Below are 55,843 nucleotides of genomic sequence, written 5' to 3'. Positions count from 1 at the left end.
CACTCGTTTGAGCCGCCGGCCGAACAGGTGACCGTTGCGCACATCCTGTCCGATCAGGACGCGCACCTCCAGGTGCGGACTCCCGGCCAGCGGGGCGAGATCGAGGCCCGGGGCGGCGTAGGTCAGCCAGAGGGTGCGCAGCCGGCTCAGCTGGGCCAAGGGCGAGAGATCTCGCAGTTCGCGGCAGTCGCTGAGGTCGAGATACGTCAACCGGCTCAGACGGGACAGAGGGCGAAGGTCGTGAACCCGCGATCCTTCGAGGCCCAGACAGGTCAACGCGGGACATCCCGTGAGAGGGGACAGATCCTCGAGCTCTTCGGCATGCGTCAGGAAAAGCTGATCGAGGCTGAGCAGGGAGAGCGCCTCAAGATCTGCCAGGCGGTCGTATCCCGTCAGCTCCAATGCCGTGAGCTGGGGCGCGCGCTCGGCGATCTCGCGCACGGATGTGAATGCCGGGACATCAGCGAGGAGCAGCTCACGCAAGCCGTCGAGCGGTGGCAGAGCGTCCCAGCTCGTCAGATGCGGAGTCTCTCTGAGGCTCAGAGTCTGCAACTTGGGGAGGTCCCCCAGCGGGGAGAAGTCGGTGACGGGTCCGAGGACTCCCACATAGGTCAGGTCGTGAAGATCGGAAAGGAAACCGAGCTCGCGCGCACTGAACGCACTGATCGACTTCAGCGCGCTGAGCTTGCGCAGGACGCGCATGCTCGCGCCGGTGAGATCACAGTTCAGAACCAGGTGACTGAGTGATTCGCGATGGGCCAGCAGCGGGCTGAGATCTGGTGCCGCACCGTCAGAACGGCGACGGACCGCAGCGGAGGCAACTCGCCCACGGCATTGAGCTGTCCGACGGTGTGGAGCTGCAGCATCTCCTTCGTCCGAAGGGAGGAGAGAACGCGTTCGGCGAAAGCCTCGGGCTCGAAGTAACGCCAGCCCTCGAGCAGCTCCCCCTCGACGTCCGGCCGGCCGTCGGACGCGTAGCAGGCCAGCACGTCGAGGGCACCAGGGCCGTTGATCAGCCAGGCCGTCCTGACACAGGCGCGGGCGGCCGCCGGAGACAGCCCGCTGAGGTCGCGCGGTAACCGGTCGAGGACGACCTGCCCCGCCGGCGCCAGCGACCGTGCCGAAGCCACATCGCGCGGCGGGATGAGGTCGTTCAGACACCCGTCCACTGCCTCCCGCAGCCGCTCGGGCACCGAAGGCAGGGTCTCCAGGCAGGAGCACACCAGGACCTTGAGCCGCCGCGCGTACCGTGCCTCGCCGGCCATCCGCGACAGCAGCCCGTTGAGCAGTTCCTCCCTGAGCGGCCCGTTCGCGTGCCCGGCCGCCATGACCACGACCTCGCGCCACTGATCGCGATGCGCGTTCAGCACCAGTGGCTCGATGTCGCCCACCTCGGCCGCCGCCCGAGCCGTCAGGTATTCCTGTACGGTGCGGTGCACGAAGTCGATCCGGCCCTCCACCGGTTCGCGGATCACGCCGCTGCGTTCCAGCAGGTATTCGAGCACCTGCGCGCCGGTGGCCTGGACCCGGGGCATGCCCGAGACGACCCGTTCCACCCACGCCAGCGCCGCCGGCTTGGCGAGCTCCACCCGGTTCGTCACCGAGAGCTGCCAGGCCAGCTCCTGCAGCACCTGGATCTTCTGCGAGCGGTCCAGATGGACCTCGCCGTAGCTGGGGATGACCCGTTCGGCGTCCCGCCGCTCCAGCAGCATCTCCAGCGCCGCGCCGTACAGGCCCATGCGGTCGGGCGGGAGTTGCGAGGCACGGTCGAGGTTGAGAGCGCACAGCATTGACGCGAGCAGCGGCGTGGCGGCGAGCGCGCGCAGATGCGGCGCGCCGTCGAGATGCGACAGGAGCCGGGCCTGCACGACGGGCAGGTGCTCGGCCGGGCAGGGCAGATCCCTGCTGTTCCTGATCGCCTCGTGCCAGTGCTCGACCAGCGTGCGGGTGTCCGACGGGGTCATCCGCTCCAGGAACGCGGGCGCGAACCCCTCCTCGTCCAGCCACGACGACCGGGCGGCCGACGGGCGGCTGGTGACGACGACCCGGATCGCGGGGAACTCGGCCAGCAGCCCGCGCAGCCACGGCTTGATCGCCTTCCGCTGGCCCCCGGTCAGCTCGTCGACGCCGTCGATCAGCAGCAGCGCACGCCCGGACGCCAGCTGCCGATGCACCCATCCGGCCGGCATGAGCCCGGCCAGCGCCCCGGCGGTCAGGTCGAGGAACTGCTCCGGCCTGGGCAGGTCGCGGTCGGCGTAGCTGCGCAGCTTCACCAGGAACGGCACGCCGCCGTTCCACTCGGCCAGCTCGCCCTCGAACCCGCCCCGGGCCGCCGTGATCGCCAGCCAGCGCAGCAGCGTGCTCTTGCCGCCGCCGGCCTCGCCCCGCACCAGCATCCGGTGTCCCCGCCCGAGCGCGCTCTCCACCCGCATGGTCGCGGGCTCGTCCGGTGCGTCGTGCCACGAGCCGTGGGCGTCCCTGCCCCGGGCGGCGGTGACCGACAGGCTGATGTACGCCACGCTCAGCGAGGTGCGCGGCCGGAAGCGCTCGACCCGTACGCCCAGGAGCTCGAGGTTGTCGAGGGCCTGCGAGACGTGCTCCAGATAGCGGCGGCGGAACCCGGCGTCCCTGTCCGTGCCGTCCGGGGCCTCCAGCGTGCGCACCGGCAGCCGCTCCAGCATGGCGGACATCTGCTCGCCCAGGCCGGACAGACGCCCGAGCATCTCGGCGGCGGCGCGCGGCTGGAACTCGGGCAGGTGGCGGACGATCCGCACCAGGCAGTCGCAGCACTCGTCGAGCACGACCTCGTAGAGCCGGGACTGCGCCTCGCCGAGGTCCTTGGGAGTGGGCAGGGTTTCGCGTACGGCACGCGCGAGGCGTACCGGGTCGGCGTCGGCGGTGAGCAGCGCGCGGTCGGAGAGGTCCGCGCGGGCCAGCGTGTCCCGGACCTCCGCGAGCACGACCGGCCGATCCTCGTCGCCGAGCCCGGGGAACTCGTGCGCGCATACCTTCAGCACCCGCGCCGTCACGGCGTCCGCGATGTCCTCGAGCTGTCGCTCGGCCTTACGGCGTACCAAGTGATCGGGGAACCGGACGCGCATCAGGTCGACGAGCGGCTTGCGGCTGCTCTCGTCGGTCGATCGGGCGGTCAGCCAGGTGCGCACGGCACGCTCGCCGACCGCCGTGCCCACTTTCAGAGCTGCCGTCTCCAGAGCCACCGGCCCATTATCCCCGCGCCTGATCCACTTCGCCGCCGGTCCTTTCGGGAAACGGCGAGGAGCGTAGCGGGCCGTGGTCCGGAGGGGCGGGCTAGCGGAGGGCCGCGGCCTCCGAGGCCAGTTTCTCCACGCGGCCCCAGTCACCGGCCGCCAGCGCGTCGGCCGGGGTCAGCCAGGTGCCGCCGACGCACCCCACGTTCGGCAGCGCGAGATAGTCGGGCGCGGTGTTCACCCGGATGCCGCCCGTCGGGCAGAACCGCACGTCCGGCAGCGGGCCGCCCAGCGCCTTGAGATACGGAACGCCCCCTGCGGCCTCGGCGGGGAAGAACTTCAGCTCCTTGATCCCCCGCTCGACCAGCGCCATCACCTCGGACACGGTCGCCGCCCCCGGCAGGTACGGGACGCCGCTCGAATCCATCGCCTCGACCAGCGCCAGGGTCGTCCCGGGCGACACCAGGAACTTGGCCCCCGCGGACACAGAAGCGGAAATATCCTCCGAAGTCCGGATGGTCCCCGCGCCCACCGTCGCCTCGGGCACCTCGGCGGCGATCCTGGCGATGGCCTCACGCGCGGCCGGAGTCCGCAGGGTCACCTCGATGACCGGCAAGCCCCCGGCGACCAGCGCCCTCGCCATCGGCACGGCGCTCTCGACGTCCTCGATCACCACGACGGGAATCACTGGGGCGAGATCGAGCAAGCTCATGAGTTTTCTCCTCGTCGGCCCGTTCCGGGCGTCTAGTCACGTACAAGTCCCCACACCAGCCCGTGGCCGCAACAATGGCCCTGCCCAAAGGCGGACGGCCCAACCGGTCACGCTCCGGCGAAGGCCGCCCCCGCGCCGAGGGTCACCCCACCAGCTCCGTGCGGGCGCGCTGGGACAACCAGGCCGCGGCGCCCGTCAGCGCCGGCTGAGGGGCGACGATCAGCGCGGTCCCGATGGCCGCCAGGTAGTCGGCCATGTCCGGGTTGGCGGCGAACCGGGTGCGGAAGCTGCTCGTGCGCACCCGTTCCACGATACGGGGGAGCACTCCGCCGCCCAGATACACCCCGCCCCTCGCCCCGAGGGTCAGGGCCACGTTCCCGGCGAAGCTGCCCAGCATGCCGCAGAACACCTCGACCGTCTCCGCGCACAGCGAGTCGTCCAGCCGGGCCACGATGTCCGAGGCGGTCAGTTCCGCTGCGGCGACGCCGTTCACCTGGGCGAGCGCCCGGTGCAGCCGGACCAGCCCCGGCCCGGACAGCACGTGCTCGGCCACCACATGCGGCAGCCCCTGGGACTGCAGCGCCTGGACGATCTCCAGCTCCCGCCGGCCCACCACCGGCACCGTGACGTGCCCGCCCTCGCCGGGGATCGGCGTCCAGCCGTGGTCCGCCGGCACCAGGCCGCCCACGCCGAGCCCGGTGCCCGGCCCCAGCACGGCCTTGACCCCGTGGCCCGGCTCGGGGCCGCCCAGGGAGACCAGGTCGTCGCCCTCCAGGTGCGGCAGCGACACGGCCAGCGCCTCGAAGTCGTTGAGCAGCACCGCGTACGGCACGCCGAGGTCCCGTACGGAGCCGGCCCACGTGGAGTTCGTGAGCCGGTAGTGGTCGCCGTCGATCGGCCCGGCCACGGCCAGGCACGCCGCCCCCGGTCGCGCGCCGCCCGCGTGTTCCGCGAGATAGGCGGCCACGGCTTCGGGGAGGGTCCCGTAGTCGGCCCCGGCCAGGACCGCGACGTTCGACGGCCGCGCTCCCAGCGAGGTCACCAGGCCGAACCGGGCGTTGGTCCCGCCGATGTCGGCGACCAGCCACGGAAGGTCAAAGGCACTCACCGCTCACCTCCGGCATCCAGGGCGGCGTCAAGATCGATCACCGTACCTCGAAGGATGCCACGAGCGCTCACGCGGCCCCGGCGGACGGGGTGGTGAGCAACCGTCCGCCGTCCCACGGCGCCGGCTGTGGCCGCGGTCCGGCGTACCTGGCGAGCAGCGGTCACCGCGCCAGTCCGGCGTGCTGGGCGGCCACCGGGGCGCCGGACTCCAGGTGGGAGGCGCCGGCCTCGGCGGGAAAGCCCAGCCCCGGGCCGTGGTGGGGCGACTCGGCGCCGCTCAGGCCGAAGATCCCGGCGCCCTGCTCGGCGTGCCCCGCCATCCGGCGGAAGGCCGCGAACAGCTCGCGTCCCGTGCCCACCCACTGCGCGTCGCTCAGCGGACGGCCCTCGGGCGTGCGCCGGGCCAGCTCCTCGGCGGGCACCAGCAGCTCCAGCGTCCCGGCGGCCGAGTCGAGCCTGATCACGTCGCCGTCGCGCACGAGCGCGATCGGCCCGCCGTCGGCGGCCTCGGGCGACAGGTGGATGGCCGCGGGCACCTTGCCGGACGCGCCGGACATCCGCCCGTCGGTGACGATCGCCACCCGCTGCCCCCGGTCGAGCAGCACGGCCAGCGGCGGCGTGAGCTTGTGCAGCTCGGGCATGCCGTTCGCGCTCGGCCCCTGGTAGCGGATGACCGCCACGAAGTCCTGCCCGTCCAGCTCGCCCGCCTCGAACGCCGTCAGCAGGTCGAGCTGGTCGTCGAACACCCTGGCCGGCGCCTCGATCACCAGGTGTTCCGGCTTGACCGCGGACACCTTGGACACGGCCCGGCCCAGGTTGCCGGAGAGCATGTGGATCCCGCCGTCCGGCGAGAACGGCGCCGCGACCGGGCGCAGCACGTCCAGGTCCGAGCTGCCGCCGGTGACCGGCGACCACACCGGCTCGCCGTCCACCAGCTCGGGAGCCTCGCGGTAACGGTCGAGCCCGCGCCCGGCCACGGTCATGACGTCCGCGTGCAGCAGGCCCTCGTCGAGGAGGTCACCGATGAGCACCTGCATGCCGCCGGCGTCGCGGAAGTGGTTCACGTCCGCCTGGCCGTTCGGGTAGATCTTGGTGAGCGACGGCACGACCCGCGACAGGCGGGCGAAGTCGTCCCAGGTCAGTACGATCCCCGCGGCGGCGGCCATGGCCACCAGGTGGATCGTGTGGTTCGTGGACCCGCCGGTGGCCAGCAGGGCGACGCAGGCGTTCACGATGGCCTTCTCGTCGACCAGCTCGCCGATCGGCGTGTACTCGGAGCCGTGCGCGGTGATCTCCACCGCCCGCCGCCCGGCCGCCTGCGTGAGCGCGTGGCGCAGCTCGGTGTGCGGGTTGACGAACGTCGAGCCGGGCAGGTGCAGGCCCATGACCTCCATCAGCGCCTGGTTGGAGTTCGCGGTGCCGTAGAAGGTGCAGGTGCCGGGGGAGTGGTACGACTTCGCCTCGGCGTCGAGCAGTTCGTCGCGCCCCACCTTGCCCTCGGCGAAGAGCTGGCGGGTGCGTGCCTTGACCTTGTTCGGCAGCCCGGAGGCCATCGGCCCGGCCGGCACGAAGATCGCGGGCAGGTGCCCGAAGTGCAGCGCCCCGACGAACAGCCCGGGCACGATCTTGTCGCACACGCCCAGCAGCAGCGTCGCGTCGAACATGTCGTGCGACAGCGCGATCGCGGTCGCCATGGCGATCACGTCGCGGCTGTAGAGGGACAGCTCCATGCCGGCCCGCCCCTGGGTGATGCCGTCGCACATCGCGGGCACGCCGCCCGCCACCTGGGCCACGCCGCCCGCCTTGCGCACCGCCGCCTTCAGCTCCGGCGGGTACGTCTCATACGGCTGGTGCGCCGAAAGCATGTCGTTGTAGCTCGTCACGATCGCCACGCCCGGCTTGGCCGTGCCTCGCAATGCGGGCTTGTCCTCGGCGGACGCGCTCGCGAAGCCGTGCGCCAGGTTCGCGCATCCGAGGTGGGCGCGGGCCGGGCCCTTGGCCTTGGCGGCCGCGCCGTCGCGGCGGATGCGCTCCAGGTAGGCGGCCCGGCTGGCGGCGCTCCGCTCGGCGATCCGGTCGGTGACGTCCTGAATAAGCGGATTCACATTTCCTCCTCGTGCCAGGCGCGACCGCTGCGGCCGAGCAGTTCGTGGGCTCCGGCGGGGCCGGTGGTTCCGGCGGGGTACGGCTCCGGCAGGTCGTCGGACGCCTCCCAGGCCGACAGGATCGGGTCGATCCAGCGCCAGGCCGCCTCCACCTCGTCGCGCCGCATGAACAGCGTCGGGTTCCCGGCCAGCACGTCCGTCAGCAGCCGCTCGTACGCCTCGGGCACCCGCGCGGTGAACGTCTTGCCGAAGCTCAGCGAAAGCGGCACCGGCTTCAGCGTGACCTCGCCCGCGCCCGGCTCCTTGGCCATGATGTGCAGCTCGATGCCCTCTTCCGGCTGGAGCCGCAGCACCAGGCGGTTCGGGCTGCCGCCGGGGAAGATGGAGTGCGGCACGTCCTTGAACTGCACCACGATCTCCGACCTCCGGTACGGCATCCGCTTCCCGGTCCGCAGGTAGAACGGCACGCCGGCCCACCGCCAGTTCTTGATCTCGGCGCGGATCGCGGTGAACGTCTCCACCCGCCGCGACGCGTCGGTCGGCGGCGTGGACGCGGGCTCGTCGAGGTAGCCCGGCATCTCGTCCGCCTCGGTGTACTGGCCGCGCACGGTGAAGCGGTCCACCTCCGTGCCCGTGATCGGCCGCAGGGCCTGCAGGACCTTGACCTTCTCGTCGCGGATGGCCTCGCGGTCGCTGCGGGCCGGCGGCTCCATCGCGGTCAGGGTGAGGAGCTGGAGCAGGTGGTTCTGCACCATGTCACGCAGCGCGCCCGCATGGTCGTAGTAGCCGCGCCTGCCGGGCGTGCCCACGGTCTCGGCGGCGGTGATCTGGACGTGGTCGATCCACAGGGAGTTCCAGATCGGCTCGAGGAAGGCGTTGGCGAAGCGCAGGACCAGCAGGTTCTGGACGGTCTCCTTGCCCAGGTAGTGGTCGATGCGGAAGATCTGGCGCTCGTCGAAGATCGCGCCGACCTCGTCGTTGATCCGCTGCGCGCTCGGCAGGTCGTGGCCGAGCGGCTTCTCCAGCACCACGCGCGAGCGCGGCGTCACCAGCCCGGCCTCGTCCAGCTCGCGGCAGAAGGGGCCGAACGTCCTGGGCGGGCTGGCCAGGTAGAAGACCCGGTCGCGCTGCTCGTACCCGGCCAGCAGCCTGGTCAGCGCGCCCCACCCGGATCTGTCCGCACCGCCGACGTCGACCGACACGTGGTGCAGGCGGCCGAGGAAGCGCTGCCACAGGGCGAGGTCGTCCACCGGGACCCGGTCGCGTACCTCGGCGTCCACCTTGCCGCGGAAGTCGGCGTCGGTCAGCCCGCCCCTGGACATGGCGATGACGCGGGTCTCCGGGGAGAGCCGGCCGTCCCTGTCGCTGTGGTACAGCGCCGGGATCAGCTTGCGCATGGACAGGTCGCCTGTCCCGCCGAAGACGACGAGGTCGGCGGTGTGGGCGGGGTTGGCGGTCGATAGGGGGGACACGGTACGGGCTCCGATGATCTACCAAGCATGGACAGAACGGACACTAGCCAGAGTTTAGGTTGCACACAAGCGGAGTTTTGGCATTCGAGATAAAAAAGTCTGGAGTTTTCATGACCTAACCCCGTGTGATTCACTTAGCCGATGCCTCGACGTACCGCCGCGACCCTCGCCACCAGTGGTGAGGTGCTCCGCCTCATCCGCACCGGTGAGGCCGTGACGCGTGCCGACATCGGCCGGGTGACCGGCCTGTCGCGCCCCGCGGTGCAGCTGCGCGTCGGTGAGCTGCTGGAGCGCGACCTGGTCGTGGAGCGCGACGACGCCCCATCCACGGGAGGGCGGCCGCCGGTCCGGCTGGAGTTCAACGCCGCGGGCGGCGTGGTGCTGGTGGCGGCGCTCGGCGCCACCCGTACCAGGGTCGCCGTCTGTGACCTGGCCGGCGAGGAGCTGGCCGGGCGCGAGTTCACGACGGACGTGGAGGAAGGCCCCGACATCGTGCTGCCGCTGCTCATGGACACCTGGGATGAGCTGCTGGGCGACCGGCCGCGCTCGATGATCAGGGGTGTCGGGATGGGCGTGCCGGCCACGGTCGAGTTCGCGCACGGCCGTACGGAGAGCGCCCGGGTGATGGCGTCCTGGACCGGCGTGGTGATCCCGCCGATCATCCGCGCGCGCTTCCCCGTCCCCGTGCTCGTGGACAACGACGTGAACGTGCTGGCCATCGGCGAGCACCGCGGCGCGTACCCCGACCTGGACGACCTGATGTTCGTCAAGATCTCGACCCGGATCGGCGCCGGGGTCATCGCCGGCGGCGGCATCCTGCGCGGCGCGCTCGGGGCGGCGGGCGAGATCGGGCACATCCCGGTGCTGGACGGCGGCGACGTGTTGTGCCGCTGCGGCAACACCGGCTGCGTCGACTCCGTGGCCAGCGGCACCGCGCTCCTGCGCGACCTGCGGGCGCGCGGCAAGGACGTCAGGACCATCGCGGACGTGACCGCGCTGGTACGGGCGGGCGACGCCGAGACCATGGCCACGGTGCGCGAGGCCGGCCGCCGGATCGGCGAGGTGCTCGCCGGGGCCGTGAACATCCTCAACCCGTCGGTGGTGGTGCTGGGCGGCGACGTGGCCGAGGCGTTCGGCCCGCTGGTGTCGAGTATCCGCGAGGTCGTCTACCGCCGCTCCACGGCCCTGGCCACCCGGCGGCTGCGCATCGAGCCGAGCCGGCTGGGCGCGGGGGCGGGCATCAGCGGGTGCGCGGTGATGGTGCTCGACCACGTGCTCTCGCCGGAGGCCGTGGACGAGACCATGACCGTCTCGGCCCTCCGCCGCGACCGCGTCGCCTCCTCCTGATCGCCGCCGCCCCCGCGTGATCGCGGCCCGATCCGGCGCGGCGCCCGGCGGGCGGTCAGAGGTCCCAGCGGGGAGCGTCGCTCTCGCGGACGAGGCCGTCGGCGCCGAAGACCAGATAGCGGTCGAGGTCGGCGGCGAACCAGCGGTCGTGCGTGACCGCCAGCACCGTCCCCTCGTACCCGGCGAGCCCGTGCTGGAGCGCCTCCGCGCTGGCCAGGTCCAGGTTGTCCGTCGGCTCGTCGAGCAGCAGCAGCGTCGCACCCGACAGCTCCAGCAGCAGGATCTGGAGCCGGGCCTGCTGCCCGCCCGAGAGTGTCTCGAACGGCTGTGCGCCCGCCGGCGCCAGCTCGTAACGGGCCAGCGCCGCCATCGCCTCGTTGCGGGTCATCGCGTGCTCCCGCATCACCACGTCGGCGGCGGTGCGCCCGACCAGGTCCGGTCGCACGTGGGTCTGCGCGAAATGCCCCGGTGACACCCGGGCACCCAGGCGGGCCACGCCCGTGTGCGCGATCGGCTCGCCGGCCAGCAGCCGCAGGAAGTGGGACTTGCCGGTGCCGTTCATGCCCAGCACGCCGACCCGCTCGCCGTACCAGATCTCGGTGGAGAACGGCCGCAGCAGCCCGCTCAGCTCGAGGTCCGCGCACATCACCGCCCGCTTCCCGGTGCGTCCGCCGCGCAGCCGCATCCGGACGTTCTGCTGGAGGGTATGGAGAGCTCCCGCCGACGCCGGAACGGCGGCACATGATGTCGGCGCAGCCGTAAAGGCCGGGCTCTTACGGCTTTCTGGGTGCTCTGGGCTTGCGCGTCTTGACGGGCGGTGTGTGCTCGGGCGCGGTGGTGGCGGTGAGAGGCGGCAGGAGGGACAGGCGCGTGTCCGTCACCGCCGGCGTGGAGGGCCGCACAGGCGCGGGCGTGCGGGAGACGGACGGCTCCTCCGGGCTCACGAAGCTGGGCCGCGTAGCAGCGCCAGGGTGCACGGACGGCGTGGTGGCCGGAGGGGCGGTGCGGCGGGCCGGCCGGCCGAGCCGCGAAGAAGGCGGGAGGGCGGAGGCCGGACGGGTGGAGCGCGGGAGCGAGGAGGACGGGAGCGAGGAGGACGGAGAGAACGCGGCGGGCGGGGGCGAAGAGGAGCGGCGCAGCGCGCCGGCGCGGGACTCGACGGCGACGGGGATGGAGCCGGTGGGGCCGCCGGACGCGGTGCCGGGCCAGTCGACCGCGTTCAGCTGCCTGGTGCCGGACTCCCCGCTCACCAGGATCCCCGCCGTGGCGAGCATGACCGTGCCGAGCAGGACGCCCGCGACCATCAGCGCCCGCTCCCGCCGCCCGCCCTCGTTGGCGAAATCGGCGGGTTCAACGGGTTCTGATGATCGCTCGGTTTCGCTCACCCCTCAAATGCTAGAGAGGCCGCGACGGCGCCAGGGGCCATCCGGACAAATCACAGAAAATTGTGATCATCAACAGGTGCAGAGCAGTCCCCGCAGCGCCGTCTCCAGGCACAGGCCGGAGCGCGCGGGAGTGGGCCACGGGAAGCGCACCAGCGACTCGTCCACCCGCACGGTCGCCCCGTACCGGTCCAGCTCCCACAACCACACCTCGCCGGCCTGCTCCCCGAGCTGCCTGGACACGCCGGCGGTCAGCTGCGCCCGGTGTGCGGCGTTGACGTGCGCGAGCACCCGCTCGGCCGTCTCGGTCAGCGGGTCGGGCGTCGCGCCCAGGTAGTCGTCGGCGTCCAGCAGGCCCGACTCCTGCCCGGTCAGGTAGACGACCTGGCCCACGTCCAGCCGCAGCAGCCGCGGCGCGCCGCGTTCGCCGAACCGCTCGAGCGCGTCGAACAGGCTCTCGTCGGCGCTGTGAGCGGCCACCGCGACCGCCGCCGCGCGTGCCTCACTCTCCGGTACGGCCTCCGCCCACCCCTGCACCTCGATCAGTCCGCGCGGATGCGTGACGGAGCCCAGCTCGCGCATCGCGGTCAGGTTCACCGCCACGACGGCGTCCTCGCGCAGGCCGTGCAGCGGCTCCCCGGGCAGCACCAGCAGCACGGGCCGGCCACGCTCGTCCACGCCGCCGCGGGCGGGCGAGGGGGCGCCGTCGACGGACAGCTTGGCGACGCTCGCGGTCGCGGCGAGGGTGCGGACCCGCTCGGGGATCCTCAGCATGGACCCTCCATTCCAATGGTAGGTTAGCCTCACCTAAGTAAGGATTACCTAATCACATCGAGGTGAACGTGCGCTACACCGGCCCCAAGGTGCGACTGTCACGTCGCGCGGGCGTCCCGCTGACCAGGAAAGCCGTCCGCTACTTCGAGCAGCGCCCCTACCCGCCGGGCGAGCACGGCCGCAAGACCAACCGCCGCAACACCGGCGACTACGGGCTGCGGCTGATGGAGAAGCAGAAGCTGCGCTGGTACTACGACGTTTCGGAGCGGCAGCTGCGCCGCTACTGGGACCTCGCCGTGCGCAAGTCGGGCGCGTCGGGCGCCGAGCTGGTCACGCTGCTGGAGAGCCGCCTGGCCTCGCTCGTGCTGCGGGCCGGGTTCGCGCCGTCGATCTACGCGGCCAGGCAGTACATCAATCACGGGCACATCGCCGTGGACGGCCGCAAGGTGGACATCCCCAGCTACCTGGTCAAGCCCGGACAGGTGATCACGGTGCGGGAGCGGTCCCGCAAGATGCAGCCGTTCGTGGCGGCCGCGGAAGGCGTGTACGCCGACGAGCGCATCGCGCCCTACCTCTCGGTGGACCACGCCGACCTGCGCTTCACGCTGACGCACCGGCCCGAGCGCGAGCAGATCGCGATCCCCGTGGACGAGCAGCTCGTCGTGGAGTTCTATTCTCGCTAGGCCTGCGAGGCGCCGGCGGGCTCAGTCCATGACGTCCTGCCGGCGTAGCGCGGCCACCTCCTTGCGCAGCTCGGCCAGCTCGTCCAGGATCCGCTGGGTGTGTGCCGTGGTGTCCTCGATCGCGGCGCGCTCCTCGGCGTTCTCCTCGTCCATGGCGTTGACCACGACGGCCATGAAGAGGTTCAGGACCACGAACGTGCAGACCAGGATGAAGATGGTGAAGAAGATCCACGCCGACGGGTGCGTGTTCATCACGTCCCTGGCGATGTTGCCCCAGTCGTCGCCCGTCATCGTCTGGTAGAGGGTGAACAGCGAGGTCGGCAGGCTGCCGAAGCGCTCAGGAGCGCTGTCCCCGTACAGCTTGGTGGCCATGACGGCGGCCACGTAGAGCACCAGGGCGAGCAGCACCACGATCGAGCTCATGCCCGGCATCGCGCGCAGCAGCGCCGACACCACGCGGCGCAGGCTCGGCACGACCGACAGCAGCCGCAGGGCGCGCAGGATGCGCAGCGAGCGCAGCACCGACAGGCCGCCCGAGTGGGGGACGAAGGCGATGGCGACGATCAGCGTGTCGAAGATGTTCCACGGGTCGCGCACGAACCGCGAGCGTTCGACGTAGAGCTTGGCCAGCATCTCGGCGGCGAAGATGTAGAGCGCGGCGTGGTCGACCGCGGTGAGCAGGTGGCCGTGGCTCGCCACGACGGCCGGGACGGTCTCCAGGCCGAGCGTGCCGGCGTTGAGGAGGATGACGCCGACGATGAAGCGCTGGAAGCTCGGGTGCGAGAGTAAGGCGGCAGTGCGTTCACGCACGGGGGCAGGCTCCTATGGGGACGATCATGTGCCCTACCATGATGACGCATCATGATCAAGAGGTGGACTGTGGTATAAAACCCACCTGACTGCTGATCGGCGAGGGGGCCAGAGCGACCATGTCCTATCCGAACTACGGCCCCTCCTACTACGGGCCGCCGCCGCAGAGCCACCCGCAGGGCACCACCATCCTCGTGCTGGGCATCCTGAGCCTGGTGGTCTGCACGGTCATCGGCCCCTTCGCCTGGTCGATGGGCACCAGGGCGCTGCGCGAGATCGACGAGAGCGGCTACTACTACGAAAACCGCGGCATGGTCCAGGCCGGGCGCATCTGCGGCATCGTCAGCTCGGTCCTGCTAATCCTCACTCTCGGCTTCGTCATCTTCGGCTTCGGGGTCGCGCTGCTCACCGGCGGCTTCTCCGGCTAGCAGGTCGCCGATGCCCGACTCGAGCAGGTCGAACGCCCTGTCCGCCTGAGCCCTGAGGTCGGGCTCGATGCTCTCCCACTGCTCGCCCGCCAGCTGCCTGCGCACCGCATCGTGGGTGAGGATCCGCGTCGTGTTGAGAATGTGGGTGGCGACCAGGCGCGGCGTGAGGTCGTCGGCGTCGGCCGCGAGCTCGTCGGCCAGCGCCCGCGTCAGCGCGTCCTCCCGCCGCTCCTGCATCTCACGTAGCTTGGCCACCAGCGAGGGGGCTTCGTTGACGATCCCGGCGAACACGTCGGCCCCCTGGTTGAGCCCGTAGCGCCAGTGGCGCGTGTCGAGCGCGTCGAAGAAGTCGCGGCGGAACGCCCGCACCACGCTCTCCCCGGGCCCGCGCCCGCGCAGCACCCGCGGCGCCAGGTCGATCGCCACGTCCTGCCGGTCGGCGAACAGGTCCTCCTTGGTGCCGAAGTAGTTGAACACCGTGTTGACCGACACGTCGGCGGTCCGGGCGATCTCGGCCACGGTCACGTTGTCGAACCCCTTGGCCATGAACAGCCCCATCGCGATGTCCGCGATGCGCTGCCTGGTCTCGCGCTTCTTCCGCTCCCGCAGCCCCTCTTCCATGCTCCCCATGCTATCGAGTTTGCAGTGACTCCAAAATTGTGGCTACCCTAATTTTGGAGGCGATGAAATGATCAGGACTTCAGGTCTGAGCAAGACCTTCGACGGCGGCGTGGAAGCCGTCAAAGGCGTCGACATCTCGGTCGGGCCCGGCGAGATCGCCGGCTTCCTCGGCCCGAACGGCGCCGGCAAGACCACGACCATGCGCATGCTGACCACACTGCTGCGCCCCACCTCGGGCACCGCCACGGTGGCCGGCCACGACCTGCTCGGCGACGCGAAGGAGGTGCGCAGGCGCATCGGCTACGTCTCCCAGAGCGGCGGGGTGTCGCCGGTGACGCCGCTGAAGGGCGAGCTCGAGCTCCAGGCCATGCTGTACGGGCTGAGCCGCCGGGAGGCGGAGGCCAAGACGCGGGAGGCGCTGGAGCGGCTCGGGCTCACCGGGCTGGAGCACAAGCCCGGCGCCGCTCTCTCGGGCGGGCAGCGCCGCCGCTTCGACATTGCGTTCGCCCTGCTGCACGACCCGGTCCTGCTCTTCCTCGACGAGCCCACGACCGGGCTCGACCCGCAGAGCCGGGCCAACCTGTGGGACCACATCCGCTCGCTGCGGGAGGAGAAGGGCATGACGGTCTTCCTGACCACCCACTACCTGGACGAGGCCGACGCGCTCTGCGACCGGATACTGATCATCGACCACGGCCGGATCGTGGCCGAGGGCGCCCCGGCCGAGCTCAAGACCGGCGGGCGCACGCTCGACGACGTGTTCCTCGACATCACCGGCAGGTCGCTGCGCGAGGAGAGCGCGCTTTCCGGAAAGGGCGTCTGATGCTGCGCGACACCTGGGTGCTGTTCCGCCATGGCGTGCGTGTCACGCTGCAGCAGAAGCTCGGCATGATCTTCGGCGCGATCCAGCCGCTGCTCTTCCTGGTGCTGTTCGGGCCGATCTTCGCCACGTTCGGCACGTGGGAGACGCTCGTTCCCGGGCTGATCATCCAGCTGGGGCTGATGAGCATGGGCCTGGCCGGGTTCGGGGTGGTGTTCGAGAAGCGCTCAGGCGTGCTGGAGCGGATGCGGGTCACCCCCGCCAGCCGCCTGGCGCTGCTGCTCGGGCGCGTGCTCAACAACACGCTCACGCTGGTGATCCAACTGGCGCTGCTCCTCGCCGCCGCCTTCGCCTTCGGCCTGCGCGCTCCCGCGCCGGGGCTGGCCGCCGGAATCGTGCTGGTGGTCGTGCTGGGGGTCAGCCTGGCCGCCCTGTCGTACGCCATCGCGCTGACGATCGACGAGCAGTTGTTCGCGCCCGTGATGTCCACGGCGGTGATCCCGCTGGTCCTGCTGTCCGGGTCGTTCCTGCCGATGTCGATGGCGCCGGGCTGGCTCGACGCCATCTCGCACATCAGCCCGTTCAGGTACGTGCTGGAGGCGCTGCGCGACCTGTTCAACGGGCGCTACCTGACCGGCACCGTGGGCCTGGGCGTGGCGGTGACCGTGGTGTTCGCCGTGGTCAGCCTCACGATCGGGACCCGGGTGGTCAACCGCGAGAACGCCTGACTGGCGTCAGGCCGCGCTCTTGAGCCGCCGCTGGAGCGCGGCGATGATCCCGGCCGGATCCACGTTCCCGTAGCCGTAGTCGTAGTCGAATCCCACCTCGCTGCGGTCCTCCGCGGTGCGCCGCAGCAGCGCCCGCAGCTGGGTGGGCGACAGTCTGGCGGCCGGCCACCGGGTGCGCACGGCGGCGACGAGCCCGGCGGCCACCGGCGTCGCCGCGGAGGTGCCCGAGTCGGGCGTGCCGTCGCCGAACGCCTTCGACCCGGAGAAGTGCGTGTAAGCGCACAGGTCGGGCTTGCGGGCGGTCAGCCGGCCGGGCCCCTGCGAGGAGTAGCCCACCCGCTCGCCGTTGACGTCGACGCCGCCGACCGACAGGACCTTCGGGTGGGAGTTGGCGCCCGCGATGGGCCGGCTGGGGAAGGCGCACCGGCCGTCGGGGCACTGCTGACCGCAGTTGCCCGCCGCGAACAGCACGTCCGCCCCCGCCGCGTCCAGCTCGGCCACCATCAGGTTGAACGGGTGGGCGGCGTTGTCGGAGTAGTTGCCGGGGTGCCCGACGGGGAAGTCCCACTCGGGGGAGAACGACCCCCATGAGTTGCTCACGACCAGCGCCCTGGTGCCGGCGGGCTGGGCGGCGAGCACGTCGCGCAGGTGCGCGAAGGCCGACACCGCGTCCGACAGCAGCCCGTCCATCGCCGTGCCGCCCGGCCGGGTGGACAGCAGCACCGGGATGTCGATCAAAGACGCCTGCGGGGCGGCGATGAGCGCGTCGAACGCGCACATCGTCCCGTGGTCGACCTCGAACTCGCCCGGCGTGCCCGACACGCCCTGCGGGCTCCAGGACCGCGCCGCGTCCAGCGTGACCCCTCTGCCGAGGTGCCTGGCCGTGTGGGCCGCGTTGATCCCGGTGTCCAGCACGGCCAGCGCCACCCCGGTGCCGTCGAGCCCTTCGGCGTGCAGCGCCGGCACGTTCAGCAGCCGCTCCACATCGTGCCAGTCGCCGACCGGCGGATCGCCGCCGCACGTCTGCGTGGTCCCGATGACCGGGTCGGCGAAGATCCCGACCACGTCGGGCCTGAGCGCGGGCAGCATCGCGATCCTGGAGGCCGGCTCGTCGTCCGAGATCGTGCCGCGTACCAGCACCGAGGCGTCCTCGGCGGCCAGCGAGAAGCCGAGCGGCTGGTTGAGCGAGAGCGGATCGCCGCCCGTCGCGGGGACGGGCCGCGCGACGGCCACGGGAACGAAGGCGGGGTCGAGCTCGACCCCGGGCAGGCCGTCGGCGACGTCGGCCGTGGTGGCGATCTGGCCGGGGTCGGCGACGGCCGCGACCAGATCGGGGGAGGGGCGGAGCTGAATCAGAACCCGCATGTGACACCACCGAAGGATGTGGAGGGAAACGAACTCCCCAACTTTCATCCATCCAATGGTTTGGCGTCCAGTGACTCGCAGGGCTTTTGACCTGCGTAAATACCCTAATTCGTGCGAAGTGGACGACATTTCTCGCGGGCGGCCGGACTTCCTTGTTCTCGGTCTCTTCACTACGGTGATGCAGCATGACGCTCGAGGCGCAGAAGCCGGTCGGGGACGGGGAGAAAGCTCATTGGCTGGCGGTGCGGCCGAGGCTCGTCCTCGCCAGTGCCTTCATGCTCTTTCTCGAGCTGGCGCTGATCCGGTGGACCGGGTCCAACATCGTCCACCTCAGCTATTTCACGAATTTCGTACTGCTCGGCTCATTCCTGGGCATAGGGCTCGGCTTCCTGCGGGTGGGGCGGTCCCGGCGGCAGCCGTACTACTCGCCCGTCGTGCTCGCCGCGCTGGTCGCCGTCGTCCTGACCTTCCCCGTGACGGTCGACAGGAACACCGAGGGCGTTCTGTACTGGACGAGCCTGTCCACCAGCGGCCCGCCCGCCTGGCTGATCCTGCCGGTGATCTTCTGCGCCGCCGCGCTGGTGCTCATGGGGCCCGCCGAGCTCGTCGGGCGCTGCTTCCCCGAGCTGCCGCGCCTGGAGGCGTACCGCTACGACCTGATCGGCAGCCTCAGCGGGATCGCGGCGTTCACGGCGCTGTCGTTCCTGAGCGCGCCGCCGGTGTTCTGGGGGCTGATCGCGGCCATCTGCTACGGCCTGCTGCTCGTGCCCCGGCCGCGCTCGCTCTACCTCGGGCTGGTGACCGTGCCCTCGCTGGCCGTGGTGGGGCTGCTGCTGGCCGAGACGCTGAGCGCTGGGGCGATCTGGTCGCCGTACTACAAGGTCACCACCAGGCAGCTCATGCAGCTCGGCGTGCTCGTCACCGACATCGCGGTCAACGGCATCCCGCACCAGCAGGCCGTGCCCGCCGCCGCCCGCCTGCAGTGGGAGGCCCAGTACGGGCTGCCGTACGAGCGGAACACCAAACAGCCCAAAGACGTGCTCATCGTCGGCGCGGGCAGCGGCACCGACGTGGCCATCGCGCTGTCCAAGGGCGCGAACCGGGTGGACGCCGTGGAGATCGACCCCAAGCTGCGCGAGCTCGGCGGCTCGGTCCACCCCGATCGGCCGTACGACGACCCGCGCGTCACCACCCACGTCACCGACGGGCGCGCCTTCCTGGAGCGCACGGGCGGCAAGTACGACCTGATCCTCTTCGCCCTGCCCGACTCGCTCACCCTCGTCTCCGGGGCGTCCTCGCTGCGCCTGGAGAGCTACCTGTTCACCGAGGAAGCCATGCGGGCCGCCCGCGCCCATCTCAAGCCGGGCGGCACGTTCTCGATGTACAACTACTACCGCGAGGGCTGGCTCGTCGACCGCCTCGCCGCCACGATGCAGAGCGCCTTCGGCCACAAGCCGTGCGTGGACGTCGTCAGCACGGCCGGCCAGCAGGCCGTCATCACGGCCGGCCTGAGCGCCGCCGACCAGCGCTGCGCGGCCGAGTGGCCGGGCGCCGCCCCCGGCACCCCGCAGCCCGCCGACGACGACCGGCCGTTCCTCTACCTCAAGGACGCCGCGATCCCGCCGATCTACCTCATCACGCTCGGCCTGATCCTCATCGTCAGCCTCCTCGCCGTCCGCGTCGTCGCGGGGCCCTATGAGCGGATGCGCCCGTACGCGGACCTGTTCCTGCTGGGCGTGGCGTTCATGCTGCTGGAGACCAAGAGCGTGACCGGGTTCGCGCTGCTGTTCGGCACCACGTGGGTCGTGAACGCGATCGTCTTCGCCGGCGTCCTGGTCGCGGTCCTCGCCGCCGTCGAGGTCACCCGCCGCTTCCGCACCCCGCCCCTGCCGGTCATGTACGGCGTGCTGCTCGCGGGCCTACTGCTGGCCTGGCTGGTGCCCAACGCGTGGCTCCTGTCGCTCCCGGTGCCGCTGCGCGCGGTGGCGGCGGTGACGGTGGCGTTCCTGCCGATCTTCGCCGCGAACGTCGTCTTCGCCAAGCGCTTCGCCGACACGGCCGACGCGACCACGTCCTTCGGGGCGAACCTGCTGGGGGCCATGGTGGGCGGCTGCCTCGAGTACGCGGCCCTTGTGATCGGCTACAAGGGCCTGCTGATCGTGGCGGCGCTGCTCTACATCGGCGCCATGGCGCTGCTGCCGAGGAAGCGGGCGGTGGTGTGACTACGACAGGCCGCAGAGCTCGCTGAGGGACTTGGCGCCGCTCTTCTGGGTGTTCCTGGTCGGCGTCTGCGTGGGCGTCGCGGCCTGCGCGCGGGTCGGCGAGGCCGAGGCCGTGACGCTCGGGGACGCGCCCACATTGGCCGTCTGCGCCTGCCGAGGGGGCCGGAGCGAGTCGTTGATCGCCTTCTTCGTCGCCTGCCGGATCTTCACCCAGTCCGGGCTGCCCGTGTAGAAGTTGGGCGGGACGAACTGCAGGCTGGTGATCCGGGCGTCCTTGACCTTGACGGCCAGCTCCACCAGCGGCTGCACCAGGTGCTGCGGGATGTTCGTCTGGGCCAGCCGCTTGGCCGCGCCGGCGATCTTGGTGAAGTTGGCCAGGATCTTGGCGGGCGTGGCCTGCTGGGCGAAGGCGCCGATGACGCAGCGCTGGCGGGCCATGCGGGAGAAGTCGTCGCTGTTGACCCGGGAGCGGCCGTACCAGAGGGCCTGCTCGCCGCTCAGCCTGTGGTAGCCCGCCTTGATGGTGCCCGCCGTGCCGTAGTGGCCGCCCCACTTGACGTCCTGCTCGACGCGGATCTTGAGGCCGCCGATGGCGTCGACGAGGTCCGCGAAGCCGTACATGTTCATCAGCATGTAGTAGTCGATCTTGAGGTTCAGCGTGTAGCCGATGGCGTCCATCAGCGCGCGGGCGCCCTTGTTCCTGCCGCCCATGAGCTGCGGGTTATCGTTGGCGTACTGCCAGACCTCGTTGAGCAGCCCGCCGTTGGGCAGCTCGGCCATGTAGCCGTTCGGGAACTGCTTGTGCAGCGGCGAGCTCGGGGGGAAGCGCACGTGCTGCAGGTTGCGCGGCAGGCTGAACAGCACGGTGTTGCCCGTCTTGAGGTCCACGCTGGCCACGTTCATGCTGTCGGTCCGCACGCCGGTGCGGTTGCCCGCCGCGTCGCCGCCGATCAGCAGGAAGTTCACGCGGTCCTTGCCGCCCCACGGGTCCTCGCCCTCCTTGACCGGGGGCGGGACGTCGGGGTCGGACTGCGAGGGGAAGATCTGCTGGATCGCCTCCCGCGCGGTCAGCACGTAGTTGGCGGTCAGGGCGAACGGCGACATCACCGACACGCACAGCACCCCGACCACGATGCCGGTCACCACCTGGCCCTGCTGGTTCAGGCGGTTGGGGCCGAGCGCGATGTAGGAGGCCACCATCACCGCGAACCACGCCAGTGCGCAGATCGAGGCCACGACGACCACGGTGACCATCATCCCGTCCCCGGCGAACGCGGTGAGGTTCTGCAGGTTCCGGGTCAGCCCGAAGGCCAGCGCCGCCAGCAGCAGCACCACGTACGCGCCGAGCATCGCCAGCCCGACACGGCGACGCCCGGCGCGCAGATGAGCGGCGCCGGGCGCGACGGCGGACAGGGCGGTCCACCCGAGTACGGAGGCGGTCGTCAGGGGCTTGGCAAAGCGAGGGGCAGAGGAGCCGCGGGGGGTCGAGGAGCCGCGGGGGGTCGAGGAGCCAGGACGCGGGCGGCGGATGGGTCGCCGTTTCCTGCCTCCGGGCACAGTCTCTGACCCTTCGCGATTGCTCACACCCGGCTCCTTACACGCCTACCAGGCAAAACTGACGTTTGCCCCCCGTTGGGCACAAGATTGCCAGGATTCTAGTCCCCATATCTGGACATCAGAGACATGTGCCCAACCTGAGATGAACTCCGCGTGCACGGAAGGCCACGTTTCACGGCCTTCCGCAGGCCGACGGACAATTTCAGGAAGTTGTCGAGGCCGGCGCGAGCCAGGTGTTGCACTGGTACGCCTTGTTCTTCTCCCAGCCCTGCCTGAACCACAGGTTGTTGTTCACGGGCTTGCCGTGGTCGCGTGGCCAGCCGGGGTAGTCGCCCACCTGGCCGTAGAACCAGAACAGGCGGGTGCGCATGGACGTGTTCACCGGGTACGACGACGCCACCGACCGCATCCACATGCCGCCGAAACACGTGGCCTGCAGCTCCAGCCGCCTGCTGAGCGCCAGCTTGCCGCTCTGGCTGGAGGAGTCGAGCGTGGAGCTCCACCAGGAGTTCATGATGCCGGTGATGTTCTGGACGTGGTGCCCGTACTCATGGGCCATCATGCTGATGATGCCGCCGTGCCAGGAGATGATCTGGCCGTACCCGCGGGCGTTGCCGTTGCCCCTGGCCATGGCGGAGGTGGAGGCGTAGATCGTGTTGTTGCGCGGGCAGTAGTACGGCACCATGCTGCCCGCCGACGGATAGTCGCCGCACGCGCCCCTGCCCCGCTTGGCCGCGATGGCGTAGCTGGGCGGGCTGAAGTCGATGCCCTGCCGCTGCAGGATCGGCCCCCATGCCCGGTCCATGCACTTGCCGGTCTTCAGGATCAGCGCCTTGAGCTGGCTGTGGCTGAAGATGTTCGCGTTGCCGGCGGGGCAGGTCAGCCTGGGCAGCGAGCCGGCCCGGTACATGGTGTTGTTCTTCAGGCTCGTGTTGACGGTGACCCGGGGCTGCTGCTGCTGGGTGGGGGGCGTCTCCGGCTCGTCGGACTCCTGCTGGGTGGGCTCCTGCCGGGTGGGCTCCTCGGACTGCGACCGCGTCGGCGTCCAGCTGGGAGTGGGCTCGTCGCTGCTGCTCTCCGACGGCTCGTACGTCGGGATGGCGACCGGCGTCGTCGTGTCCGACCTGGACGAGCTCTTGAGCAGGGCCGTTCCGATGATGAGCAGCACGAACAGCGCCGCGACCGATCCGACGACGGCGCCGAGCACCCCGATGGCGCCCATGCCCGACTTCTTGCGCTGCGGCGGCCCCCACTGCGCCGGCGGCAAGGGCGGTGGCGGGGGAGGAGGGGGCGGCGGCTGCCGGTACTGCTGGCCGTAGGGCGGCGGCGGTGGTGGCGGGTACTGCGGGCCGCCGCCCTGCGGGTACGCCGGCCCCTGAGGCCACTGCGGATGGGCAGGCCCTTGCGGGGGAGCGCCCGGCGGCGGTGGCGGTACCGGGTACGGTTGCCTGCCGCCCTGCTGCTGCGGCTGGCCATAGTTCGGTGGCGGCCATGGCAACGAGGGCGGCCTGTGTGGCTGCCCTGGCCCCTGTGGCGGGGGTGGATATTGCCCGTTCCCTGTCACCGTGTCTCCCCGTTCACCCGGTTGTCTGGAATGGATGGCTTTGGGGTGCGACTAGTCGGACCCTTGCCAAATTTGGGGCAAAAGCATACTGATTTATCACCCGTCACGGATGTAGCAGTGCTCGGTTACGGTCCGAAATCATTCGAGGTGATCTCGGTTATCTCCCGGTCCGCGCGGCTGGCGTTGCCCTAGCTTCTTTGGCATGAATCTCCAGCAGCTCCGCTATGTGGTCGCGACTGCGGAGCACCGCACCATGACCGACGCGGCCAGATCGCTTTACATCGCGCAGCCTGCGCTGTCACGCGCGATCCGCGATCTTGAGCGAGAGCTCGGCATGACGCTCTTCGCTCGTTCCGGCCGCGGCGTGGTCGTCACCGCCCAAGGTCGCCGGGTGGTCAAGCTGGCGAGGGAGGCACTCGACGCGGTTCACGAGATCGAGAGCCTGGCCAACCACAGCGGGGTCACGGACGCCGAACTCCGCATAGCCTCCACGCCCAGCCTCGAACCCGGTCTCGCCGGACGGCTGCTCCCGGCCTACGCGGCCGACCACCCGGGAGTACGCGTGCACATCGTCCGCTGCGACGGCAGAGACGCCGTCGTCAGCGCCATCAGGGACCAGCGGGCCGACCTCGGGCTCACCGATCTGCCCGTCCCCACCGACCTCATCACCCACCCGCTCGAGCGCCAGGAGATCGTGCTGATCTCCCCGCCCGGGCTCGACCTCCCCAATCCGGTGCCGATGGGCAAGCTGCACGGCATGCGCCTGGCACTACCGGCCCGCGGCAGCATGCGGCGCAGGGAGCTGGACGCGATGTTCGGCAAGTACGCGGTGAGCCCCGTCGTCGTGCTCGAAACCGACGAGCGCAACGGCTGGCTCAACGCGGTACGCGCCGGCCAGGCGTCGCTGCTCTGGTACCGCGGCATGGCCGAGCAGGCCGCCCGCGCAGGCTTGATCGTGCGCTCGCTCGAGCCCGCCGTGCGGCGCGTCATCGCCGTCGTGCACGCCCGTCGCCGCCTCCCGCTGATCGCCCAGGACTTCCTGACCACCGCAGAGAAGGGGACAGCCGCCTGACCAGATAGGAACGATCCATGCTCATGGCCGCTGCTTCGCAGAGGCGGGCTCGGTCGCTCTCGATGCCGCCGCCTTCCCCCGCTCTGGTCGCTACGCTCCCGCCGCTCCTCCAGGCGGCGGCGCTCCCTCGCCGGTGTCAGGGGGAGACGGGCAGCCGCACCACGACCCGCAGCCCGGGTGCGGCGTCCTCCAGGACGACCGTCCCGCCGTGCGCCCGCACGGTCTCGCGTACGATGGCCAGCCCCAGCCCGGCGCCGCCCTCGTCACGGCTGCGACCGGAATCCAGCCTGGTGAAACGGTTGAAGACGCGCTCGCGATCCTGCTCGGGAATGCCGGGCCCGTCGTCGGTCACCGTCAGCACGCCGTCCGCGGTCAGCGCCACCTCGACCTTCGACGACGTGTGACGTACCGCGTTGTCCATCAGATTCGTCAGCACCCGGCTCAGGTCGAGGGCGTCGCCCCGCACCACGACCGGGTCGCACACCGTCAGGCGCGCCTCGGCGTACCTGTCGACGGTCTGCCGCACCACCTCGTCCAGTTCGACGGGCTCACGCCTGGCGGGCACGCCGCCGCGCTCGTCCAGCCTGGCCAGCGCCAGCAGGTCCTCGGCCAGCCTGGACAGCCGCATCGTGTCCTCCAGGACGCCCTCGGCGGTCTCCTGCCAGTCCTGACCCTCGGGATGCCCGAGCGCGACCTCCAGCTGCAGCCTGATGCTGGCGAGGGGGCTGCGCAGCTCGTGCGCGGCGTCGGAGACCAGCGCCCGCTGGCGCTGCTCGGCCTCCTCCAGCCGGGCCAGCATGTCGTTCAGCGTGGTGGCCAGCGAGTGCACCTCGTCACGTGACTGCGGCACCGGCAGCCGGCGGGACCTGGCCGTGTGCGTGATGTCCCGCGCGCCCTTGCGCAGCGCCGTGATCGGGCGCAGCGTACGGCCGATCATGAGCCAGCTCGCCACCGCGAGCAGCACGATCAGCGCGGGCGTGCCCACCAGCAGCACCCTGCCGGCCGTGGCCAGGCTGGTCTGGATCTCGCTGACGGGCCTGGCCGCGATCACGGTCTGCCCGCGGTCCGCCTGCAGGACGATCACGCGCAGGAACCCGGAGATGGCGTACGGCCGCCCATCGAGGAACGTGGCCTGTCCGTGCTTCAGCACTCTGGCCCTGGCCCTGGCGTCCAGCAGCGGCACGAGCCGGTCGGTGCCGTACGTGACGTGCGTGATCCGCCCCCGGGCGTCGATGACCTGCACGATCGTGCCGTCGTGCGTGGTGATCGGGCTGGTCAGCGTGCCCGCGTCGGCCGCCACGCGGACGGCCTGGGCCTGCTGCCTGGTGGAGTCGTCCACCGTGTTCATGAGCGCCCGGTCCAGCACGCTGAGCAGCACCGACGCGGACAGGGCCAGCGCCAGCGCGAGCACCGCGGCGGCCACCACCGTGAGCCTGAACCGCAGCCCCTGCCGCCGCCACCACAGGAGCGGGGAGTCAGCCACCGTCGCCCGCCAGCCGGTAGCCCGCGCCGCGCACGGTCTGGAGCGCGTTCCTGCCGAACGGGGCGTCGATCTTGCGCCGCAGGTAGCCGACGTACACCTCGACGACGTTCGGGTCGGTGTCGAAGGTGTCCCACACGTGCTCGAGGATCTCCGCCTTGGACACGACCTCGTCCCGCCGCCGGATCAGGTACTCCAGCAGCGCGAACTCCCTCGGCGTCAGCTCGATCGCGGTACCGTCCCGCTCGACCCTGCGCCGCGCCGGGTCCAGCGACAGGTCGCCCGCCACCAGCACCGACGGCCGCCGCCCCGAGTCGCGCCGCAGCAGCGCCCGCAGCCTGGCCACCAGCACCACGTACGAGAACGGCTTGGTCAGGTAGTCATCGGCCCCCAGGTCCAGCCCGTCGGCCATGTCGTACTCGCCGTCCTTGGCGGAGAGCATGAGGATCGGCACCCAGTTCTCCTCCGCGCGCAGCCGCTTGCACACGTTGTAGCCCGACAGCCTGGGCAGCATGATGTCGAGCACCACGACGTCGTAGTCGCCGTGCCTGGCCGCGTGGAGCCCTTCCTCGCCATCGTGGGCGAGGTCCACCGCGAACCCCTCAGCCTGGAGCCCCCGCTGGAGCGCGGCGGCCATCCGCCGCTCGTCCTCGACGACAAGTACTCTCATGTGGCAATTCTCCTGTTCCTGCCCTGAGACAACGCTGAGAAGGCTGAGAGCCGTCTCAGACAGTCTCAGGTCTGCCACAGGATGCATCACGCAGGCTCTGAGTATCGACATACCGTTAAGGAGTGAGATGCGCAGAGGCACGTTCGTGAGGTGGGGAGTCCCGATCGCGGCCGCGGCCGTGATCGGAGCCGCGATCGGCGCCGGCCCCGTCATAGCCGCGGTGAGCGGCGATCCGGTGCTGCCGGAGCGCTCGGCCCAGCAGTTGCTGGCCGACGCCGTGGCGGCGACCGGCAAGGAAGGCGGCATCCCGCCGATGTCCGGCACCGTCCAGCAGACGGCCTCGCTCGGCCTGCCGGCGCTGCCGCAGACCGGCGGGGCGTCGCCGCTCAGCCTGCTGTCCGGCTCGCACGAGGTGAAGGTCTGGTACGGCGCCAAGGACAAGCTGCGGGTGGCCATGCCGACTCAGCTGAACGAGACCAACCTGATCGTGAACGGCGACCAGGCCTGGTACTGGGAGAGCGCCACCAACACCGCCACCAAGGTGAGCATCAAGGCGGGCACGGAGCAGCAGCACAAGGCGCCCACGCCGCGGCCGACCGACCTGACGCCGCAGCAGGTGGCCGAGCGGCTGCTGGCCAACGTCGACCAGCACACCGCGGTCCGCGTGATCAACACGGCGGAGGTGGCGGGCCGGCCGGTCTACCAGCTCGTGCTGGCGCCCAAGGACGCCGGCTCGCTGGTGCAGGAGATCCGCATCGCGCTCGACGGCGAGACGTACGTCCCGCTGCAGGTGCAGGTCTACGCCAAGGAGTCGGCCGAGCCGGCGTTCCAGGTCGGGTTCACGCAGGTGACGTTCACGCCGCCGGCGGACGAGAACTTCACCTTCACCCCGCCCGCGGGCGCCAAGGTGGCGGAGAAGACCCTCGGCACGGACATGTCCCAGGGCGCGGAGCAGCGGGCCGAGCACGCCAAGGACGTCGCGGGCCGGGCGAAGGTCGTGGGGCAGGGCTGGACGACCGTGGCGGTCGTGCCGTTCTCGCTGTCGGACCTGAAGGCCGGGACCGCGACGCCGTCCGACTCGCGTCAGTCCGCTGACCCGAGCGCCGGCCCGAGCACCGATCCGAGCGCGCTGGTCGACAGCGTGCTGAAGTCCGCCACCCCGGTGAGCGGCGCGTGGGGCTCCGGCAAGCTGATCAAGACCAAGCTCGTCACCGCCCTCCTGACCGACGACGGCCGCCTCCTGGTCGGCGCGGTCACCCCGGAGGAGATCACCAAGGCGGCGGGCACCAAGTGACCGCTGTTACGCAGGAAGCGGGGGCGCCCTTCGGGGCGGCCCCGCCCTCCGGGGAATCCGCGATCGTCACGGAGGGCCTGACCAAGCGTTTCCGCGGCGGCCAGGTCGCCGTGGACGCGCTGGACCTGGCCGTTCCGCGCGGCTCGGTGTTCGGCTTCCTGGGGCCGAACGGCTCGGGCAAGACCACCACGATCCGCATGCTGCTCGGCCTGATCGCGCCGACGTCGGGCGAGTACTCCGTGCTCGGCCTGCCGCAGGCCCAGGCCCTGCCCAAGGTGGGGGCGCTGGTCGAAGGGCCGGCCTTCTACCCGTACCTGTCGGGCGCGGCCAACCTGATGCGCTTCGACGCCGCCGACCCCACCGCTCCGCGCGGCACCGCCGCCCGGCGGATCGCCGAGGCGCTCGAACGCGTGGGCCTGTCGGCCGCGGCCGGCAAGCGCTTCCGCAACTACTCGCTCGGCATGCGCCAGCGCCTGGCCATCGCCGCCGCCCTGCTGGGGCCGCGCGAGCTGCTCATCCTGGACGAGCCGACCAACGGGCTCGACCCGCAGGGCACGCGCGAGGTCCGTGCGCTGGTCAAGGAGATCGCCGCCGACGGCACGACCGTCTTCGTGTCCTCGCACCTGCTGGCCGAGGTCGAGCAGATGTGCACGCACGCGGCGATCATGCGTACCGGCAAGCTCGTGGCGCAGGGCACGATCGCCTCGCTGAGCGGCGGGATCATGGCGCGCGTCCGGGTGGAGACGCCCGACGTGGCGGACGCGGCGCGGGTGCTCGGCAAGCTCGGCCTCGCCGACGTGCGGCCCGCGAGCGGGGAGGTCACCGCGGAGCTGGACGGGCACGCGCCGGAGCGGATCAACGCCGCGCTGGTGGGGGAGGGCGTGGCCGTACGCGGGCTGGCCGTGGTGCGGCCGAGCCTGGAGGACGTGTTCGTCGGACTGACTGGGGAGGGCTTCGATGTCGACGGCTGAGACGGCGGGAACCTTGGGGCCGGCCACGTCGGCTGCGGTGTCCGCGGCTGAGACGCAGACCGCCCGGCGCACGCCCGGCCTCGTGCCAGTCACCGAGACCATGCGCACCGCGGAACGCCGCCACCCGCCGGAGCCGCCCAGCGCCGCTCCCGTACGCGCGGGCAGGACGTGGGCGTTCTGGCGGCTCCTCGGCTCGGAGCTGGGCCTGACCTTCCGCCGCCCGCGCAACCTGGTGATGCTGGCCGTGCTCGGTGTCGTGCCGGTCGTCATCGGCGTGGCGTTGCGCATCGTCAGCTCAGAGGAGGGCATGGGCGGGATCATCGCGGACGTGGCGGGCAACAGCCTGATGCTGACGTTCGCCTCGTTCTCGTTCCTCGTGCTGCTGCTGATGCCGGTCGCCGTCAGCGTGGTGGCGGGCGACTCGATCGCGGGCGAGGCCGGGGCGGGGACGCTCCGCTACCTGCTGGCCGCCCCCGCGGGGCGTACCCGGCTGCTGCTGGTCAAATACCTCAACGCGGTCATCTTCGCGTACGCGGTGACCGCGGTGGTGGCGCTGACGGCCCTGCTGACGGGCCTGATCCTCTTCCCCGCCGGTCCGGTGACGCTGCTTTCCGGCACCACGATCTCGATGACGGACGGCCTGCTGCGCATCCTCATCGCCGTCGGGTACGTCGGCGCCGGGATGGCCGCCCTGGCCGCCATCGGGCTGGCGCTGTCGACGTTCACCGAGGTGTCCATCGGCGCCATCGCCGCCACTTTGGTGCTGATCATCGTCTGCCAGGTGCTCCGGGCGATCCCCGAGCTCGGCTCGATCACGCCGTACCTGCTGCCGTCCAAGTTCACGAACTTCGACGCGGTGCTGCGCAGCCCGATCGACCTGGGCGCGCTGAGGGACGGGTTGCTGACGTTCGGGGCTTACATCGTGCTGTTCGGCTCGATCGCCTGGGCCCGCTTCTCCGGCAAGGACATCACTTCCTGACGGCCGGCTCGCCGCCCGGCCGTGACGTCCGGGCGGCCGGAGGCCTCTACGAGGCGAGCGTCGCCGCCTCCTCGGCCTCGAGCTGCCGGTTCCAGTCGCGCTTGATCTCGCGCCACTGCTCGTCGTCGGCCCCGGCCCGCCAGTATCCGGAGATCGACAGCCGATCCATCCCGATCCCCCGCTCTACCCGCAGGTGGCGGCGGAGCTCCTTGACGAACCCCGCCTCCCCGTGCACGAACGCGTGCACCTCACCCTCGGGGAACTCCAGCGCCCGCACCGCCTCCACGAGCCGCTGGCCCACGGGGCGCTCGCCCCGGCAGACCCAGGTGATCCGTGCGTCCGCGGCGGTCTCGAGCTTCTGCTCGTCCTCGGGCGCGTCCACCTCCACCAGAACGTGCGCCAGCGCCCCCTCCGCCAGCTCCTCCAGCGAGGCCGCGATGGCCGGCAGCGCGCTCTCGTCGCCCACCAGCAGGTGCCAGCCGGCCGCGGGGTCGGGCGTGTACCCGCCGCCGGGGCCGAGCATGAGCAGGACGTCGCCGGGGACGGCGCGATCGGCCCACGGTCCGGCCAGCCCCTCGTCGCCGTGCACCACGAAGTCGAGGGTCAGCTCACGGCTGTCGGGGTCCCAGGCGCGTACGGTGTAGGTCCGCAGCCGCGGCCAGTGCTCGCGCGGCATCGTCTCGCGACAGGTCTTCACGCTGAACGGCTCGGGATATTCCACCCCTTCGTACGGGAAGACCAGCTTGACGTAGTGGTCCGTCAACCCGGAGGTGGCGAAGTCGGCCAGCCCGTCGCCTCCGACCACGACGCGGACCATGTTCCGTGAGATCCGCTCGGTCCGCAGGACGACGCCCCGATGGTGATCCGTGGGCTTCTCAGCCATCAAACAGGCCCCCTGACTTAAGTTAGGTATACCTAACCTTACACTTCTCCGAGGTGTCAGCGTACGCCGATCATCACGAAAGGGGCAGTGGCGAATTTCACGCCGCGGCGATATCGCCCGTGGACGCGCGCCGGGCGGCGACCGCTCGCAGGAAATACGACATGTGCCGGAACGCCAGCCGCGCCTCGGGCAGCACGTCCGCCAGGATCGGGAAGACGTGCGGCATGTGTTTCCACTCCTCGTACCGGACCTGGACTCCGGCCAGGCGTGCCCGTTCGGCCACTCTCCTCGCCTCATCGCGCAGCACCTCGGTCGACCCGGTCACGATCATGAGCGGCGGCAGCCCCGTGAAGTCCCCCAGCACGGGGGAGACGAGCGGATCGTGCGGGTCGAGACCGGCGGTCCACCGGCGCGCCAGCCACCGCACCCGGCCGGCCGGGAGCATGGGGTCCTGCCAGCGGTTCGCGCGGCGGGGGAAGTCGGTCAGGTCCGCCCACGGCGACAGGCAGATCGCCGCCGCCGGCAGCGGGAGCTTGCGGTCGCGCAGCGCCAGCAACGTCGCCAGCGTGAGGTGGCCGCCCGCCGAGTCCCCGGCCAGGATGATGTCCTCGGGCGCGTGGTCGCGCCCCAGCAGGCAGTCGTACGCGTCCAGCGCGTCGGCCAGCGAGTCCGGCAGCGGGTGCACGGGCCCCTGCCGGTAGTCCAGCGCCAGCACCGGCCGCTTGGCCGCCACCGAGAGCCGCCAGGTGATGGACCGATGCGTACGCGGCGAGCACGAGAAGTACCCGCCGCCGTGGAAGTAGAGCACCACCTTGCGATCGTCGAGCCCCGGGCCGCCGCGCACCCACTCGCCCTCGCACGCCGAGAACGCCTCGGGTGCGACGGTGACGTGCTCGGGCTGAGGCACCCGGACCAGCCGCCCGAGATCACCGAGGCGGGCGGCGCAGGCCAGGGCGAGAGGATGGCGCATGAGTATCGTCGAAGCCGGCTTCAGGGTGCCGTGCATCAGGCCGATCAGCGCGCGGGCCTGCCAGCTCAAGGGGTACTCAGGCACCAAGTCCCTGTCGATCCGCATATTGACCCTCCGACGAATCTCCTTCCCCCGACGAGATCGTCCTACCGGCCGGTAAGTATCTCATCGCTTACGCGGATATTTCGGCACTGTGACACGCTCGTCGTACGAGGTGCACCGGACGCCGGCCACCGGCCCGTACGACGTCATACTGGTCTTCTGCCCTGACAGCGCCGCACTTCACCAGACGTTCCCGGCCGCCATGGCCCTCCTGGCGAAGAACGGCGGCCTGTGGGTCTGCTGGCCGAAACGTTCCAGCAAGGTGCCCACGGACCTCTCCGTTCGACGGCACCCTCGACGACCTGATGGCCACGGCGCCCGACCAGGCGAGCCTGGAGGACGTGGTCACCCGCCTCTACACGGCCGCGCCTCAGTAGTAGCTGCCCTCCGGCGTGCTCTCGTAGTCCTCGTCCAGTTCGTCGTCCCGCCGCGACCAGCGCGACGGCATCAGTACGGGGATGAAGAGCGCCACGCCGAGCAGGGCGAACACGCCCGTCGTGAGCAACGTCTTGGCGCCGAAGCCGACGTCCCTGATGAGCTGGTTGACCGACGGCTCGCTCGGGATGAGGGAGAGCGCCCTGTTCATGTCGAGGGCGTAGACGACCGTCCAGGCCAGCAGGACCATCGACGGCACGAACGTCGCCAGCGGCGATATCCGGCCCGCCACCACCAACCCGAAGACCAGCCCGATCGCGGCCATCGCGCCCAGCGCGATCCACATCTTCTGGCTGTCCGGGGGGTTCGCCGCCGCATTGCCGACGACCTGCTGGACGGCCCAGCCGCCGCCTGCCACCACGGCTGCCGTCACCACAAGCCCTATGAGGAAACCACCCAAGTGCCGCAACGTTCTCACCTCGATGTCAACGCGGTCGGCACGACCTTAGCGACAAATGGTCCATTTCGGACAGGAGTTGTGCAGCTTCGCACTACAGGTCTCATGAGTGACTGCCCCGTGAGAGCATGGAGCACACCCATGCGCGCGCAACTCCCTCTAAGGCTCGCGCGGGCGGCCGCCTTCTCCGCCGTCTGCGTGACTCTCGCCGCGTTCGCCCACATGCTGGGCGGCGGCTCGGCGCCCGCGCCAGGGGCCGCCGGTCTCGGGCTCGCGGGCGTGTCCGCGCTGGGGCTGGCGCTGTGCGGCAGGGAACGCTCGACGGCGACGATCAACGTCGTCCTGGTGGCCGCCCAGCTGGGGCTGCACGAGCTGTTCGCGAGAGACGGCGAGACCTACTTCGCCCTGCGCGGCCTGTTCTCGACGCACGCCGCCGTGCACAGCCACCTGCAGGGCGGCCTGGCCGTCAACACCGGGATGCTGCTCACGCACGTGACGGCCACGCTGATCACGGGCCTGTGGCTGGCGCGCGGCGAGGCCGCGCTCTGGTCGTTGCTGCGCCTCATCGGCCGCCGTCTCGTGCTGCTGCCGGCGGTCGCCGTGCCTCTCGTACGGGCTGCCGCGCCGATCGTGCTGACCAGGGTCGTCCCGCTCCAGCCGGAGTTCCGGCACTGCGTGGCCAGGCGTGGTCCTCCACTTCCCGCCTGACCATCTGACACCCCTTTCATTTCCCGTTCACCAAGTGGAGTTCTTCGCATGTCCTTCGTACGCCGTGCGGCGACCGTGCTCGCCGCCGCCACCGCCCTCACCGCCGGGCTCGCCATCCCGGCGCTGGCCCACGTCACCATCCAGCCGGGCACCGCCGAGCAGGGCGGGTTCACCAAGGTCGCGTTCCGGGTGCCGAACGAGCGCGACAACGCCTCGACCGTCAAGATCGAGGTCAGCTTCCCGACCGACCATCCGCTGGCGTTCGTGTCGGTCAAGCCCCTGCCCGGCTGGGACGTCAAGGTCACCCAGGGCAAGCTGCCCAAGCCGGTCAAGACCGAGTACGGCGACCTCGAGGAGGCCGTGACCAAGGTCATGTGGTCGGGGGGCAAGATCAATCCGGGGGAGTTCCAGGAGTTCGAGGTGTCCATGGGGCAGTTGCCCAAGGACACGCAGTCGCTGACGTTCCCGACGAAGCAGACGTACTCGGGCGGTGAGGTGGTGGACTGGGCCGACCCGCCCAAGGCGGACGGCACCGAGCCCGAGCACCCTGCCCCGACGCTCAAGCTGGTCGCCGCCGGCGCGGGTGACGGGCACAGCGACGGCCACAGCACGGCCTCCGCCGCTCCGGCCGGCGCCACGCCCTCGGTGGTTCCGGTGGCGGCGCAGTCGTCCACCTCGGACGGCACCGCCCGCCTCCTGGGCGGCGCGGGCCTGGTGGTGGGCGTCATCGGCATCGTGATCGGCGCCCTCGGCCTCCGCCGCCGCCCCACCTCCTGAGCCCACGCGCGCCCCGGGCCGGACCGCCCCGAGCTCCGGCCCATCCGGGACCCGGGTGGAGCATTCTCCTCCGGCACGCCAGGCCGGAACACCACTTCAGACCGTCGAACCACAGCCCTTACTAACCCCGGAGGAACGACCGCCTTACCTGCAATACCCCTTATGGCAGACATGCGGAAAGCCTCCGCGGATCCGGCCACAGTGTGCTTTGCCGTGTCCCTGATCAGGAGAGGCGAAAACCGGATGGCGCGTGGTGCGAGTGACATGCCTCCTGGCGTGCGACCGCTTACGGTGGGCGACCCGGTCATCATCGGCCGATACCTGCTCCTCGGCCGCCTCGGCACGGGCGGGATGGGAGTGGTGTATCTGGCCGAACACCCTCAGGGTGGCCTGGTAGCACTCAAGACGCCGCATGCGGTGCATCTCAACGATGCCACGTTACGCGCGCGCTTCGCTGAGGAAGTGACTTTCTCGCGAAGATTGGTGCCGTTCTGCACGGCGGCGGTCGTGCAGGACGGCACCGACAAGGACCGCCCCTACCTGGTGAGCGAGTACATCCCAGGCCCGGCGCTCTCTCAGGTCGTCGGGGCCAGGGGGCCGCTCACGCCCGACCTCGCGTACGGCGTGGCGCTGGGCGTGGCCGCGGCCCTGGTGGCGGTGCACGAGGCAGGGCTGGTCCACCGGGACCTCAAGCCGGGCAACGTGCTGCTGTCCACGCGGGGGCCGCACGTCATCGACTTCGGCATCGCGCGCGACGTCGACACGCTGGCCGCGCACACGCAGGCCGGGCAGGTCATGGGCAGTCCCGGCTGGGTGGCGCCGGAGCGCCTGACGGGCGGCCCCGCGGTGCCGGCGTCGGACGTGTTCGCGTGGGGGTGCCTGGTGGCGTTCGCCGCGACAGGGCATCACCCGTTCGGCGGCGGCGAGGCGGATGTGCTGACCCGGCGCATCCTGTTCGACCCGCCGCGGCTCGCGGGCGTGCCCGCCATGCTCCGGCCCGCCGTCGAGGCCGCGCTGGCCAAGGATCCCGCCGACCGCCCCAGGTCCCCCGACCTGCTGCGGGTGCTGCTGGCCGCCGGTGGCGTCGGCGGGCCCTGGGACCTGCGGCAGGCGGTGGCCGGGGTGCTGGAGGAGATCTGGACGCCGGTGCCCTATCCGCCCGGGGGAGGCAGGGTACGCCTCGCGTGGCCGCCCGGCGACACGGACTCCGGCCCGGAGAGCGGTGTGGAGCGTTCCGATATGCGCAGGAGGCGCAGGAGGAGTGCGGGGGCGCACCTGTCGCACGCCAGTTTCGCCGCCCTGGCCACGGTCTCCATCGCGGCCATCACGGTGATCGCGGCGGCGGGCGGCGACGGGACGAGCATCGGGGGAGGTTCGCTGCTGCCGGGCAACCCGCCGGTCGTGCAGCCCCATGGCAGCGCCGGCTCCACCGTCCGGCCCTCGGCCGCCCCCACCCGGCCCGTGCCGCTCACCCGGGCCGGGACGGCGGCACCCACCACGTCCACGCCCACGGTGTTCGCCACCACCACGCGCACGAGGAGCCCGCTCACCCTGCGCAGCCCGTCGCCCGAACGCAAGAACACGTTCCAGCCGCCGGCCACGAGCGGTCCCGAGGCCCCCGATGATCCGGGCGAGTGCGCGAGTCCGGCCGGGAGGCGGCGGGGGAGCGCGGCCAGAAGGGACTGCCCGCAGCCATCGCAGTCGATCACCACGATCCCTCAGGACGGGCCCGGCGAGTCGCCGGGCCCGACCGTGTCCGTCTCGGAGACGCCGACGGCTACCGGATCTTAGCCAGATCGATCAGGCAGAGGTCGTTCCCGAGGGGGTAGCTGAGGAGCCTGCCGGTCGGATCCGAGGACGGCAGCCTGATGAAGGTGCTCTCACCACGGATGCCCAGGTCGCCCGATTCGCCGGTGTTCAGGTCGTACAGGCCCACACCCTCGGGCTTCCCGTCGCCGTACGTCGAGACGTAGAAGCGGTCCTGGGTCGGCGGGCGCAACGGGGACACGTTGCCGGGCACGATCTTCTGCTCCGAACCGTCGCGCTTACGGAAGAAGGATTCGCCGTCCTCGGTTTGGCCGAGACAGATGGTCACGCCGCACGTGTGCAGCTTCTCGCCCGGGTTGACGATGGCCGTCCTGGCCTCGCCGGTCTCCACGTTCAGGATCCGCTCGAACCGGGTGCCGCGGGGCTCGCCTCCCGCCGCGGGCGTGCCGACCCACGGCCAGGACAGCAGGTGCATTCCGGTGCCCCTGTCGACCGGTTGCACCGCGCCGCCCTCAAGCGACACAGTGAAGACGCCGCCCGTGTAGAGCGAGAAAACGATCTTGTCGTTGGCTATGGCGAGCCCGTCGATCCCGCTGCCGTCGTCGGTCACGTCGAGGCGGTGGTCGGCGACGACCTCCGCCGTGCCGCCGTCCAGCGGCACCGTCCAGAGGTGCGCGACGCGGTCCTTCGTCTGGGTCCACCAGGCCACGTGACCGCTCCCCACGGCGAAGCCGTTCGCGAAGCCCACCGTGCCTTCGGGCGCCGGGACGGTGGCGATCCTGCGTTCCGCGCCGCCGTCGAGGTCGTAGGCGTAGACGGCGCCCGTTCGCGCGGACTCGGCCGAAGCCTCCATGAGCACCGTACGACCGTCGATGACCGCGACCGGCCGCCACGGCACCACCCCGGGTCCATTTGCCGGGACCTTGCGCACCGCCTCCGGCCAGACCTTCTCCACGTGTTCGGCGGGGCGCTCGGAACGTGTCTGCGTGGCGGGCACCGCCGTGATGGTGTCGCCGCCCCGTACCACTGCCATGGTCGCGCCCGTGACCAGCACGACCGCCGCCGCGGCCAGCGCCACCCGGGCGCGTCCCCTCCTGCGCCGGTGGATCCGCTCCAGCCGCTCGGGCAGCAGTGCGGGCAGCCGGGGAGCCTGCCCGGCGGCCTCGCCGAGCGTCCTGCGCAGGGTCTCCTCAACCTCGGTCATCGTACGTTCCCCCTGGTCATCGACTCGGACGGGACGGCGCCGCGGAGTTTGTCCAGCGCGCGGGAGGCCTGGCTGCGTACCGTGCCGCGCGAGATCCCGAGCACGGCGGCGATCTCGGCGTCGTCGAGCTGCTCGTAGTAGCGCAGCACCAGCACCGCGCGCTGCTTGCGCGGCAGGCCGGCGAGCGCCTGCCACATCCGGCGCTCGTCGCCGCTGGGCAGCGGGTCGTGGTGCTCGCCTTCCGGCAGGTCCCAGGCGAGCAGCTCGCGCCTGCGCAGGCGCCAGGCGGCGATGTGCAGCCTGGCCATCGTGGTACGCGCGTAGCTCTCCGGGTTCTCCTTCGAGCGCAACCGGGACCAGGCGCCGCGTAACTTCAGCAGCGCCTCCTGGACCAGGTCGGCCGCGTCGTGCGGATTGCCGGCCAGCACGTAGCCGTAGCGCAGCAGCGCGTCGCCGCGTTCGGCGACGAACTGCGCGAACCGGGGATCAGCTTCCAACACCCCTCGCCCTTCGTCGTTCCTTCACCTCCGAGAGGAACAAGGCGCGGAAACTGTTGCATGAGAAAGGCCGCGCCAGTGCTGGGGGAGAACTGGCGCGGCCGTCGCCGGGGACCGCCGCATGCCCGGAGGGCGGTCCGGCGAGATCAGTGGGCGAACTGCTCCTCCTCCGTCGAGCCCTTGAGCGCGGTCGTCGAGGAGTCCGGCGCCACGGCCGTGCTGACCAGGTCGAAGTAGCCGGTCCCGACCTCACGCTGGTGCCGGGTGGCCGTGTACCCGCGCGGCTCGGCGGCGAACTCGGCCTCCTGCAGTTCCACGTACGCCGACATGCCCTCGGCGGCGTACCCCTGGGCCAGGTCGAACATGCTGTAGTTCAGCGAGTGGAACCCGGCGAGCGTGATGAACTGGAACTTGTACCCCATGTGCCCCAGCTCCCGCTGGAACTTGGCGATGGTGGAGTCGTCCAGGTGCTTCTTCCAGTTGAACGACGGCGAGCAGTTGTAGGCGAGCATCTGGTCGGGATACTCGGCCTTGATCGCCTCGGCGAACTCGCGGGCCACGTCCAGGTCGGGCGTGCCGGTCTCCATCCAGAGCAGGTCAGAGTGGGGCGCGTACGCCAGGCCGCGGGCGATGCAGGCCCGCAGCCCGTTCCTGACCCGGTAGAAGCCCTCCGCGGTGCGCTCGCCGGTGGTGAACTCCTGGTCGCGCGGGTCCACGTCGCTGGTCAGGAGCGTCGCGGCCTGTGCGTCGGTCCGCGCGACGATCAGCGAGGGGACCCCGGCGACGTCCGCGGCGAGGCGGGCGGCGTTCAGGGTCTTGATGTGCTGGCCGGTCGGGATGAGCACCTTGCCGCCCAGGTGGCCGCACTTCTTCTCGGAGGCGAGCTGGTCCTCCCAGTGCACGCCCGCGGCGCCCGCCGCGATCATGCCCTTCATGAGCTCGAACGCGTTCAGCACCCCGCCGAAGCCGGCCTCGGCGTCGGCCACGATGGGCGCCAGCCAGTGCGGCGCGTCCGGGTCGCCCTCCGACCAGGTGATCTGGTCGGCGCGTAGCAGCGCGTTGTTGATGCGGCGCACCACGGCGGGGACGGAGTTGGCCGGATACAGGCTCTGGTCCGGGTACGTCTGCCCGCCCAGGTTCGCGTCCGCGGCGACCTGCCAGCCGGACAGGTAGATCGCCTTCAGGCCCGCCTTCACCTGCTGGACCGCCTGGTTACCGGTCAGCGCACCGAGGGCGTTCACATAGTCCTCGGTGTGCAGCAGCTCCCACAGCCGCTCGGCGCCGAGCCGGGCCAGCGTGTGCTCCTCCTGCACACTGCCGCGCAACCTGATCACGTCCTCTGCGCGGTACGTGCGCTCGACGCCCTCCCAGCGAGGGTCGTTGTCCCATTCGTCCTGCAGCTGCTCGGCAGCTCCCTTGAGGCGATCGATCATTTTTCACTCCTTTTCGTCCCCTGGGGCTCACGCCGAGTCTGTGCCCTGGCCGGGCCGGTCAATAGTCGAAACCTGACAGAAGAATCGAATAAGTTTCCTGATTGTGCATTACTCGCGGGTATTCAGCTGTGAAGAAATCCAGAGTTTTCCCGTTGGACTAGACCAATCCGAGTGACGCGGCCGCTGCCGCAGGGCTCGGCTCGGAGGCTAGAAAATGGGCCGAATTTCTGCCTAAGATGCCCACATGGCGCCCTTGCTAGGTGAAGAACCGCTGTCTTTGACGCAGGAGCTCGATCTGATTGCGTTTGGCCAGCGCCTGCGCCACCTGCGGAAACAGCGCGGACTCACCCTGTCGGACCTCGGCTCGCGCGTCGGCCGGGCGCCCAGCCAGCTGTCGCTGCTGGAGAACGGCAAGCGCGAGCCCAAGCTCTCGCTGCTCAAGGGGCTGGCCGCCGCCCTGGGCGTGCCCGTCGAGGAACTGCTGCGCCGCCAGGCGCCCAACCGCCGCGCCCAGCTCGAGATCGCGCTGGAGGAGGCGCAGCGCGACCCCATCTACGCCGGGCTCGGGCTGCCGCGCCTGAAGGTCTCCGCACGCGTGCCGAACGACGTTCTCGAACATCTCCTCGGCCTGTACGGAGAGCTGCGCGCCAGGCAGGCCCGCGGCACCGCCACTCCGGAGGAGGCCAGGGTCGCCAACGCCGAGCTGCGACGCATGCAGCGCGAGGTGGGCAACTACTTCGGCGAGATCGAGCAGGCCGCCGCCAAGGCGCTCGACGCGGTCGGCTACCGTACGGGAGCGCTGTCCCAGAGCATGATCCAGAGCCTGGTCACGCATTTCGGCTACACGGTGCACACGGCGCAAGACCTGCCCAGGTCCGTGCGTTCCATCACGGATCTCCGCAACCGCCGCATCTACGTCAAGCACGAGCAGCTCGGCATGCACACCCCGCGTACGATCCTGCTCCAGACCCTCGGCCACCTCGCGCTCGGCCACGGCAAGCCGCGCGACTTCGCCGACTTCCTGCGCCAGCGCACCGAGGCGAACTACTTCGCCGCCGCCGTCCTCGTCCCGGAGCGGGCCGCCGCGCTCTACCTCCAGGAGGCCAAGGCCGACCGGGCGCTGTCGGTGGAGGATCTGCGGGACGTGTTCGCGGTCTCGTACGAGATGGCCGCCCACCGCTTCACCAACCTCGCCACCCACCACCTGGGCCTCGTCTGCCACTTCGTGCGCAATGACGCCGGAGGCACCATCTACAAGGCGTACGAGAACGACGGCATCGTCTTCCCGGCCGACGAGCAGGGGGCCATCGAGGGGCAGCGGATGTGCCTGCAGTGGTCGGGGCGGCAGGTGTTCGCCTCGCCCGATCGGTTCTCGGTGTACTACCAGTACTCCGACTCGCCCACCGGGACCTATTTCTGCGTGGCGCACGTGGATCCGTCGCGCGAGCGGGACTTCGCGATCACGCTGGGTGTGCCGTACAAGGAGTCGCGCTGGTTCAGGGGCCGGGAGACCACCAACCGCACCAAATCCAACTGCCCCAACGGCGACTGCTGCCGCCGCCCGCCCGCTGACCTGGCCGAACGCTGGGAGGGGTACGCCTGGCCGTCCGCCCGCGCCAACTCGCACGTCCTGGCCGCGCTGCCGCCGGGCTCGTTCCCGGGGGTGGACGAGGCCGACGTGTATACGTTCCTGGAGCGGCACGCCACCACCGCATAAGCTGAAATGTGGGGATACGGGGGGAGGTGTCGCATGCTTCCTGAAGTGCGGGGATGGTTGCGGCGCCGTACTTCGTCCGCCGCGGACTGGCCGCTCCGGGACCTGAAGGCCGCCAAAGGGGAGACCACGGTGAGCGTGGTGCTCCCGGCCCGCGACGAGCGGGCGACCGTGGGCGAGATCGTCAGGGTGATCCGGCGGGAGCTGGCCGGGCTCGTCGACGAGATCGTGGTGATCGACTCGCGCTCCTCCGATGACACGGCGCTCGTGGCCGCGCGGGCGGGGGCCTCCGTGCACGCCCAGGACGAGATTTTGCCGCAGCTCGTGCCGCTGGACGGCAAGGGCGAGGCGCTCTGGAAGTCGCTGGCGGTGACTTCGGGGGACGTGCTGGTGTTCGCCGACGCAGATATCCGGAAATTTCGTGCTTCGCTGATATTTGGCCTGCTTGGCCCGCTCCTAGCGGACCCCACCGTGGTCTATTCCAAGGGCTGTTATGACCGCCCGTTGAACGGCGCCTCCAACGGGGGCGGCCGCGTCACCGAGCTGGTGGCCCGCCCGCTGATCAACCTCCACTGGCCGCAACTGGCCGGCTTCGTCCAGCCCCTGGCCGGCGAGTACGCCGGCCGCCGCTCGGCCCTGGAGCGGGTGCCGTTCCTCACCGGTTACGGCGTGGAGCTCGGGCTCCTGATCGACCTGCTGGAACTGGCCGGGCTGGACGCGCTCGCCCAGGTGGACCTGGGGTCGCGCGAGCACTCACCGCAGTCGACCGAGGCGCTCGGGGGGATGGCGTCCCAGATCATGCTGGCCGCCTGGTCGCGGTTGCAGCGGCAGGGCAAGATCCATGCCTGCCACGAGCCTTCGGTCCGGTTGACGCAGTTCCGCAGGAGGTTGGACGGGCACGACGTCCTGCTCCGCGACATCGGGATAGGCGAACGCCCGCCCATGATCACCATAGCCCCGTAACCCCTGCTGGGCGTCGCACGCGGGCCGCCGCTACTTGAAGCCGGCTGCCACGATCTCGGCGATCTGGTCCCGCATGGCCTCGTGGTCGTCCGCGGCATCGCCCAGGATGATCCGCCCGAGCTGCGGCACCATCGACGGGAACAACGCCAGCCCCGTCAGCAGGAACACCATCCGCGCCACCCTCGCGGAGGGCTCCACCCCCAGCCCCTCCGCCAGCGAACGTGTCTTGCGGGCGCAGCGCTCCACCCGTGCCTCCTGCCCGGGCAGCAGGTCCGGACCGCGGTAGTTGAGCGCCTCCCACATCAGCAGCCGCACCAGCTCGGGATGCGTGTGGTAGTAGTCCGTCAGCTTGGCCACGTACTCCGCGGGATCGGCCCCCGGGAGGGCGATCTGCGTGGTCAGGTCGTCGAGCGCCTCCGTGATGACGGCATCGAACAGCTTCTCCTTGCTGCCGAAATGTCCGTAGATGCGTTCCTTGTTGACGCCGGCGCGCTCGGCGATGCGATCCACGCGGGCGCCCGCCACGCCGTACGCGGCGAACTCCTCCCGTGCGGCCTCCAGCAGGGCGGCGCGCGTGGCGGCGGTCGAGACCTTGGGTGCCATGCGGCCCATCATAGCCACCAACCAGTTGGTTGTAATCCAACCATTCAGTTGACATCCAACTAGTTGGTTGGTGTAGCGTCCGCCGCATGGCAATGACCTCTCCTTGCGCGCCGCCCCACTCCGCGGCGACCTCGCCGGCCCCCGCCCGCGCCCCGTTCGGGCGCACGATGACGGCGTTCACCCTCACCGCCGTGCTGGTCAGCGGCCAGCTGTACGTCGTGATCCCGCTGCTGCACGACATGGCCGCCGGCTGGGGCTCCTCGCCGGGCGGGCTGACCTGGCTGGTGACCGCGTTCGGCATCGGGTACGGCGCCGGCTTCCTGGTGTTCGGCCCGCTGTCCGACCGTTACGGGCGCCGCAGGTTGTTGATGATCGGGCTGCCGCTGGCCGCGCTCACCTCGGCGGCGGTGGCGTTGAGTCCGTCCCCTGAGGTGGCGTTCGTGTTGCGGGCCGTGCAGGGGCTGGCGGTGGCGATGTTCCCGCCCGCGGGCATGGCGTACCTGGCGGAACGGGTGGAGCCGCGCCGGCGGGTGGTCGCGATCGCGGCGGTGACCGGCGCGTTCCTCGCCTCGGCCGTGCTGCTCCAGGTCGCCGCCCAGCTGATGGTGAACACGGTCGGCTGGCGCGGGCTGTTCCTGCTGTCGGCGGCGGGTTTCCTGCTGGCTTTCCTGGGCGTGCGGGCGGTCATGCTGCCCGACCTACCGCGCGCGGGCGCCGGTTCGCTGCTGTCGGTCTATCGGGCGGTGCCGGGCCTGCTGTTCCACCGCGTTCTCAGTCTCCGGTACGTCGCCACGATCATGTTGATGGTGGGCTTCGTGGCCGTGTACACCGGTTTGCAGATTTACGGCGTGTCGTCGTCCTCCGAACTGCTCACGCTCCGGGCGGCCGGGCTTCCCTCGATCGTCCTGGTGCCCCTCCTCATGCCCTGGCTGGCCCGCATCCCCGCGACCGTCAGGGCCGCGGCGTTCCTGTCGGCCGGCGCCCTCGCGCTCGCGGCCGTGGGTCTGACCGGCGCCGCCGCGCTGGTGCTCCTGCTCGCCGTCTACGTCGGCGCCATCACCGGCGGGCTGCCCAGCCTGAACGAGTCCATCTCCGCCGGCGCCAGCCAGGCGCGGGGAACCGCGCTGTCGCTGTTCTCCTTCGCTCTCGCGGTCGGCGGCAGCGTCGGACCGCAGGTGGCCGCCGCGTTCGGAGGATTCACCCCGCTGATGTACGGCCTCGCGATCGGCATGGGGCTGGCGGCCCTGGCCGTACTGGCCTCCGCGAGGGCATCTCGACAGGCGGATCGGCACCGAGGCCCGGCATTCCGTCCCATGGCTACCAGCCGGTAAGGTGTTACCAACGGTAACTCGCCCGAGGAGAGTGCGCACATGGCCGGCTTCTGCCTGGAGCCCAGCGATGACGTGGTCGAGGTACGCGACTGGGTGCACGAGTTCGCCCGTGACGTGATCCGCCCGGCGGGCGCCGAATGGGACGAGCGGGAGGAGACCCCGTGGCCGGTCATCCAGGAGGCGGCCAAGATCGGCCTGTACTCCCTCGACTTCTTCGCCACCCAGTGGTTCGAGGAGAGCGGGCTGGCGCTGCCCGTGGCGTTCGAGGAGATCTTCTGGGGCGACGCGGGCATCGGCCTGGCCATCGTCGGCACCGGCCTGGCCGCCGCCGCTCTCGCGTCGAACGGCACCCCGGAGCAGATGGGGGAGTGGCTGCCGCAGATGTTCGGCACGGCGAACGACGTCAAGCTGGGCGCCTTCTGCGCCTCAGAGCCGGACGCCGGCTCCGACGTCGGCGCCATCCGCACCCGCGCCGTCCATGACAAGGGCGACTGGGTCCTGGACGGCGTCAAGACCTGGGCCACGAACGGCGGCATCGCCGACGTCCACGTTGTCGTGGCCTCGGTCGACCCGTCACTCGGCACCCGGGGCCAGGCGTCCTTCGTCATCCCGCCCGGCACACCCGGGCTGTCCATGGGCCAGAAGTTCCGCAAGCACGGGATCCGCGCCTCCCACACGGCCGAGGTGATCCTGGACGGCGTGCGCGTACCGGGCTCCTGCCTGCTCGGCGGCAAGGACAAGCTGGACGCCCGGCTGGCGCGCGTACGCAATGGGGAGCGCGCGGGCGAGCAGGCGGCGATGCGCACGTTCGAGACCACCCGCCCGTCGGTCGCCGCCATGGCCGTGGGCATCGCACGCGCGGCCTTCGAGTACGCCAGGGACTACGCCCGCGAGCGGGAGCAGTTCGGCCGCAAGATCGGCGAGAACCAGGCGATCGCCTTCCTCCTCGCCGAGATGGCCACGCGGGTGGACGTGGCCCGCCTGCTGACGTGGCGGGCGGCATGGATGGCGCGCAATGGCCGGCAGTTCACGCAGGCGGAGGGGTCGATGTCGAAGCTGGTGGCGGGGGAGACGGCGGTGTGGGTGACGGAGCAGGCGATCCAGATCCTGGGCGGCGCAGGATACACCCGGGAGCATCCGGTCGAGCGCTTCCACCGGGACGCCAAGATCTACACCATTTTCGAGGGGACGTCGGAGATCCAGCGGTTGATCATCGGCCGCGCCGTCACCGGATTGCCTGTCCGCTGAGAACATTGCACCTCAAAGGGGTGGCGTGACCGCAAGACAATCATTGCGGCACGTCACCCCTCACCGGCCCCTCGCAACTGCGCTGGACCTCAGCTCTGTCTCAGTTCTGTCTCAGTGGCTTTCGGGTCGCCGGAACTGCCGATCGATGGCCTCGCGGACCCGGTCATGCGACGAAGGCAGCATGTGAGCGTAGACACGGAGAGTAAGCGCCGGGTCGGCATGTCCCAGGTACTCGGATAGGTCCTTGATCGTCACGCCACCTGCCAGTGTGACGCTGGCGAAGTAGTGGCGGAGCTGGTGCGTACCTTGCTGCCGAGTCGTGAAGTACCTTCGCCTACCTTTTGCGTCCTTGACCGGCTCGGGGATGACCCCGGCCGCGACGAGCGCAGGCTTCCAGACAGTCTCGTCGTAGTTGCGGTGCCGGACGTGTAAGTCGTCGGTCGCCCACCGGAACAGCAGGTTGTGCGTACGTGGCTTTCCGCTGGTCTTCTCCCAGGGCAAGGTGTACGGCCGCGGCGTGTGGGCGTCGATGTGCGCGCGAAGATGCTCCGCGACCCATTGAGACATGGGGATCGTGCGCTCTTTGTCTCTCTTAGGCAGGGCGAACACGAACTCGCTGTTCAGCTTCTTGACCTGGCGTCGGACGTGGATGGTCATCTCCTCGAAGTCCACGTCTTCGAGTGCAAGGCCGAACCACTCACCCGCCCGCATGCCGCATCCAGCACCGAGGACAGGCATAGCACGCAGATGCTCAGGATGGGCGGCGATGAGCGAGAGGACCACCAGATCGGGCCACGGGACCACCTTCTTGTACGCGTGCGCTGGTGCCTTGACGATTTCGGCCTTCGCCGGGTTCTTCTTGATCTTCTCGTCGGCAACGGCGAGATCCAGGATGCCCTGGAGGACAAGAAGCGCCGTGATTGGGGTTGAGGCCTCGTACCGCTCAGAGAGTTCGGCAAGGAATGCTTGCACCTCGGACGGCTTGATCGACCCCACCTTGCGCCTGCCGAACTTCGGCCGGATGTGGAGCCGGTACATCGACTCATAGCGGATGACGGAGGCCGGGTCGATGCCGGCCCGGGAGGCCAGCCACCGCTGTCCATAGGTGTCGAAGGCCGCGTTGCGGACCGGGCCGGGTCCAGGTCGTACGACTGCCCCGGGCTGGTCGTGGATGCTGCCCAAGGTTGTGCTGAACCCCAACGGGTCGATGGTGGACGGCAAGCGGCCGTTCAACGCGGTCAGCCCTGGGGCGATACTCGCGACGTTCATCCAGGAGGGCAAGGCGCGCGGTGCGCTGGCCGGCCTGAGCTACGACTTCTCGACCACCCACGACAGCGCGGGCGACCCGTGGTCGAAGACGCTGACGCTGGCGATCGAGCCCGGCAAGGACCTGCTAGCCGTCCTGATCAACCTGGGCGAGCAGGGCGTCATCAACTGGCGGATGCAGGGCCGCACCTTGCAGGCGTACAACCCGGACACGGTGCTCGGCGCTGACAAGGCGTCCGGTTCGTCGCCGGTGGATCTGCGGCTGGGACGCGACATCATCGAGGCGCCCGACACGGGCACGCTGGAGGATGCCGTGTCGGCCATCCTGATCGGCGGCGAGGGTGGCCTGTCGGTGGAGGTGACCAACCCCAGCGCGGTCGTGCCGTGGGGTAGGTGGGAGGCCTACCAGTCGCAGAACGGCGTCTCTGATAGCGGTACCGCTACCCTGCTGGGCCAGAACGCGTTGGAGCGCGTCGGCCAGGAGCGGGTGCAGGTCACCCGCGGACTGCTGTTCAACCTCGCGCGGTGGCTGCCGTTCGCGGACTACCAGCCGGGGGACTACCTGCTCGCGCCGGGCGACGCCGGGGAGATGCAGTCGCTGCGTCTGCGGCAGATCACGCTGTCGGTGGACGCGGACGGCCAGCTCGGGGGCAACGTCGTCCTGAATGACCGTTTCCTGGAGCGTGAGATCCGGCTGGCCAGGCAGGCGGCCGGGATTCTCGACGGCGGGGTGTCGTCGGGCGGTTCGGGCGGTGAGCCTGCACCGGAGACGCAGGACCGGGTTCCGGCAGCGCCGCTGGGCCTCATCGTCGAGCCGGCGGCGTACCTGGATGAGCACGGGTATGCGCGCCGGGCAGGCCACGGTGACGTGGAACGCCGTCACGCAGGACGTGAACGGCGTCGCTCTCGGCATCGACGGATACGAGGTGTACGCCCGTCGCAACCAGGCGGGCGAGCTGTGGCTGTTGGTCGCGCAGACCGCGTCCGGCGACACCATGGCGACGGTGTCGCCGCTGGTGGTCGGCTGGGAGTACGCGTGGAAGGTGCGGGCGACCTCGGGCGGGGTGAAGGGCGTCTTCTCTGGCCAGGTGGTGGAGCTCGTCCCCGACGACGCGACGCCGCCGCCGGTGCCGACCGCTCCGAAGCTTGCGACGCGGCTGGGCGTGATCCACGTCGTGTGGGACGGGCTCGGCGTCGGCGGGGTGTCGATGCCGTCCGACTTCGAGCGGTTGCGGATCTGGATGGACGACCCGCTGACGCCGGATGGCGTGGCCGAGGTGGGCTACCTCGATGCTGCGGGCTCGATCGTCGTGCCTGGCCAGCCGTACGGCGCGGACCGCGCGTTCCGGTTCACCGCTCGTGACCGGTCGGGGAACGAGTCGGCGGTGTCGGCGGTGGCGACGATCGCGACGTCGCCGCTGGTGGACACGGACCTGATCGGCGCTGTGATCGACGGCGCCGAGCACATCATCGACGGCACGATCCCCGGCAATGCGAAGATCACCGCGAATACGATCACGGCCGCGCTGATCCAGGCAGGGGCGATTCAGGCGGGTCACATCCAGGCCAACGCCATCGAGGCCGACAAGATCGCAGCGAACGCAATCACCGCAGCGAAGCTCCACGCCGATGCGATCAACGGCAAGACCATCACGGGCTCCGTTGTTCGCAGCGGGGCGACCGGGCAGCGGTTCGTGCTCGACTCCGCCACGCTTGACCTGCGCTTCTACCCGGCTGGGAATACGAACTACTCGCGGTTCTACGCCGTCGATGGGTTCTATCCCGGCGAGACGACGACGTTCATCACGTCCGGCACAAACTCGGGCGGCACCGCCCGCGCTGAGCTGCAGGTCGCCGCCGGCCTGGTGCGGCTTGGCATCCGGCAGCCGTCGTCATCCACCCGTAAGGGCGGCGGCCTCGACGTCGCGGAGGGGTATGGCCGGTTCGGTTATGACGACGGGTTCTCCAGCTCGCAGTCCTACATCCACTGCAACAGCTCCGGCCGCTGGTATCTACGCGGCCGGGTGTGGGACACCAACACCGCCGATCCGTACGACACCGTGCACGCCGGGTCTGCTGTGAGCGCGCCCGGCTACGTGGGTGGGACGGTCACCTACGGGCCGACCATGGCGTCCAACATGGGGCCCGTCTGCACGGTGAGAGACGGCGCGGCCAGCGCGAATTTCTATTGGTGCGAGGACCTGTCCAACCAAAACGCCTTCAGCACCGTCTGGTCTCAGGGCGGCGGCGTGTATAGCGGCAAGGCGCTGTATTGGTGGGCGCACCGCCATTGATCATCGGAAAAGAGAAGGGTGCCCGCATGCCCGATATCTGGACTGTCTGGGACGCCGAACTCGGCTACAGCACGACCAGCCTGCTGCAGAACGGGGGAGAACAGGCCGGCCAGCTCGCCACCCACTACGGCGCCGAACCAATGTGGGGGATCAGCCGCGTACGGCCGGACGGCGGCGCGCACCTGCACATCATCCCCCACTCCACCTGGGAGTGGCGATGCGCCGAGTACGGGATCGACCCCGACGACATGACGACGTTGCTCGACATCGTGCTCCATGAGCCGTGGATCCCGGACCCGGACGACGCCCTGGCCAGCGTGCAGCCGGGCGCGGCCGCGGTGCTGCAGGAGACGCACGGTCTGCCTACGTGCTGGACGCCGGGCGTGCCCGACGCTGACCGGCTGGCCGCGCACCTGGAGCGGATCCGGCTCGTCAAGCAGCATCGAGTCCAGATTTTTGAGAAGACCAATGGCTCCACCGCGCTCATCCTGCAGCGCCTGGACCAGGTGGACGACCGGCACGCGGAGCTCGCGCAGAAGGTCGAGCAGGACCGCGCGGCCGCCGAAGCCCGCTATACGGCGATGGAGGCACGCCTGGACGCCATCGAGCGGGAGGCCGTGACGCGCACCCAGCTCACCGAGCGAACCAAGCAGATCGTCGCCATTGTCGGCTTGCTGGTGATGGTGGCGGCCGCGGTGATCGCGCTGATTCAGCTCACCCGGGGCTGACCAATCGACGACCAAGGGGGACAACTGACATGCCGTGGCTGACGCAACTCGCCGACATCGCCCGTAAGACGGGCTTCCCGGTGACGGAGGTGGGCGGGTAGAAGTCCCGTGGGCACGGGCCGCAGCCTTCCGTCGAGGGCGTGGTGTGCCATCACACCGCCGGATGGAATGACCGGCACATCGTCGTGAACGGCCGCCCCGGGCTCGACGGCCCGCTCAGCCACGTCTGGCTGCAGCACACTGGCCGGATCTGGGTCGTTGCCGCTGGGCGGTGCTGGCACAACGCGCCGAGCACGAGCCCGCACCACCGCAACGGCGCGTCAATTGGGATCGAGGCCGAGAACGACGGCCGCAGCCCGTGGCCGAGCGTGCAGATCGACGCCTACCACGCACTGTGCGCCGAGCTGTGCCGCGCGTTCGGCCTGCCCGCGTCCAGGGTGATGGGCCACAAGGAGGTCAACACGCAGAAGCCCGACCCGCACAGCCTCAACATGTCCACGTTCCGGGCGCGCGTCGCCGCGCTGATCAACAGCGCCGGAACCCCGATCAAGCAGCAGGAGGAAGACGTGCCCGAGGTCATCTCTCTGAGTGCCGGTGAGGACCAGGACGTCCCTGCCGGCGGTGAGCTGGCGGTGCGCTGGCACACCGAGTACGCCGACGACCCGAACGCGCACGGGACGACGGTGTGGCGGTCCTGGCCCCCGACTCGCGCTGGTGCATCGTGGACGGCCTGGTGAAGGTCCGGGGTCTGCCGCCGGGGTCGGAGGTGGACATCGCCTGGTCGCGCTACAGCCGGGACGGCAACACGTTCAAGGACGACGCCTGGCGGCTGACGGCCCGCGCGGACGTGAACGGCCGCGTGGAGGAGAACATCGGCGGCCAGTTCTCGCTCGATACCCGCAACCAGCTGCGTCTACGGATGATCAACCCGCACAAGAGCGCCGCGGCGGTCGTCGAGAGGGTCTCGATGGCCAAGATCAGCATGTCTGCCGCTGATAGCGATTCCGCTTTCGGCACGACCTTCCAAGGAGGACCCATGTCCACCCCCACCGAGACGACCCCGAAGCCCACGCTCGGCCGGATCGTCCACTACAAGCTGTCCGGCCACGACGTCAGCATGATCAACCTGGAGTCGATGCAGTCGTTCGGCGGCCAGAGCGTCGTCCGTTCCCCCGTCAAGCTCGGCGAGGTCTACCCGGCGATCGTGGTCCGCACGTTCGAGGGCGCCGAGAGGACCGTGAACCTCCAGGTGTTCCTCGACGGCAACAACTCGTACTGGGCGACGTCGCGTACCGAGGGCCCGGACCACGGTCAGTGGTCGTGGCCGCCCCGCGTCTGATCTTCAACCTTCCCGCAGATCCCCCGCCGTGATGGCGGGCTGTCCCTAAGGAGGGGCACATGCACGGTGAACCCGTTACCTACTCGAAGCCGCCCGTCGAGACCAAGGTCAAGGCGATGACCCTGGCGTCCTACCTGGCTGGTGTCGCCGGTATGGCGGTGCTGCAGGCGGTCGTCGACGACCCGTCGGTGATCGCGTTTCTGCCCGACTGGGTTGAGGCGATCAGCCTGCCGCTGTTGCCGACCGCGCTGGCGGCGGTGGCTGGCTTCAAAGGCCCGGCACACCCCGCGGCCGGACCCTGCCTGACTCGCAGCGGTAAGCCGCCAATCGAAACGGGAACGCCCCGCTTCTCCCTTGTGGAGACGCTGTTGGCGAAGTACACCGAACAGGAAAGGCCCCGTGATCACGGGGCCTTTCCTGTGTTAGGAGCTGTATGCCGAGCCAGCTTCACCGCTGAAAGCAACAGGATGAGGGCGGGGCTCGGGATGCTGTGACCGGTAACCTTCACCGGGTTGGTTGCACCTAGCAGCTGCGGTTGGCGGGGACTTCGAAGATGAGTCCGAGACCTTCCTCTTCGTCCCAATCTTCGCCGACCTGGACGAAGCCGAAGCCGGCGATCGTGGCCAGGGACGCCACATTGTCGGGACTGATCGTCGCCCGTACGGTCTTGACCTCCGGTTCGGCCGCGGCCCGGCGCAACAGCTCGATCAGGATGGCTCGGCCATAGCCCTGGCGGCGGAAGTCAGGAGCGACGGCGTAGCCGATCTCCACCATGCCCGCCTCATCGGGCGGTCCGTGAAATCCGGCATGACCGATGACGACACCTTCAGGCCCGGTCACCGCCTGCCGCGCTATCCACTGCGCGTGGCGGGGATCGGCGGCCATCTGGTCGAGCCGAACCTGCCACAGCCACCGCGCTCTATCTGTCATGAAGTACTCAGTCAGCGCGACCCCAGCCGTGTCACTGGCTGCGGGCAGATCCCCATCGAGCAGAGCGGACATCGCGGCGCTCGACAACTCGACAAAGCGCACTTGCTTCGAACTGGTGGGGAACGACGTCTGTTGATCAGCTTCATCTGTCACCGTGCGGATGGTCGCAGAATGTTCGACAGACGTCCAACGAATTTGGAGTGATTGATCAACCGCACTTGCTCACGGCAGCATCCACCACCACTGTCAATCCCCTCAAACCGTGGAGACGGTCCTATGCCACAGCGGCTCTCAGTAGGGCCATTGATGCTTGCCTCTTCTCGATCATCTGACGTTCGAATGTGACAGGCGGCAGCCCGTCGTTGGCGCTGTGCCTGCGCTTGACGTTGTAGAAGTCCGCGATCCAGGTCGCGATCTTCAGCCGGGCCTCAGCGCGGGTGCGGAAGCGGTGCCGGTATATGAACTCGACCTTCAGTGTGCTGTTGAGCGACTCGGCGGCCCCATTGTCGAGCGCGCACCCGACCCGGCCCATCGACTGCACCACCCCGTGCTTTGCGGCATTCGGCCTGGTAGCGGGCGGCGGTGTACTCCGACCCGCGATCCGAATGGAAGGTCACCCCATCCACGTCACCACCGCGCGTGACCACGGCCATCTGCAGCGATGCGACCGTCAGCGCCGCGTCATGGTGCTCGGACATGGCGTAGCCGAGCAGCCGGCGGGAGAACAGTTCCTCGACCGAGGACAAGTACAGCGGTCCCTCATCGGTGCGGATCATCGTGACGTCGCCGACCCACAGCACGTCCGGAGAGACCGCGGTGAACTTGCGCCGCACCAGATCCGGCGCAGCCGGCCGCTTGCCCTGCCGGGTCAGCGAACGCGGCTTCTTCGGCCTCCGCCCGGCCAAGCCGAGCTCGGCCATCCGCTTGGCCACGGTGTTCTCCGACAGCTTCCAGCCCTCGACCCTCAGGTCCTGGGTGATACGTGGCGATCCGTAGGTGCCGCCGGAGGCGGCAAAGTGCCGTTTGATCTCCTCGTCCAGATGGGCGCGCCGCTCTTCCCGAGCTGTCGGCCTGCGGTTCTTCCATTTGTAGAACCACGAGGGCGATACTCCCAGCGCACGAAAGCAGATCTTGTGGGGGACGCCAAACTCGGCCCTTTGGGACTCGATGAACTCCACCACGGTTATCGGTTCAGCGAGTCCTTGACCCATAGGACCACGGATCGTTTGAGGACATCACGCTCGTCCTCCAGCTCGGCACGCTCCTTCTCCCAGGCGGCCTTCTCCTCGGCGTGCTGCTTGACCAGCTCGGCTTTCTCCCGCCGCAGCCGCGCCAGCTCCTCCTGCTCGGACTCCTTCAGCTTGCCGCCCCCGTTGCTGTCGCGCCCGGCCTGCCCTGTGGCGTGCCGATCCATCTGCACCCAGTTGTGCAGCGTGTACTCGTTGATACCCAGATCCCGCGCGATATGAGCGACGGGTTTGCCGGTCTCCTTGACGATCCTCACCGCTCCGGCCCGGAACTCCGGATCAAAGCGACGCCTCGTGGTTCCTGCCACGACCAAACCTCTCTTGGTTCGGTCTCCACGTTACGGGGGGAAGCCCAGCTGCGCGAGCTACCGTCAGGGTGGCCGCCGGGATCTGATCTGAACCAGTCGAACGCAGCGACACCCACAACTCCATCCGCGAGCAAGAACGACAACAACGGCCCCATGATCACAGAGGTGATCATGGGGCCGCTTCTGTTTGATCTACTTCGCCAACGGTGTCTCCCTTGTGGAGGAGCGGGGCGCTTTTCGCGTTTGCGCAGCTAGTCCTGACCATGTTCGACCGGTGGCTGGGAGGCAAGGTGGCGCGACCGGTCAAGGTCCGCAGCCTCACGGACCAAGAAGGACAGAAACTGCAGGAGAGGTCACTCGCCCTTCCACGCCGTACATTGGTTGTTCGTTCCTGAAGGCCGCCAGCAGAATCTGAATTCGGTGGGGTTGGACCGCAGGGGGTGGATTCGGCAAATGCCGCTGAGCGTCGGCGCGTCATAGCGGATGAGAGTGCCGCCGCTGTACCTCACCGTGCCCCAGACGTCGGAATCGGGGTAGGTTCCGAGGATCCTGCAGACAGTCAGCTCCGTGTGATTGGAGTTGATCTCCGCGAAGCCCCAATCGTTTCCCGCCCTGGACGTGTGGGCTTGTGCAGGTGCGGTCATGGCTAGAGCCGTCGCGGTTGCGGCGATGGCCACTTGTCCTATCCGCATGATTTTCGTACGCACGGTCGTCTCCTTATTCGGTTCTAACAGCGCAGACGCATGTCCGCTTCTGGTGACCCGAAAGCCGGGCTGACAGCAGTTTCGCCTCCGGAAAGGACCCGGACCAGGGCCGCAGCCGGGCATTTGCCGGACATTTCGCAGCACTAGTTGCCGCCAACTGCTGCCGCTGTGGTCTTCTTCCGGTTGCCGCCGCGCGACCGGAAGGTGATGCCTCTGTCCTCCAGGATCTTGTGGACGCCTCCGTAGTTCCTGCCGGTTGCTTGGCCGATGGCGCGGATGCTCATGCCGCCCTCGTACATGCGGACCATCTCGGTCCGGAGTTCTTCTGGTGCGCTCTTCCTCATGGAATCTCCCAGGTGAGGCTGTGATCGCTTCATATTTCCGCAAGCACTACAGCTAGCGTTAGTGGGGTCCCCGGCTGGAAGGCCCGGCACACCCCGCGACCGGACCTCCCGGCGGAACCAGTAGTCACCGAACACGCGAGAGCGCCCCGTTCCTCCTCCAGAAGCTTTATTCGGGAGGGGCGAGGCGCTTTTCGCGTTTCTGAGGCCTCTGCTCGATGTACTGGCCCGGCCCCACCGTGTTGATGACGGACAGCCTTTCAGCCAGCAACGGATGAACCGGCAGATTCGCGGGCTCAGGCGCGACGAGGCACCAGGAGTCCACCTCCTTGCCGTCGATCTTGATGGCCTGCAGATCGGGATTGAGTAGGGTCCGGGTGGCGAACAGGAAGGCGATGCGGTCACGCTGCTCACCGGAGACCCACGAGGCGATCAGGAAGTCGGTCGCTGGCAAGTCGAGACCGGTCTCTTCGGCCGCCTCGCGTTGCGCCGCCTCGCGTGGGCGTTCGCCGGGGAGCACTCGTCCCCCCGGGAACTGCCACCGGCTGTGGTCACGCGCGGTGCGGAGGAGAAGCCAGCGCCCCGCCTGGTCGGCCGCCAGTAAGTGGGCCGTGATCGCGCAGCCCTCCAAAGCGGCATCAGTAGAGCGCGGCATGTCAGCGGTCATTTACGAGTCGCCGTGATCAAGTAGCGGGCGCCCTGGTGGAGCAGGTCGGAGGCGACGCGGGAACCGAGGGTGGCAGGGTCGGCCGGGTCGCCCCACAGGTGGGAGCGCACGAACTGAGAGCCGTCGCGGTTGAACACCATCCCGTACAGCGACATCTGGCCGTCCGGGGTCGTGCTCGCGTGCCCAGCGATCGGGCTGTTGCAATGGCCGCGCAGCATGTGCAGCATCGTTCGCTCGGCCAGGATGTGGGCGGCCGTCGCGGGGTGGTTGAGCTCGTCGAGGAGCTGCATGATCAGGATGTCGGCTTGCCGGGATTGGATGCCGATCACTCCGGAACCTACGGCCGGGACCATGCTGACGATCGCGCTGTCCGCCGGGTGGAACTCGATTGGCAGGACCTCGATGTGCCGGTCGAGGGCGCCTATCCGGCTGAGGCCGGCGCGGGCAAGGATCAGCCCGTCGTACTGCGGGTCCTTGTCGAGCTTGTCCAGGCGGCTGTTGACGTTGCCCCTGATGCGCTCACTGCGCAGGTCGGGCCGGTACATGTGGAGTTGCGCCCGCCGACGGACGGAGCTGGTGCCGATCACGGAGCCTGCTCGGATGCCGGCCAGCGGGGTGCCGTCGCGGGTGACGAGCACGTCGTGCACGTCCTCGCGCTCAAGGTAGGCACCCGAACGCAAGCCCCGCAGGGAGGGGGACGTCGCCGGGCACGTCCTTCATGCAGTGGACGGCGATATCGACTTGCCCGGCCATGAGGGCGCGGTCGATCTCCTTGGTGTAGTTGCCCTTGCCGCCCAGTTCGGCCAGGTCGCCCGGCCACAGGTCGGCGCTGGTCTGCATGGGGACCAGCTCGGCGTCCAGGCCGGGGATGCGTTTCTGGATGCGGTCGCGGACGTCGCTGGCCTGGTGCTTGGCCATGGGCGAGCTGCGGGTCCCTATCCGCAGTGGCCGGTCAGGGAAAGCGTCGTTTAGCGCGTCTATCAGGGCATCGGTCATGGTGGTCTTCCGGTCGGTCGAGTAGATGGCGAGCATACGGGTACTGCTGGTGATCGCACGTCAACTGTGTGGATGTTGCGCTGCGGCCACAACCAGAGGCACCGAGCGCTTTACGGGCATGGTGTTCGTGCTCCCGGTCTTGGAGCCCTCACGCCAGGTGGGGGCAGGGCCGCCCTAAGGGCACACGGGCTGCATGCCGTGCAGCTCGACCACCTGGGCGGCGGCCAGCGCGTACCGGTGGTGCTGGTAGTCGTCCCAGGCGACGAAGACGTTGTGCCCAGCGGGTTCCAAGCCGCGCAGGATCCCGGGCCGGTACATGTCGGCCAGCACTCCGGCCGGAGTGGCCATGGCCACCGTGTAGAGGGAGAAATCGTCACGCAGCATGGGGCACTCCTCCAGGGCCTTCGGGATGCAGTACCAGCAGGTGGGCGGGGCGTTGGTGCGGCCGCTGTCGAGGCCGGTCCGCTCGAACACGGTTTTGGTCAGGGCCCAGATCCTGCTGGTTAACTCGCGACACGCGGTTGTAGGTTCGTGACCTGAGTCTTTGGCGTCCGGGATCATGCGGTGCGCGGCCGGGTTTCCCCCTCCTCCCGGTCGTGGATGGAGTGGTCGGTGTCGA

At 70.0% G+C, this 55,843-nt stretch carries 54 protein-coding genes and 1 pseudogene (1 of these 55 cut by a window edge); 22 read left to right on the top strand and 33 right to left on the bottom strand.

Translation table 11 applies throughout. The annotated features are described in order from the left end of the window. The 6 genes from ABN273_RS18630 to zwf form a co-directional block, all read right to left on the bottom strand. On the bottom strand, positions 1 to 702 hold the 5' portion of the coding sequence (locus ABN273_RS18630) for a leucine-rich repeat domain-containing protein (protein ID WP_349450168.1). 6 nt of this gene lie to the left of the window's left edge; 702 of the gene's 708 nt are visible here — the first part of the coding sequence; the start codon lies at positions 700 to 702; its stop codon lies beyond the left edge, outside the window. A 23-nt stretch (positions 703 to 725) separates the two neighbouring features. Continuing rightward, entirely contained in the window at positions 726 to 3,218 is a 2,493-nt protein-coding gene (locus ABN273_RS18625) for an NACHT domain-containing protein (RefSeq protein ID WP_349450167.1), read from the bottom strand. 91 nt (positions 3,219 to 3,309) lie between these two features. Continuing rightward, positions 3,310 to 3,921, bottom strand: a complete 612-nt coding sequence (gene eda, locus ABN273_RS18620; RefSeq protein WP_349450166.1) for a bifunctional 4-hydroxy-2-oxoglutarate aldolase/2-dehydro-3-deoxy-phosphogluconate aldolase — start codon at positions 3,919 to 3,921, stop codon at positions 3,310 to 3,312. Positions 3,922 to 4,063: 142 nt separating this feature from the next. Then, entirely contained in the window at positions 4,064 to 5,029 is a 966-nt protein-coding gene (gene glk / locus ABN273_RS18615; protein ID WP_349450165.1) for a glucokinase, read from the bottom strand. A 160-nt stretch (positions 5,030 to 5,189) separates the two neighbouring features. Continuing rightward, positions 5,190 to 7,133 (bottom strand): phosphogluconate dehydratase, encoded by a 1,944-nt coding sequence (gene edd / locus ABN273_RS18610; RefSeq protein ID WP_349450164.1) that lies wholly within the window; start codon positions 7,131 to 7,133, stop codon positions 5,190 to 5,192. Then, complete coding sequence (zwf, locus tag ABN273_RS18605) at positions 7,130 to 8,530, bottom strand: glucose-6-phosphate dehydrogenase (RefSeq protein WP_502911075.1); 1,401 nt, start codon at positions 8,528 to 8,530, stop codon at positions 7,130 to 7,132. The genes edd and zwf overlap by 4 nt, the downstream gene beginning before the upstream one ends. A 216-nt stretch (positions 8,531 to 8,746) precedes the next feature. Here zwf and ABN273_RS18600 point away from each other — a divergent pair, with 216 nt between their 5' ends. After that, positions 8,747 to 9,952, top strand: coding sequence for an ROK family transcriptional regulator (locus tag ABN273_RS18600; protein ID WP_349450162.1), 1,206 nt, complete (start codon positions 8,747 to 8,749; stop codon positions 9,950 to 9,952). A gap of 55 nt (positions 9,953 to 10,007) precedes the next feature. Here the strand turns inward: ABN273_RS18600 and ABN273_RS18595 are convergent. The 3 genes and pseudogenes from ABN273_RS18595 to ABN273_RS18585 form a co-directional block, all read right to left on the bottom strand. After that, positions 10,008 to 10,652 (bottom strand): annotated as a pseudogene (locus tag ABN273_RS18595) (ATP-binding cassette domain-containing protein); the annotation flags it as partial. Between the two features lie 73 nt (positions 10,653 to 10,725). Next, positions 10,726 to 11,337 (bottom strand): hypothetical protein, encoded by a 612-nt coding sequence (locus ABN273_RS18590; RefSeq protein ID WP_349450161.1) that lies wholly within the window; start codon positions 11,335 to 11,337, stop codon positions 10,726 to 10,728. A gap of 69 nt (positions 11,338 to 11,406) precedes the next feature. Next, positions 11,407 to 12,108, bottom strand: coding sequence for a DUF2470 domain-containing protein (locus ABN273_RS18585; RefSeq protein WP_349450160.1), 702 nt, complete (start codon positions 12,106 to 12,108; stop codon positions 11,407 to 11,409). Positions 12,109 to 12,176: 68 nt separating this feature from the next. Here ABN273_RS18585 and rpsD point away from each other — a divergent pair, with 68 nt between their 5' ends. After that, a complete protein-coding gene (gene rpsD, locus ABN273_RS18580; protein WP_349450384.1) occupies positions 12,177 to 12,791 on the top strand; it encodes a 30S ribosomal protein S4 in 615 nt (204 codons plus the stop codon). A gap of 21 nt (positions 12,792 to 12,812) precedes the next feature. Here rpsD and ABN273_RS18575 read toward each other — a convergent pair whose 3' ends face one another. Then, the gene (locus ABN273_RS18575) at positions 12,813 to 13,601 is read right to left on the bottom strand and encodes an ion transporter (RefSeq protein ID WP_349450159.1); all 789 of its coding nucleotides are present in this window, start codon (positions 13,599 to 13,601) and stop codon (positions 12,813 to 12,815) included. A 119-nt stretch (positions 13,602 to 13,720) separates the two neighbouring features. Here ABN273_RS18575 and ABN273_RS18570 point away from each other — a divergent pair, with 119 nt between their 5' ends. After that, complete coding sequence (locus tag ABN273_RS18570; protein ID WP_349450158.1) at positions 13,721 to 14,029, top strand: DUF4190 domain-containing protein; 309 nt, start codon at positions 13,721 to 13,723, stop codon at positions 14,027 to 14,029. Here the strand turns inward: ABN273_RS18570 and ABN273_RS18565 are convergent. Then, positions 13,958 to 14,659, bottom strand: coding sequence for a TetR/AcrR family transcriptional regulator (locus ABN273_RS18565; protein WP_349450157.1), 702 nt, complete (start codon positions 14,657 to 14,659; stop codon positions 13,958 to 13,960). The two genes, ABN273_RS18570 and ABN273_RS18565, sit on opposite strands and share 72 nt — an antisense overlap. A gap of 58 nt (positions 14,660 to 14,717) precedes the next feature. Here ABN273_RS18565 and ABN273_RS18560 point away from each other — a divergent pair, with 58 nt between their 5' ends. Beyond that, complete coding sequence (locus tag ABN273_RS18560) at positions 14,718 to 15,473, top strand: ABC transporter ATP-binding protein (RefSeq protein WP_349450156.1); 756 nt, start codon at positions 14,718 to 14,720, stop codon at positions 15,471 to 15,473. Beyond that, a complete protein-coding gene (locus ABN273_RS18555) occupies positions 15,473 to 16,198 on the top strand; it encodes an ABC transporter permease (protein ID WP_349450155.1) in 726 nt (241 codons plus the stop codon). The genes ABN273_RS18560 and ABN273_RS18555 overlap by 1 nt, the downstream gene beginning before the upstream one ends. 6 nt (positions 16,199 to 16,204) lie before the next feature. On the opposite strand, the gene ABN273_RS18550 is transcribed toward ABN273_RS18555, so the two are convergent. Continuing rightward, positions 16,205 to 17,563 carry a S8 family serine peptidase gene (locus ABN273_RS18550; protein WP_349450154.1) on the bottom strand — a complete coding sequence of 453 codons (1,359 nt, stop codon included), beginning with the start codon at positions 17,561 to 17,563 and terminating at the stop codon, positions 16,205 to 16,207. 185 nt (positions 17,564 to 17,748) lie between these two features. Between ABN273_RS18550 and ABN273_RS18545 the strand changes: the two genes are divergently transcribed. Continuing rightward, entirely contained in the window at positions 17,749 to 19,785 is a 2,037-nt protein-coding gene (locus ABN273_RS18545) for a spermine/spermidine synthase domain-containing protein (RefSeq protein ID WP_349450153.1), read from the top strand. Here the strand turns inward: ABN273_RS18545 and ABN273_RS18540 are convergent, their stop codons facing one another. Together ABN273_RS18540 and ABN273_RS18535 are read right to left on the bottom strand one after the other, a co-directional pair. Continuing rightward, positions 19,786 to 21,369, bottom strand: a complete 1,584-nt coding sequence (locus ABN273_RS18540; protein WP_349450152.1) for an LCP family protein — start codon at positions 21,367 to 21,369, stop codon at positions 19,786 to 19,788. A gap of 175 nt (positions 21,370 to 21,544) precedes the next feature. After that, positions 21,545 to 22,564 (bottom strand): neutral zinc metallopeptidase, encoded by a 1,020-nt coding sequence (locus tag ABN273_RS18535; protein ID WP_349450151.1) that lies wholly within the window; start codon positions 22,562 to 22,564, stop codon positions 21,545 to 21,547. Between the two features lie 544 nt (positions 22,565 to 23,108). On the opposite strand from ABN273_RS18535, the gene ABN273_RS18530 reads away from it, so the two are divergent. Continuing rightward, positions 23,109 to 23,978: a LysR family transcriptional regulator gene (locus tag ABN273_RS18530; RefSeq protein WP_349450150.1), complete on the top strand. Its 870-nt coding sequence runs from the start codon at positions 23,109 to 23,111 to the stop codon at positions 23,976 to 23,978. 136 nt (positions 23,979 to 24,114) lie between these two features. On the opposite strand, the gene ABN273_RS18525 is transcribed toward ABN273_RS18530, so the two are convergent. Together ABN273_RS18525 and ABN273_RS18520 are read right to left on the bottom strand one after the other, a co-directional pair. Then, positions 24,115 to 25,461, bottom strand: coding sequence for a sensor histidine kinase (locus tag ABN273_RS18525; protein ID WP_349450149.1), 1,347 nt, complete (start codon positions 25,459 to 25,461; stop codon positions 24,115 to 24,117). Next, positions 25,454 to 26,128 carry a response regulator transcription factor gene (locus tag ABN273_RS18520; RefSeq protein WP_349450148.1) on the bottom strand — a complete coding sequence of 225 codons (675 nt, stop codon included), beginning with the start codon at positions 26,126 to 26,128 and terminating at the stop codon, positions 25,454 to 25,456. The genes ABN273_RS18525 and ABN273_RS18520 overlap by 8 nt, the downstream gene beginning before the upstream one ends. Positions 26,129 to 26,255: 127 nt before the next feature. Here ABN273_RS18520 and ABN273_RS18515 point away from each other — a divergent pair, with 127 nt between their 5' ends. The 3 genes from ABN273_RS18515 to ABN273_RS18505 are packed head-to-tail and all read left to right on the top strand — an operon-like array spanning position 26,256 to position 29,372. Next, positions 26,256 to 27,422, top strand: coding sequence for a LolA family protein (locus tag ABN273_RS18515; protein WP_349450147.1), 1,167 nt, complete (start codon positions 26,256 to 26,258; stop codon positions 27,420 to 27,422). Further along, complete coding sequence (locus ABN273_RS18510; protein WP_349450146.1) at positions 27,419 to 28,393, top strand: ABC transporter ATP-binding protein; 975 nt, start codon at positions 27,419 to 27,421, stop codon at positions 28,391 to 28,393. The genes ABN273_RS18515 and ABN273_RS18510 overlap by 4 nt, the downstream gene beginning before the upstream one ends. Continuing rightward, the gene (locus tag ABN273_RS18505) at positions 28,380 to 29,372 is read left to right on the top strand and encodes an ABC transporter permease (protein WP_349450145.1); all 993 of its coding nucleotides are present in this window, start codon (positions 28,380 to 28,382) and stop codon (positions 29,370 to 29,372) included. The genes ABN273_RS18510 and ABN273_RS18505 overlap by 14 nt, the downstream gene beginning before the upstream one ends. Before the next feature lie 46 nt (positions 29,373 to 29,418). On the opposite strand, the gene ABN273_RS18500 is transcribed toward ABN273_RS18505, so the two are convergent. The 3 genes from ABN273_RS18500 to ABN273_RS18490 all read right to left on the bottom strand — a co-directional run bounded on the left by ABN273_RS18500 (position 29,419) and on the right by ABN273_RS18490 (position 32,135). After that, positions 29,419 to 30,255, bottom strand: coding sequence for a siderophore-interacting protein (locus ABN273_RS18500; RefSeq protein WP_349450144.1), 837 nt, complete (start codon positions 30,253 to 30,255; stop codon positions 29,419 to 29,421). 97 nt (positions 30,256 to 30,352) lie between these two features. Continuing rightward, positions 30,353 to 31,309 (bottom strand): alpha/beta hydrolase, encoded by a 957-nt coding sequence (locus ABN273_RS18495; RefSeq protein WP_349450143.1) that lies wholly within the window; start codon positions 31,307 to 31,309, stop codon positions 30,353 to 30,355. 388 nt (positions 31,310 to 31,697) lie between these two features. Beyond that, entirely contained in the window at positions 31,698 to 32,135 is a 438-nt protein-coding gene (locus ABN273_RS18490; RefSeq protein ID WP_349450142.1) for a hypothetical protein, read from the bottom strand. Between the two features lie 165 nt (positions 32,136 to 32,300). Here ABN273_RS18490 and ABN273_RS18485 point away from each other — a divergent pair, with 165 nt between their 5' ends. The 3 genes from ABN273_RS18485 (at position 32,301) to ABN273_RS18475 (ending at position 35,435) form a co-directional block, all read left to right on the top strand. Further along, entirely contained in the window at positions 32,301 to 32,867 is a 567-nt protein-coding gene (locus ABN273_RS18485) for an MFS transporter (protein ID WP_349450141.1), read from the top strand. Positions 32,868 to 32,915: 48 nt separating this feature from the next. Beyond that, positions 32,916 to 33,644: a YcnI family copper-binding membrane protein gene (locus tag ABN273_RS18480; protein WP_349450140.1), complete on the top strand. Its 729-nt coding sequence runs from the start codon at positions 32,916 to 32,918 to the stop codon at positions 33,642 to 33,644. Positions 33,645 to 33,920: 276 nt separating this feature from the next. After that, complete coding sequence (locus ABN273_RS18475; protein ID WP_349450139.1) at positions 33,921 to 35,435, top strand: serine/threonine-protein kinase; 1,515 nt, start codon at positions 33,921 to 33,923, stop codon at positions 35,433 to 35,435. On the opposite strand, the gene ABN273_RS18470 is transcribed toward ABN273_RS18475, so the two are convergent. The 3 genes from ABN273_RS18470 to aceA all read right to left on the bottom strand — a co-directional run bounded on the left by ABN273_RS18470 (position 35,422) and on the right by aceA (position 38,545). Continuing rightward, on the bottom strand, positions 35,422 to 36,615 hold the full coding sequence (locus ABN273_RS18470) for a TolB family protein (protein ID WP_349450138.1): 1,194 nt from the start codon (positions 36,613 to 36,615) through the stop codon (positions 35,422 to 35,424). The genes ABN273_RS18475 and ABN273_RS18470 overlap by 14 nt on opposite strands. After that, positions 36,612 to 37,115 (bottom strand): SigE family RNA polymerase sigma factor, encoded by a 504-nt coding sequence (locus ABN273_RS18465; protein WP_502911060.1) that lies wholly within the window; start codon positions 37,113 to 37,115, stop codon positions 36,612 to 36,614. The genes ABN273_RS18470 and ABN273_RS18465 overlap by 4 nt, the downstream gene beginning before the upstream one ends. Positions 37,116 to 37,258: 143 nt before the next feature. After that, positions 37,259 to 38,545, bottom strand: coding sequence for an isocitrate lyase (gene aceA, locus ABN273_RS18460; protein WP_349450136.1), 1,287 nt, complete (start codon positions 38,543 to 38,545; stop codon positions 37,259 to 37,261). Positions 38,546 to 38,789: 244 nt separating this feature from the next. On the opposite strand from aceA, the gene ABN273_RS18455 reads away from it, so the two are divergent. Next, a complete protein-coding gene (locus ABN273_RS18455; protein ID WP_502911059.1) occupies positions 38,790 to 40,262 on the top strand; it encodes a helix-turn-helix domain-containing protein in 1,473 nt (490 codons plus the stop codon). A 33-nt stretch (positions 40,263 to 40,295) separates the two neighbouring features. After that, positions 40,296 to 41,222, top strand: coding sequence for a glucosyl-3-phosphoglycerate synthase (locus tag ABN273_RS18450; RefSeq protein ID WP_349450135.1), 927 nt, complete (start codon positions 40,296 to 40,298; stop codon positions 41,220 to 41,222). A 30-nt stretch (positions 41,223 to 41,252) separates the two neighbouring features. Here ABN273_RS18450 and ABN273_RS18445 read toward each other — a convergent pair whose 3' ends face one another. Then, a complete protein-coding gene (locus ABN273_RS18445) occupies positions 41,253 to 41,825 on the bottom strand; it encodes a TetR/AcrR family transcriptional regulator (protein ID WP_349450134.1) in 573 nt (190 codons plus the stop codon). Positions 41,826 to 41,911: 86 nt separating this feature from the next. Here ABN273_RS18445 and ABN273_RS18440 point away from each other — a divergent pair, with 86 nt between their 5' ends. Both ABN273_RS18440 and ABN273_RS18435 read left to right on the top strand, forming a co-directional pair. Continuing rightward, positions 41,912 to 43,156 carry an MFS transporter gene (locus ABN273_RS18440; RefSeq protein ID WP_349450133.1) on the top strand — a complete coding sequence of 415 codons (1,245 nt, stop codon included), beginning with the start codon at positions 41,912 to 41,914 and terminating at the stop codon, positions 43,154 to 43,156. Positions 43,157 to 43,195: 39 nt separating this feature from the next. Beyond that, the gene (locus ABN273_RS18435; RefSeq protein ID WP_349450132.1) at positions 43,196 to 44,404 is read left to right on the top strand and encodes an acyl-CoA dehydrogenase family protein; all 1,209 of its coding nucleotides are present in this window, start codon (positions 43,196 to 43,198) and stop codon (positions 44,402 to 44,404) included. Between the two features lie 111 nt (positions 44,405 to 44,515). Here the strand turns inward: ABN273_RS18435 and ABN273_RS18430 are convergent, their stop codons facing one another. Beyond that, positions 44,516 to 45,673: a tyrosine-type recombinase/integrase gene (locus ABN273_RS18430; RefSeq protein WP_349450131.1), complete on the bottom strand. Its 1,158-nt coding sequence runs from the start codon at positions 45,671 to 45,673 to the stop codon at positions 44,516 to 44,518. On the opposite strand from ABN273_RS18430, the gene ABN273_RS18425 reads away from it, so the two are divergent. From ABN273_RS18425 to ABN273_RS18405, 5 genes are all read left to right on the top strand, one after another. Next, entirely contained in the window at positions 45,576 to 47,033 is a 1,458-nt protein-coding gene (locus tag ABN273_RS18425) for a hypothetical protein (protein ID WP_349450391.1), read from the top strand. The two genes, ABN273_RS18430 and ABN273_RS18425, sit on opposite strands and share 98 nt — an antisense overlap. A gap of 957 nt (positions 47,034 to 47,990) precedes the next feature. Continuing rightward, positions 47,991 to 48,692, top strand: a complete 702-nt coding sequence (locus ABN273_RS18420; RefSeq protein WP_349450130.1) for a hypothetical protein — start codon at positions 47,991 to 47,993, stop codon at positions 48,690 to 48,692. 140 nt (positions 48,693 to 48,832) lie between these two features. Beyond that, entirely contained in the window at positions 48,833 to 49,429 is a 597-nt protein-coding gene (locus tag ABN273_RS18415; RefSeq protein ID WP_349450129.1) for a peptidoglycan recognition protein family protein, read from the top strand. Further along, the gene (locus tag ABN273_RS18410) at positions 49,378 to 50,031 is read left to right on the top strand and encodes a hypothetical protein (protein WP_349450128.1); all 654 of its coding nucleotides are present in this window, start codon (positions 49,378 to 49,380) and stop codon (positions 50,029 to 50,031) included. Before ABN273_RS18415 ends, ABN273_RS18410 begins: the two co-directional genes overlap by 52 nt. 59 nt (positions 50,032 to 50,090) lie before the next feature. Continuing rightward, complete coding sequence (locus ABN273_RS18405; protein WP_349450127.1) at positions 50,091 to 50,525, top strand: hypothetical protein; 435 nt, start codon at positions 50,091 to 50,093, stop codon at positions 50,523 to 50,525. Between the two features lie 28 nt (positions 50,526 to 50,553). Here ABN273_RS18405 and ABN273_RS18400 read toward each other — a convergent pair whose 3' ends face one another. The 9 genes from ABN273_RS18400 to ABN273_RS18365 form a co-directional block, all read right to left on the bottom strand. Continuing rightward, on the bottom strand, positions 50,554 to 51,114 hold the full coding sequence (locus ABN273_RS18400) for a GNAT family N-acetyltransferase (protein WP_349450126.1): 561 nt from the start codon (positions 51,112 to 51,114) through the stop codon (positions 50,554 to 50,556). 121 nt (positions 51,115 to 51,235) lie between these two features. After that, a complete protein-coding gene (locus ABN273_RS59495) occupies positions 51,236 to 51,493 on the bottom strand; it encodes an integrase core domain-containing protein (RefSeq protein WP_502911058.1) in 258 nt (85 codons plus the stop codon). Then, positions 51,390 to 52,142 (bottom strand): IS3 family transposase, encoded by a 753-nt coding sequence (locus ABN273_RS18395; protein ID WP_349450125.1) that lies wholly within the window; start codon positions 52,140 to 52,142, stop codon positions 51,390 to 51,392. The genes ABN273_RS59495 and ABN273_RS18395 overlap by 104 nt, the downstream gene beginning before the upstream one ends. A 2-nt stretch (positions 52,143 to 52,144) precedes the next feature. After that, the gene (locus ABN273_RS18390) at positions 52,145 to 52,516 is read right to left on the bottom strand and encodes a transposase (protein WP_349450124.1); all 372 of its coding nucleotides are present in this window, start codon (positions 52,514 to 52,516) and stop codon (positions 52,145 to 52,147) included. Between the two features lie 847 nt (positions 52,517 to 53,363). Then, complete coding sequence (locus ABN273_RS18385; RefSeq protein WP_349450123.1) at positions 53,364 to 53,564, bottom strand: helix-turn-helix domain-containing protein; 201 nt, start codon at positions 53,562 to 53,564, stop codon at positions 53,364 to 53,366. Positions 53,565 to 53,730: 166 nt separating this feature from the next. Beyond that, the gene (locus tag ABN273_RS18380; protein WP_349450122.1) at positions 53,731 to 54,228 is read right to left on the bottom strand and encodes an NUDIX domain-containing protein; all 498 of its coding nucleotides are present in this window, start codon (positions 54,226 to 54,228) and stop codon (positions 53,731 to 53,733) included. Continuing rightward, entirely contained in the window at positions 54,225 to 54,908 is a 684-nt protein-coding gene (gene hemC, locus ABN273_RS18375; RefSeq protein ID WP_349450121.1) for a hydroxymethylbilane synthase, read from the bottom strand. Before hemC ends, ABN273_RS18380 begins: the two co-directional genes overlap by 4 nt. After that, positions 54,886 to 55,260 (bottom strand): hypothetical protein, encoded by a 375-nt coding sequence (locus ABN273_RS18370; RefSeq protein ID WP_349450120.1) that lies wholly within the window; start codon positions 55,258 to 55,260, stop codon positions 54,886 to 54,888. Before ABN273_RS18370 ends, hemC begins: the two co-directional genes overlap by 23 nt. Before the next feature lie 138 nt (positions 55,261 to 55,398). Further along, complete coding sequence (locus tag ABN273_RS18365; protein WP_349450119.1) at positions 55,399 to 55,698, bottom strand: hypothetical protein; 300 nt, start codon at positions 55,696 to 55,698, stop codon at positions 55,399 to 55,401. Positions 55,699 to 55,843: the final 145 nt, after the last annotated feature.

This window comes from Nonomuraea sp. B19D2, assembly GCF_040137845.1.
Lineage (GTDB): Bacteria > Actinomycetota > Actinomycetes > Streptosporangiales > Streptosporangiaceae > Nonomuraea.
The sequence above is the reverse complement of the archived record's forward strand: the minus strand, read 5'-3'. Positions and strand labels throughout refer to the sequence as shown.

Bases quoted from the DNA above. Each gene is read 5' to 3' on its own strand.
- eda (WP_349450166.1), bottom strand. From the start codon at position 3,921: ATGAGCTTGCTCGATCTCGCCCCAGTGATTCCCGTCGTGGTGATCGAG.
- zwf (WP_502911075.1), bottom strand. From the start codon at position 8,530: ATGCGCAAGCTGATCCCGGCGCTGTACCACAGCGACAGGGACGGCCGG.
- ABN273_RS18600 (WP_349450162.1), top strand. From the start codon at position 8,747: ATGCCTCGACGTACCGCCGCGACCCTCGCCACCAGTGGTGAGGTGCTC.
- ABN273_RS18585 (WP_349450160.1), bottom strand. From the start codon at position 12,108: ATGCTGAGGATCCCCGAGCGGGTCCGCACCCTCGCCGCGACCGCGAGC.
- ABN273_RS18570 (WP_349450158.1), top strand. From the start codon at position 13,721: ATGTCCTATCCGAACTACGGCCCCTCCTACTACGGGCCGCCGCCGCAG.
- ABN273_RS18565 (WP_349450157.1), bottom strand. From the start codon at position 14,659: ATGGGGAGCATGGAAGAGGGGCTGCGGGAGCGGAAGAAGCGCGAGACC.
- ABN273_RS18560 (WP_349450156.1), top strand. From the start codon at position 14,718: ATGATCAGGACTTCAGGTCTGAGCAAGACCTTCGACGGCGGCGTGGAA.
- ABN273_RS18555 (WP_349450155.1), top strand. From the start codon at position 15,473: ATGCTGCGCGACACCTGGGTGCTGTTCCGCCATGGCGTGCGTGTCACG.
- ABN273_RS18550 (WP_349450154.1), bottom strand. From the start codon at position 17,563: ATGCGGGTTCTGATTCAGCTCCGCCCCTCCCCCGATCTGGTCGCGGCC.
- ABN273_RS18545 (WP_349450153.1), top strand. From the start codon at position 17,749: ATGACGCTCGAGGCGCAGAAGCCGGTCGGGGACGGGGAGAAAGCTCAT.
- ABN273_RS18535 (WP_349450151.1), bottom strand. From the start codon at position 22,564: ATGGGCGCCATCGGGGTGCTCGGCGCCGTCGTCGGATCGGTCGCGGCG.
- ABN273_RS18530 (WP_349450150.1), top strand. From the start codon at position 23,109: ATGAATCTCCAGCAGCTCCGCTATGTGGTCGCGACTGCGGAGCACCGC.
- ABN273_RS18520 (WP_349450148.1), bottom strand. From the start codon at position 26,128: ATGAGAGTACTTGTCGTCGAGGACGAGCGGCGGATGGCCGCCGCGCTC.
- ABN273_RS18515 (WP_349450147.1), top strand. From the start codon at position 26,256: ATGCGCAGAGGCACGTTCGTGAGGTGGGGAGTCCCGATCGCGGCCGCG.
- ABN273_RS18505 (WP_349450145.1), top strand. From the start codon at position 28,380: ATGTCGACGGCTGAGACGGCGGGAACCTTGGGGCCGGCCACGTCGGCT.
- ABN273_RS18500 (WP_349450144.1), bottom strand. From the start codon at position 30,255: ATGGCTGAGAAGCCCACGGATCACCATCGGGGCGTCGTCCTGCGGACC.
- ABN273_RS18485 (WP_349450141.1), top strand. From the start codon at position 32,301: ATGCGCGCGCAACTCCCTCTAAGGCTCGCGCGGGCGGCCGCCTTCTCC.
- ABN273_RS18480 (WP_349450140.1), top strand. From the start codon at position 32,916: ATGTCCTTCGTACGCCGTGCGGCGACCGTGCTCGCCGCCGCCACCGCC.
- ABN273_RS18470 (WP_349450138.1), bottom strand. From the start codon at position 36,615: ATGACCGAGGTTGAGGAGACCCTGCGCAGGACGCTCGGCGAGGCCGCC.
- aceA (WP_349450136.1), bottom strand. From the start codon at position 38,545: ATGATCGATCGCCTCAAGGGAGCTGCCGAGCAGCTGCAGGACGAATGG.
- ABN273_RS18455 (WP_502911059.1), top strand. From the start codon at position 38,790: ATGGCGCCCTTGCTAGGTGAAGAACCGCTGTCTTTGACGCAGGAGCTC.
- ABN273_RS18450 (WP_349450135.1), top strand. From the start codon at position 40,296: ATGCTTCCTGAAGTGCGGGGATGGTTGCGGCGCCGTACTTCGTCCGCC.
- ABN273_RS18445 (WP_349450134.1), bottom strand. From the start codon at position 41,825: ATGGCACCCAAGGTCTCGACCGCCGCCACGCGCGCCGCCCTGCTGGAG.
- ABN273_RS18440 (WP_349450133.1), top strand. From the start codon at position 41,912: ATGGCAATGACCTCTCCTTGCGCGCCGCCCCACTCCGCGGCGACCTCG.
- ABN273_RS18435 (WP_349450132.1), top strand. From the start codon at position 43,196: ATGGCCGGCTTCTGCCTGGAGCCCAGCGATGACGTGGTCGAGGTACGC.
- ABN273_RS18425 (WP_349450391.1), top strand. From the start codon at position 45,576: ATGCTGCCCAAGGTTGTGCTGAACCCCAACGGGTCGATGGTGGACGGC.
- ABN273_RS18430 (WP_349450131.1), bottom strand. From the start codon at position 45,673: ATGAACGTCGCGAGTATCGCCCCAGGGCTGACCGCGTTGAACGGCCGC.
- ABN273_RS18420 (WP_349450130.1), top strand. From the start codon at position 47,991: ATGCCCGATATCTGGACTGTCTGGGACGCCGAACTCGGCTACAGCACG.
- ABN273_RS18405 (WP_349450127.1), top strand. From the start codon at position 50,091: ATGCACGGTGAACCCGTTACCTACTCGAAGCCGCCCGTCGAGACCAAG.
- ABN273_RS59495 (WP_502911058.1), bottom strand. From the start codon at position 51,493: ATGGGCCGGGTCGGGTGCGCGCTCGACAATGGGGCCGCCGAGTCGCTC.
- ABN273_RS18385 (WP_349450123.1), bottom strand. From the start codon at position 53,564: ATGAGGAAGAGCGCACCAGAAGAACTCCGGACCGAGATGGTCCGCATG.
- ABN273_RS18380 (WP_349450122.1), bottom strand. From the start codon at position 54,228: ATGACCGCTGACATGCCGCGCTCTACTGATGCCGCTTTGGAGGGCTGC.
- ABN273_RS18370 (WP_349450120.1), bottom strand. From the start codon at position 55,260: ATGCTCGCCATCTACTCGACCGACCGGAAGACCACCATGACCGATGCC.